The 54,979-nt window shown below is 69.6% G+C and carries 64 protein-coding genes (1 of these 64 cut by a window edge); 57 read left to right on the forward strand and 7 right to left on the reverse strand.

The genetic code is table 11. The features are described from left to right. Nucleotides 1–86: 86 nt before the first annotated feature. Both P3T41_RS24010 and P3T41_RS24015 read right to left on the reverse strand, forming a co-directional pair. On the reverse strand, nt 87–1,850 hold the full coding sequence (locus tag P3T41_RS24010; protein ID WP_280692156.1) for a hypothetical protein: 1,764 nt from the start codon (nt 1,848–1,850) through the stop codon (nt 87–89). Then, nucleotides 1,847–2,911, reverse strand: coding sequence for a MoxR family ATPase (locus tag P3T41_RS24015; protein WP_280692158.1), 1,065 nt, complete (start codon nt 2,909–2,911; stop codon nt 1,847–1,849). Before P3T41_RS24015 ends, P3T41_RS24010 begins: the two co-directional genes overlap by 4 nt. A 125-nt stretch (nt 2,912–3,036) precedes the next feature. Here P3T41_RS24015 and P3T41_RS24020 point away from each other — a divergent pair, with 125 nt between their 5' ends. Genes P3T41_RS24020 through P3T41_RS24030 form a run of 3 tightly spaced genes read left to right on the forward strand, consistent with a single transcriptional unit; the run spans nt 3,037 to nt 5,950 of the window. Beyond that, complete coding sequence (locus P3T41_RS24020; RefSeq protein WP_280692160.1) at nt 3,037–3,759, forward strand: Sir2 family NAD-dependent protein deacetylase; 723 nt, start codon at nt 3,037–3,039, stop codon at nt 3,757–3,759. Beyond that, the gene (locus P3T41_RS24025) at nt 3,756–4,961 is read left to right on the forward strand and encodes a cytochrome P450 (RefSeq protein WP_280692162.1); all 1,206 of its coding nucleotides are present in this window, start codon (nt 3,756–3,758) and stop codon (nt 4,959–4,961) included. The genes P3T41_RS24020 and P3T41_RS24025 overlap by 4 nt, the downstream gene beginning before the upstream one ends. Then, entirely contained in the window at nt 4,958–5,950 is a 993-nt protein-coding gene (locus P3T41_RS24030) for an ADP-ribosylglycohydrolase family protein (RefSeq protein ID WP_280692163.1), read from the forward strand. Before P3T41_RS24025 ends, P3T41_RS24030 begins: the two co-directional genes overlap by 4 nt. Before the next feature lie 7 nt (nt 5,951–5,957). On the opposite strand, the gene P3T41_RS24035 is transcribed toward P3T41_RS24030, so the two are convergent. Next, nucleotides 5,958–7,256 carry a DUF2786 domain-containing protein gene (locus P3T41_RS24035; protein WP_280692165.1) on the reverse strand — a complete coding sequence of 433 codons (1,299 nt, stop codon included), beginning with the start codon at nt 7,254–7,256 and terminating at the stop codon, nt 5,958–5,960. 102 nt (nt 7,257–7,358) lie between these two features. Between P3T41_RS24035 and P3T41_RS24040 the strand changes: the two genes are divergently transcribed. The 6 genes from P3T41_RS24040 to P3T41_RS24065 all read left to right on the forward strand — a co-directional run bounded on the left by P3T41_RS24040 (nt 7,359) and on the right by P3T41_RS24065 (nt 14,985). Then, a complete protein-coding gene (locus tag P3T41_RS24040) occupies nt 7,359–7,946 on the forward strand; it encodes a DUF1707 and DUF4190 domain-containing protein (RefSeq protein WP_348533693.1) in 588 nt (195 codons plus the stop codon). 381 nt (nt 7,947–8,327) lie between these two features. After that, a complete protein-coding gene (rpsL, locus tag P3T41_RS24045) occupies nt 8,328–8,699 on the forward strand; it encodes a 30S ribosomal protein S12 (protein WP_014144289.1) in 372 nt (123 codons plus the stop codon). A gap of 2 nt (nt 8,700–8,701) precedes the next feature. Then, nucleotides 8,702–9,172 (forward strand): 30S ribosomal protein S7, encoded by a 471-nt coding sequence (gene rpsG, locus P3T41_RS24050; RefSeq protein ID WP_035848142.1) that lies wholly within the window; start codon nt 8,702–8,704, stop codon nt 9,170–9,172. Nucleotides 9,173–9,211: 39 nt separating this feature from the next. Beyond that, nucleotides 9,212–11,317, forward strand: a complete 2,106-nt coding sequence (gene fusA / locus P3T41_RS24055) for an elongation factor G (RefSeq protein WP_280692168.1) — start codon at nt 9,212–9,214, stop codon at nt 11,315–11,317. A 194-nt stretch (nt 11,318–11,511) separates the two neighbouring features. Next, on the forward strand, nt 11,512–12,705 hold the full coding sequence (gene tuf, locus P3T41_RS24060; protein ID WP_280692170.1) for an elongation factor Tu: 1,194 nt from the start codon (nt 11,512–11,514) through the stop codon (nt 12,703–12,705). 249 nt (nt 12,706–12,954) lie between these two features. Next, entirely contained in the window at nt 12,955–14,985 is a 2,031-nt protein-coding gene (locus tag P3T41_RS24065; RefSeq protein WP_280692172.1) for a hypothetical protein, read from the forward strand. A gap of 105 nt (nt 14,986–15,090) precedes the next feature. Here the strand turns inward: P3T41_RS24065 and rfbC are convergent, their stop codons facing one another. Together rfbC and rfbA are read right to left on the reverse strand one after the other, a co-directional pair. Beyond that, complete coding sequence (gene rfbC, locus P3T41_RS24070; protein WP_280692459.1) at nt 15,091–15,684, reverse strand: dTDP-4-dehydrorhamnose 3,5-epimerase; 594 nt, start codon at nt 15,682–15,684, stop codon at nt 15,091–15,093. Nucleotides 15,685–15,686: 2 nt separating this feature from the next. Continuing rightward, the gene (gene rfbA, locus P3T41_RS24075; RefSeq protein ID WP_280692173.1) at nt 15,687–16,562 is read right to left on the reverse strand and encodes a glucose-1-phosphate thymidylyltransferase RfbA; all 876 of its coding nucleotides are present in this window, start codon (nt 16,560–16,562) and stop codon (nt 15,687–15,689) included. A gap of 80 nt (nt 16,563–16,642) precedes the next feature. On the opposite strand from rfbA, the gene rfbB reads away from it, so the two are divergent. The 6 genes from rfbB to P3T41_RS24105 are packed head-to-tail and all read left to right on the forward strand — an operon-like array spanning nt 16,643 to nt 21,886. Further along, on the forward strand, nt 16,643–17,620 hold the full coding sequence (rfbB, locus tag P3T41_RS24080) for a dTDP-glucose 4,6-dehydratase (RefSeq protein WP_280692175.1): 978 nt from the start codon (nt 16,643–16,645) through the stop codon (nt 17,618–17,620). Further along, a complete protein-coding gene (rfbD, locus tag P3T41_RS24085) occupies nt 17,617–18,558 on the forward strand; it encodes a dTDP-4-dehydrorhamnose reductase (RefSeq protein ID WP_280692177.1) in 942 nt (313 codons plus the stop codon). Before rfbB ends, rfbD begins: the two co-directional genes overlap by 4 nt. Then, nucleotides 18,555–19,865 (forward strand): hypothetical protein, encoded by a 1,311-nt coding sequence (locus tag P3T41_RS24090; RefSeq protein ID WP_280692179.1) that lies wholly within the window; start codon nt 18,555–18,557, stop codon nt 19,863–19,865. Before rfbD ends, P3T41_RS24090 begins: the two co-directional genes overlap by 4 nt. Before the next feature lie 29 nt (nt 19,866–19,894). Continuing rightward, nucleotides 19,895–20,584: a glycosyltransferase family 2 protein gene (locus tag P3T41_RS24095; protein ID WP_280692181.1), complete on the forward strand. Its 690-nt coding sequence runs from the start codon at nt 19,895–19,897 to the stop codon at nt 20,582–20,584. Further along, the gene (locus P3T41_RS24100) at nt 20,581–20,973 is read left to right on the forward strand and encodes a DUF2304 domain-containing protein (RefSeq protein WP_280692183.1); all 393 of its coding nucleotides are present in this window, start codon (nt 20,581–20,583) and stop codon (nt 20,971–20,973) included. The genes P3T41_RS24095 and P3T41_RS24100 overlap by 4 nt, the downstream gene beginning before the upstream one ends. 4 nt (nt 20,974–20,977) lie before the next feature. After that, nucleotides 20,978–21,886, forward strand: coding sequence for a glycosyltransferase family 2 protein (locus P3T41_RS24105; protein ID WP_280692185.1), 909 nt, complete (start codon nt 20,978–20,980; stop codon nt 21,884–21,886). An 86-nt stretch (nt 21,887–21,972) separates the two neighbouring features. On the opposite strand, the gene P3T41_RS24110 is transcribed toward P3T41_RS24105, so the two are convergent. Beyond that, a complete protein-coding gene (locus P3T41_RS24110) occupies nt 21,973–23,721 on the reverse strand; it encodes a hypothetical protein (protein ID WP_280692186.1) in 1,749 nt (582 codons plus the stop codon). Nucleotides 23,722–24,119: 398 nt separating this feature from the next. On the opposite strand from P3T41_RS24110, the gene P3T41_RS24115 reads away from it, so the two are divergent. The 37 genes from P3T41_RS24115 to glmM all read left to right on the forward strand — a co-directional run bounded on the left by P3T41_RS24115 (nt 24,120) and on the right by glmM (nt 48,746). Next, nucleotides 24,120–25,847 (forward strand): hypothetical protein, encoded by a 1,728-nt coding sequence (locus tag P3T41_RS24115; RefSeq protein WP_280692187.1) that lies wholly within the window; start codon nt 24,120–24,122, stop codon nt 25,845–25,847. A gap of 465 nt (nt 25,848–26,312) precedes the next feature. Beyond that, a complete protein-coding gene (rpsJ, locus tag P3T41_RS24120) occupies nt 26,313–26,621 on the forward strand; it encodes a 30S ribosomal protein S10 (RefSeq protein ID WP_012785157.1) in 309 nt (102 codons plus the stop codon). A gap of 14 nt (nt 26,622–26,635) precedes the next feature. Continuing rightward, nucleotides 26,636–27,283, forward strand: coding sequence for a 50S ribosomal protein L3 (rplC, locus tag P3T41_RS24125; RefSeq protein WP_280692189.1), 648 nt, complete (start codon nt 26,636–26,638; stop codon nt 27,281–27,283). 4 nt (nt 27,284–27,287) lie between these two features. Further along, a complete protein-coding gene (gene rplD / locus P3T41_RS24130; RefSeq protein ID WP_280692191.1) occupies nt 27,288–27,965 on the forward strand; it encodes a 50S ribosomal protein L4 in 678 nt (225 codons plus the stop codon). Next, the gene (gene rplW / locus P3T41_RS24135) at nt 27,962–28,285 is read left to right on the forward strand and encodes a 50S ribosomal protein L23 (RefSeq protein WP_145905728.1); all 324 of its coding nucleotides are present in this window, start codon (nt 27,962–27,964) and stop codon (nt 28,283–28,285) included. Before rplD ends, rplW begins: the two co-directional genes overlap by 4 nt. 43 nt (nt 28,286–28,328) lie before the next feature. Then, nucleotides 28,329–29,165, forward strand: a complete 837-nt coding sequence (gene rplB, locus P3T41_RS24140) for a 50S ribosomal protein L2 (RefSeq protein ID WP_280692193.1) — start codon at nt 28,329–28,331, stop codon at nt 29,163–29,165. A gap of 11 nt (nt 29,166–29,176) precedes the next feature. Then, nucleotides 29,177–29,458 (forward strand): 30S ribosomal protein S19, encoded by a 282-nt coding sequence (gene rpsS / locus P3T41_RS24145; protein ID WP_030232469.1) that lies wholly within the window; start codon nt 29,177–29,179, stop codon nt 29,456–29,458. A gap of 57 nt (nt 29,459–29,515) precedes the next feature. After that, entirely contained in the window at nt 29,516–29,863 is a 348-nt protein-coding gene (gene rplV, locus P3T41_RS24150; protein WP_280692195.1) for a 50S ribosomal protein L22, read from the forward strand. Continuing rightward, complete coding sequence (rpsC, locus tag P3T41_RS24155; protein ID WP_280692196.1) at nt 29,863–30,696, forward strand: 30S ribosomal protein S3; 834 nt, start codon at nt 29,863–29,865, stop codon at nt 30,694–30,696. The genes rplV and rpsC overlap by 1 nt, the downstream gene beginning before the upstream one ends. Before the next feature lie 3 nt (nt 30,697–30,699). After that, on the forward strand, nt 30,700–31,119 hold the full coding sequence (gene rplP / locus P3T41_RS24160) for a 50S ribosomal protein L16 (protein ID WP_280692198.1): 420 nt from the start codon (nt 30,700–30,702) through the stop codon (nt 31,117–31,119). Then, on the forward strand, nt 31,119–31,343 hold the full coding sequence (gene rpmC / locus P3T41_RS24165; RefSeq protein WP_035848170.1) for a 50S ribosomal protein L29: 225 nt from the start codon (nt 31,119–31,121) through the stop codon (nt 31,341–31,343). Before rplP ends, rpmC begins: the two co-directional genes overlap by 1 nt. After that, on the forward strand, nt 31,343–31,615 hold the full coding sequence (gene rpsQ, locus P3T41_RS24170) for a 30S ribosomal protein S17 (RefSeq protein WP_110670527.1): 273 nt from the start codon (nt 31,343–31,345) through the stop codon (nt 31,613–31,615). Before rpmC ends, rpsQ begins: the two co-directional genes overlap by 1 nt. Nucleotides 31,616–31,718: 103 nt before the next feature. Then, nucleotides 31,719–32,090 carry a 50S ribosomal protein L14 gene (rplN, locus tag P3T41_RS24175; protein WP_035848171.1) on the forward strand — a complete coding sequence of 124 codons (372 nt, stop codon included), beginning with the start codon at nt 31,719–31,721 and terminating at the stop codon, nt 32,088–32,090. A gap of 14 nt (nt 32,091–32,104) precedes the next feature. Next, nucleotides 32,105–32,416 carry a 50S ribosomal protein L24 gene (rplX, locus tag P3T41_RS24180; protein ID WP_035853973.1) on the forward strand — a complete coding sequence of 104 codons (312 nt, stop codon included), beginning with the start codon at nt 32,105–32,107 and terminating at the stop codon, nt 32,414–32,416. Next, on the forward strand, nt 32,416–32,994 hold the full coding sequence (gene rplE / locus P3T41_RS24185; RefSeq protein ID WP_280692202.1) for a 50S ribosomal protein L5: 579 nt from the start codon (nt 32,416–32,418) through the stop codon (nt 32,992–32,994). The genes rplX and rplE overlap by 1 nt, the downstream gene beginning before the upstream one ends. A gap of 4 nt (nt 32,995–32,998) precedes the next feature. Further along, nucleotides 32,999–33,184, forward strand: coding sequence for a type Z 30S ribosomal protein S14 (locus tag P3T41_RS24190; RefSeq protein WP_030055830.1), 186 nt, complete (start codon nt 32,999–33,001; stop codon nt 33,182–33,184). Between the two features lie 279 nt (nt 33,185–33,463). Beyond that, nucleotides 33,464–33,871, forward strand: a complete 408-nt coding sequence (rpsH, locus tag P3T41_RS24195) for a 30S ribosomal protein S8 (protein ID WP_184937226.1) — start codon at nt 33,464–33,466, stop codon at nt 33,869–33,871. A gap of 22 nt (nt 33,872–33,893) precedes the next feature. Further along, nucleotides 33,894–34,433, forward strand: a complete 540-nt coding sequence (gene rplF, locus P3T41_RS24200; RefSeq protein WP_184937229.1) for a 50S ribosomal protein L6 — start codon at nt 33,894–33,896, stop codon at nt 34,431–34,433. Between the two features lie 3 nt (nt 34,434–34,436). After that, nucleotides 34,437–34,820 carry a 50S ribosomal protein L18 gene (gene rplR / locus P3T41_RS24205; RefSeq protein WP_280692204.1) on the forward strand — a complete coding sequence of 128 codons (384 nt, stop codon included), beginning with the start codon at nt 34,437–34,439 and terminating at the stop codon, nt 34,818–34,820. A 48-nt stretch (nt 34,821–34,868) separates the two neighbouring features. After that, nucleotides 34,869–35,513, forward strand: a complete 645-nt coding sequence (rpsE, locus tag P3T41_RS24210; RefSeq protein ID WP_280692206.1) for a 30S ribosomal protein S5 — start codon at nt 34,869–34,871, stop codon at nt 35,511–35,513. Further along, nucleotides 35,513–35,695: a 50S ribosomal protein L30 gene (gene rpmD, locus P3T41_RS24215; protein WP_030300409.1), complete on the forward strand. Its 183-nt coding sequence runs from the start codon at nt 35,513–35,515 to the stop codon at nt 35,693–35,695. The genes rpsE and rpmD overlap by 1 nt, the downstream gene beginning before the upstream one ends. A 1-nt stretch (nt 35,696) precedes the next feature. Continuing rightward, on the forward strand, nt 35,697–36,149 hold the full coding sequence (gene rplO / locus P3T41_RS24220; RefSeq protein ID WP_280692208.1) for a 50S ribosomal protein L15: 453 nt from the start codon (nt 35,697–35,699) through the stop codon (nt 36,147–36,149). A 309-nt stretch (nt 36,150–36,458) separates the two neighbouring features. After that, nucleotides 36,459–37,766 (forward strand): preprotein translocase subunit SecY, encoded by a 1,308-nt coding sequence (gene secY / locus P3T41_RS24225; RefSeq protein WP_280692210.1) that lies wholly within the window; start codon nt 36,459–36,461, stop codon nt 37,764–37,766. Continuing rightward, nucleotides 37,766–38,425 (forward strand): adenylate kinase, encoded by a 660-nt coding sequence (locus tag P3T41_RS24230; RefSeq protein ID WP_280692211.1) that lies wholly within the window; start codon nt 37,766–37,768, stop codon nt 38,423–38,425. The genes secY and P3T41_RS24230 overlap by 1 nt, the downstream gene beginning before the upstream one ends. Before the next feature lie 140 nt (nt 38,426–38,565). Then, entirely contained in the window at nt 38,566–39,405 is an 840-nt protein-coding gene (gene map / locus P3T41_RS24235) for a type I methionyl aminopeptidase (protein WP_280692213.1), read from the forward strand. A gap of 70 nt (nt 39,406–39,475) precedes the next feature. Beyond that, the gene (gene mscL / locus P3T41_RS24240; RefSeq protein WP_280692215.1) at nt 39,476–39,901 is read left to right on the forward strand and encodes a large conductance mechanosensitive channel protein MscL; all 426 of its coding nucleotides are present in this window, start codon (nt 39,476–39,478) and stop codon (nt 39,899–39,901) included. A 161-nt stretch (nt 39,902–40,062) separates the two neighbouring features. Then, nucleotides 40,063–40,284 (forward strand): translation initiation factor IF-1, encoded by a 222-nt coding sequence (infA, locus tag P3T41_RS24245; protein WP_003956442.1) that lies wholly within the window; start codon nt 40,063–40,065, stop codon nt 40,282–40,284. 63 nt (nt 40,285–40,347) lie between these two features. Then, nucleotides 40,348–40,461 (forward strand): 50S ribosomal protein L36, encoded by a 114-nt coding sequence (gene rpmJ / locus P3T41_RS24250; RefSeq protein ID WP_003956441.1) that lies wholly within the window; start codon nt 40,348–40,350, stop codon nt 40,459–40,461. Nucleotides 40,462–40,631: 170 nt separating this feature from the next. Next, nucleotides 40,632–41,012, forward strand: coding sequence for a 30S ribosomal protein S13 (gene rpsM, locus P3T41_RS24255; RefSeq protein WP_280692217.1), 381 nt, complete (start codon nt 40,632–40,634; stop codon nt 41,010–41,012). 73 nt (nt 41,013–41,085) lie between these two features. Next, nucleotides 41,086–41,493: a 30S ribosomal protein S11 gene (rpsK, locus tag P3T41_RS24260; protein WP_035800872.1), complete on the forward strand. Its 408-nt coding sequence runs from the start codon at nt 41,086–41,088 to the stop codon at nt 41,491–41,493. Between the two features lie 125 nt (nt 41,494–41,618). Further along, on the forward strand, nt 41,619–42,641 hold the full coding sequence (locus P3T41_RS24265) for a DNA-directed RNA polymerase subunit alpha (protein WP_035800873.1): 1,023 nt from the start codon (nt 41,619–41,621) through the stop codon (nt 42,639–42,641). A gap of 134 nt (nt 42,642–42,775) precedes the next feature. After that, nucleotides 42,776–43,273: a 50S ribosomal protein L17 gene (gene rplQ / locus P3T41_RS24270; RefSeq protein WP_280692221.1), complete on the forward strand. Its 498-nt coding sequence runs from the start codon at nt 42,776–42,778 to the stop codon at nt 43,271–43,273. A gap of 77 nt (nt 43,274–43,350) precedes the next feature. Then, entirely contained in the window at nt 43,351–44,250 is a 900-nt protein-coding gene (truA, locus tag P3T41_RS24275; protein ID WP_280692223.1) for a tRNA pseudouridine(38-40) synthase TruA, read from the forward strand. A 42-nt stretch (nt 44,251–44,292) separates the two neighbouring features. Then, nucleotides 44,293–45,957 carry an ATP-binding cassette domain-containing protein gene (locus tag P3T41_RS24280; RefSeq protein WP_280692225.1) on the forward strand — a complete coding sequence of 555 codons (1,665 nt, stop codon included), beginning with the start codon at nt 44,293–44,295 and terminating at the stop codon, nt 45,955–45,957. A gap of 238 nt (nt 45,958–46,195) precedes the next feature. Then, nucleotides 46,196–46,639, forward strand: coding sequence for a 50S ribosomal protein L13 (gene rplM / locus P3T41_RS24285; RefSeq protein WP_280692227.1), 444 nt, complete (start codon nt 46,196–46,198; stop codon nt 46,637–46,639). A 44-nt stretch (nt 46,640–46,683) separates the two neighbouring features. Then, the gene (gene rpsI / locus P3T41_RS24290; RefSeq protein WP_280692229.1) at nt 46,684–47,196 is read left to right on the forward strand and encodes a 30S ribosomal protein S9; all 513 of its coding nucleotides are present in this window, start codon (nt 46,684–46,686) and stop codon (nt 47,194–47,196) included. Nucleotides 47,197–47,375: 179 nt separating this feature from the next. Then, nucleotides 47,376–48,746: a phosphoglucosamine mutase gene (glmM, locus tag P3T41_RS24295; protein ID WP_280692231.1), complete on the forward strand. Its 1,371-nt coding sequence runs from the start codon at nt 47,376–47,378 to the stop codon at nt 48,744–48,746. A gap of 53 nt (nt 48,747–48,799) precedes the next feature. On the opposite strand, the gene coaA is transcribed toward glmM, so the two are convergent. Beyond that, nucleotides 48,800–49,798, reverse strand: a complete 999-nt coding sequence (coaA, locus tag P3T41_RS24300) for a type I pantothenate kinase (RefSeq protein WP_280692233.1) — start codon at nt 49,796–49,798, stop codon at nt 48,800–48,802. A gap of 120 nt (nt 49,799–49,918) precedes the next feature. On the opposite strand from coaA, the gene glmS reads away from it, so the two are divergent. From glmS to P3T41_RS24325, 5 genes are all read left to right on the forward strand, one after another. Next, a complete protein-coding gene (glmS, locus tag P3T41_RS24305) occupies nt 49,919–51,775 on the forward strand; it encodes a glutamine--fructose-6-phosphate transaminase (isomerizing) (RefSeq protein WP_280692234.1) in 1,857 nt (618 codons plus the stop codon). Nucleotides 51,776–51,841: 66 nt separating this feature from the next. After that, nucleotides 51,842–52,210 carry a holo-ACP synthase gene (locus P3T41_RS24310; protein ID WP_280692236.1) on the forward strand — a complete coding sequence of 123 codons (369 nt, stop codon included), beginning with the start codon at nt 51,842–51,844 and terminating at the stop codon, nt 52,208–52,210. Between the two features lie 10 nt (nt 52,211–52,220). Next, nucleotides 52,221–53,687 (forward strand): NAD(P)H-hydrate dehydratase, encoded by a 1,467-nt coding sequence (locus P3T41_RS24315; RefSeq protein ID WP_280692237.1) that lies wholly within the window; start codon nt 52,221–52,223, stop codon nt 53,685–53,687. A gap of 5 nt (nt 53,688–53,692) precedes the next feature. Continuing rightward, nucleotides 53,693–54,883 (forward strand): alanine racemase, encoded by a 1,191-nt coding sequence (gene alr / locus P3T41_RS24320; RefSeq protein WP_280692239.1) that lies wholly within the window; start codon nt 53,693–53,695, stop codon nt 54,881–54,883. Nucleotides 54,884–54,942: 59 nt separating this feature from the next. After that, a protein-coding gene (locus P3T41_RS24325; protein WP_280692463.1) for an alpha/beta hydrolase crosses the window boundary here: on the forward strand, nt 54,943–54,979 show its 5' end (the start). It continues 995 nt past the right edge of the window; 37 of the gene's 1,032 nt are visible here — the first part of the coding sequence; the start codon lies at nt 54,943–54,945; its stop codon lies beyond the right edge, outside the window.

The raw sequence follows: 54,979 nt of genomic DNA on the forward strand, positions 1-54,979 counted from the left end.
ACTCGGCATCCGTCACATCAAAACGCGCCACACCCGAGTTCTACCAGCAGCCAGCACCACAAAGAGATCCAAACCCCAGACAGCTCCTAGCTGACGCGGAACACCGGGCCCCGCGCGGTGAACGGCAGCGAGCCGTCCGGCGGCAGCAGGAAGGCGTGCTCGCGGCGCACTCGCAGCACCTCGCAGTAGCCGTCGGTGATCAGCAGGATCGGCGCGCCGGGCGGGAAGTCCTCGGCTCGCTCCAGCAGGTCCACCCCGGGCTGCAGCAGCGTGCCGCCGCGACCGCGCACCCGCAGCCGGCCGGCGATCCGCTCCGGCGGCAGGTAGCCGGCGTCGTAGGCGGCGGCGTCGCAGTACACCACGCGGGCGGCCGGCACGTCCCGGGCGGCCGCGTAGGAGGCGATCGCGCCGAGTGCCTTGCCGAGCAGGCGGCGGTCCATCGACCCGGAGGTGTCGAGCACCACGCCGAAGGTGCAGCGGGCCACCTCCTCGGGCGGGAAGTACCGTCCGGCGCGCGGGATGCCGGGGGAGGAGGCCTGCCGGCGCGAGGGGCGGGCGTAGCTGCGCACGGGCTGCGGCGAGGGGACGAACTCGTCGAACCAGCGGGCGAGGCGGGCGTCCCAGGGCAGCGGCGGGTGGGCCAGCGCGCGGATCTCCTCCTCCAGGCCGGCCGGCAGCAGCCCGCGCTCGCGCCGGTGCAGCTCGAACCCCTGTTGCAGGCCACGGCGGTAGAAGTCGTCGAGGTCGACGTAGTCGCGCGGCTCGCCGAGCGGCGCGCCCAGCACGTCCGGGCGGCCCTTGCCCGCGAGGGTGGCCAGGCGGCGGATCCGGCGCTGGTCGCGGACGATCCGGTCGTACACCTCCTCGGCCGACAGGCCCCGCAACTCCGGGTCGTGCAGCAGCCCTTCGGGCATCTCGCCGACACCCATCTCGAGCAGCCAGCCGTTGATCACATAGTCGGCCGCGACATTGAACAGGTACGGGTCGCGGGCCCCGCGCCGGTCGCCGTGCCGCAGCGCGGCGTGCAGCATCTCGTGGGCCAGGATGAACCGCCACTCCTCGTCGCTGTAGTGGCGCAGCGGGTTGAGGTAGATCTCGCCGGCCTCGGCGTTGACGGCCGCGATCGCGATGCCCTGGGCCCGGGCCAACTCGGCGTCCGCGACCAGGGTGAGGCCGGCCGCGATGCCGCCGAGCAGCGGGTAGGAGGAGATGAACCAGTTCAGCGCGCGGGTCCACGGCCGCTCCGGCAGCCGCGCTCCGGTCAGCTCCTCGCGCCGGCCGCCGGCCAGGTCCATCGCCGCCGACATGGTGCGGGTCAGCGCGGCGGCGAAGGCCACCGTCCAGTCCTCGGGCGTCTGCTGGTACTTGCCGGTCCGCCGGAGGTCCGACGCGGTCCCGGCGGTCCCCGCCACCTCGGGCAGCCCGTCCCGGCGCCAGCGGGCGGCCATCTCCTCCTCGTCCCCGCCGAGGTACGCGCCGGGCAGCTCGAACGGGCTGCGGCCGATCGTGAAGGTGGCCAGGAAGCGGTTGACCACGTGGCAGCGGGCGGCTCGCAGGCAGGCGTCGGGCGGCTCCGGCGGGCCGTCCAGGTGCCCGAAGCCCAGGTGCAGCAGGCAGTGTGCGAACACCCAGGCCCACTCGGCCGGGTCCGCGCGCCGGTTGCCGTCCACGTGCAGCACGCCGTTGGAGTCGACCACCGCCCAGCCGCCCGGCGGCAGGCAGTCGGGGTTGCGGCACAGGCTCACGTCGAGCGAGGCGAAGGCGCTGTTGCGGCGCAGCAACGCCAGCCCCTCGGCGAGCGCCAGGGCGGCCGGGTCCTTGACGTCCGGCTGGCGCGGCGGGCGCCTCACCGTCGCGCCTCGACCAGCCGGGGCATGTCCCTGGCCGCCTCGATCAGGAACCAGGCGGGCAGCACCGGGTTGCCGTCCGGGCCGTCCGCGATCACCGTCTGGGCCACCTCGACCGAGATCTCGGCCAGCTGCACCAGCAGCGACTTGGCCCGGTAGGCGGTCTGCCGCAGCGCGTCGGAGGCGTACTCCTTCCTGGCGGGCAACTCCTTGACCAGGCGGCCGCGGAAGGCGTCGGCCAGGTAGTAGAGCAGGTCGCGGTCCGCCAGCCGGTGCGGCCAGCGGGCCTCGCCCTTGAGGATCGCGTCCAGCCCGAAGGAGTGCCGCACGATCTTGGCGTAGCCGCAGAAGGCCACCGCGTGCTGCGGCGTCAGCAGCCCGTTCGCCACCACCTTCAGCGTCTCCTCGGCGAGGGTCGGCCCGAAGGAGTGCAGCGCGTCGGAGAGCATGTGCCAGGCGCGCGGGGTGGAGAACGGTTCCTCGGACTTCGGCGGCGCGGACCAGAGGTGGTCCGGACGGTCCGTCAGGTAGTCCACCACCCAGGGGTGGATCCCGCTGCCCGCGGCCCAGCTCAGCCAGTCCGTGGCGCTGGCCCGCAGATGGACGTGGACCAGCCGGTTGACCAGCGCGGAGGCCATCGGCCGGGCCAGTGCGCCGTCCGTGGCCCGGTTGCCCGCGCCGATCACGATGCTGCCCGGCGGCAGCTCGTAGGAGCCGATCCGGCGGTCCAGGATCAGCGAGTAGAAGGCCTTCTGCACATCGGGCGTGGCCGCGTTGAGCTCGTCCAGGAAGAGGCAGTACGGCTCGTCGCGGGCGATGGCCTCCGGCGGGCAGAACCGCGAGCGCCCCTGCGGGGTGATCTGCGGGACCCCGATCAGGTCCTCCGGCGCCAGCTGGGTGCCGATCAGGCTCACGCACTCGAGCCCGAGCGAGTCGGCGAACTCCCGCACCAGCGAGGACTTCCCGATCCCCGGCGCACCCCACAGGAAGACCGGCCGCACGGTGGCCAGCCCGAGCAGCAACTCGGGTACCTGGGACGGGGATACGGTGACAGCACCCTGCACGGGGGATCCTCTGCTGCTCGGCGGACGGTCCGACCAGTGTCCGGGCCACCGGCCGCCCGCGCACCCGCTTTTCGCCGCTGAAACCGGGGTGCGGCCCCGCCCGGCGGGCGCCTACTGTCGGTCGCATGACCCGCACGCTCGTCGCCGTCCTGACCGGAGCCGGCATCTCCACCGACTCCGGCATCCCCGACTACCGCGGCCCGAACGGCCTGTGGCAGCGCGACCCACAGGCCCAGCAACTGGTGACCATCGGCCCCTACCTGGCCGACCCCGAGATTCGCCGCCGCTCCTGGCAACTGCGCCTGGAGACCGGGGCGCTGGCCGCCGAGCCGAACGCCGGGCACCGCGCGCTGGTCGAGCTGGCCGCGAAGCTGCCGGTCCGGGTGCTCACCCAGAACGTCGACGGCCTGCACCAGAAGGCCGGGCTGCCCGACCGCAAGGTGCTCGAACTGCACGGCACCGTGCGGCGCACCCAGTGCGTGGCGTGCCGGCGCTACGGCGAGATGACCGAGGCGCTGGCCCGGGTCACGGCCGGTGAGCCGGACCCCGCCTGCCCGCACTGCGGCGGCATCCTCAAGCCGGCCACCGTGATGTTCGGCGAGAGGCTGGACCCGGTGGTGCTGGCGCAGGCCGACGCGATCGCCAAGGCCTGCGACGTGTTCATCGCGGTCGGCAGCTCGCTGCAGGTCCACCCGGCGGCCGCCCTGCCGCGGATCGCGCTGGAGCACGGCGCCCGGCTGATCGTGGTCAACGGCGAGCCGACCCCGTACGACGAGCCGGCGGCGGAGGTGATCCGGGAGCCGATCTCCACCGCCCTGCCCGCGCTGGTCGCTAGGCTGGCCGGGTGACGCACTTCGATCCCTGGTCAGCGGAGTTCATCGCGCACCCGTACGACGTGTACGCGCAGCTGCGCGAGCGGACCCCGGTGGTCTTCCACGAGCCGACCGGGCAGTGGCTCGTCTCCCGCCACCGGGACGTCAGCGCGCTGCTGCGCGACCGGCGCCTCGGCCGCAGCTACACCCACCGGTTCAGCCACGAAGAGTTCGGGCAGCAGCCGCCCGACCCGGCGCACGAGCCCTTCCACACGCTCAACGGCAACGGGCTGCTCGATCTGGAGGCGCCCGACCACACCCGGATCCGGCGGCTGGTCGCCAAGGCGTTCACGCCGCGGATGGTCGAGGCGCTGCGGCCGACCGTGGCCGCGCTGGCCGACGAGCTGGTCACCGGGCTGCTGAAGGAGGGCGGCGGCGATCTGATCTCCGCCGTCGCCGAGCCGCTGCCGGTCGCGGTGATCGCCGAGATGCTCGGGGTGCCCGCGGCCGACCGGGACCTGCTGCGGCCCTGGTCGGCGGCGATCACCGGGATGTTCGAGCTGAATCCGACGCCGGAGGCCGCGCGGAAGGCGGTGGACGCCAGCGTCGAATTCTCCGACTTCCTGCGCGAGCTGATCCGCGAGCGCCGGGCCAACCCGGGCCCCGACCTGATCTCCGCCCTGATCGCCGCCCAGGAGGAGGGTGACCGGCTGAGCGAGCAGGAGATGGTCTCCACCTGCGTGCTGCTGCTCAACGCCGGCCACGAGGCGACCGTCAACACCACCGGCAACGGCTGGTGGGCGCTCTTCCGCAACCCCGACCAGCTGGCCCTGCTGCGCTCCGACGTCGACCGTCATCTCCCCACCACCATCGAGGAGTTGATGCGCTATGACACCCCGCTGCAGATGTTCGAGCGCTGGGTCCTGGAGGACATCGAGCTGTACGGCAGCACGATCCCGCGCGGTGCCGAGCTGGCCCTGCTCTTTGGCTCGGCCAACCGCGACCCCGAGCGCTTCGCCGAGCCCGAGCGCCTCGACGTGACCCGCACCGAGAATCCGCACCTCAGCTTCGGTGCCGGCATCCACTTCTGCCTCGGCGCTCCGCTGGCCCGCCTCGAACTCACCGAGTCCTACGGCGCGTTGCTCCGCCGCGCGCCCGGCCTGGCGCTGCTGAGCGAACCCACCTGGCAGCCCGGATACGTGATCCGCGGCCTGGACGAATTGCTGGTGACCACGTGAAGCGAGCCACCGGAGCCCTGCTCGGCCTGGCCATCGGCGATGCCATGGGCTATCCGACCGAGTTCCGCACCATCGCCCAGCTCGCCGCCACGGACCCCGACTGGCGCCGTCTGCCGCTGCCCACCCCGGCGTTGATCACCGACGACACCCAGATGACGCTCGCGGTCGCCCGCGCCGTCCGGCTGACCGGCGAGCTGGCCCCGCAGCCCTTCGCCGAGCAGCTGACCGACGAGTTCGTCGCCTGGTGCCACGCGCCCGACAACAACCGGGCACCCGGCCTGACCTGCATGCGCGCCTGCCGGGAGCTGCAACGGCACCCGGGCCGCCCCTGGCAGGTGTCCAGCCAGATGGGTTCCAAGGGGTGCGGCGCCAACATGCGGGTGGCCCCGATCGGCCTGATCCGCTCGTTGACGGCCGATCAGCTGTCCGGTGCCGCCCAGCTCCAGGCCGCCCTGACCCACGGCCACCCGACCGGGCTGGCCGCCAGCAGCCTGACCGCCCACACGGTCCGGCTGCTGATCGAGGGCTGGGCGCCTGAGCAACTGCCGGCCGAACTGCGCCGCTTCGCGCTCGCCAACCGCACCCGCTACGAGTCGTACTGGCTCGGCGACCTGGCCGCCCGCGCCGACGACCGCTTGCCCGAGGACTTCATCGCGCGCGGCTGGGACGAGTGCCTGGAGGTGCTCGACCGGCTGGACGCCGCGCTGGCCGCCCCCGACCGGGAGAGCGACCCGTGCCTGGCCACCGGCGCGGGCTGGATCGCCGAGGAAGCACTGGCCACCGGCCTGCTCTGCTTCCTGCTCTTCCCCGACGACCCGGTCACCGCGGTGCGCCGGGCCGCCTACTCCTCCGGCGACTCCGACTCCATCGCCTGCCTGGCCGGCGCCTTCGCGGGTGCCTACGTCGGCGCGGCCGCCTGGCCGGCCGAGTGGGTGGAGCGGATCGAGCACCGCGACGAGCTGCTGGCCCTCGGCGCCTTCTGGGATTAGCAGGCTCCTACCGCTTGCCGCGCCCCCGCTCCACCCGAGCCCGCCCGTGCAGCGCGGCCCGGTCCGCGGCGGCGCGGCCCGCGGCCCAGCCCTCGCCGTCGCTCACCCGCACCCGCTGCGAGGTGAGCTTGGGGAACATCCGGTCGGTGGCGGAGGAGACCGCCTCCTCGCGGGCGGCCAGCGCGGGCAGCAGCCGCTCGTCCGGCAGCAGTTGTTCGGCGGTGCCGTCCTCGCGCAGGTGCCGCCCGGCGGCCGCCTCCCGGGTGGTCCGCTCGGTGGCCTCGGTCAACCGTTCGCGGATCCGTGCCGCGTAGGAGACCAGGAACGACTGCCGGAACGCCCGGGTGCGGGAGGCCCCGCCCAGGTGCTGCTTGCTGCCCGACTGGTTCATCGCGGCGGTCGCCTGGACCAGCAGCGAGGTGTACAGCAGTTCGACGGCGTCCAGGTCGGAGTCGAAGCCGACCACCGTGCAGAAACCGAACTCCTTCGCCCAGACCACCCGGCAGCGGTTGGCCGCCGCCACCGCGTCCAGCAGCATCGCCTTCGGTCCCTCGTACGGGTTCTCCACCCCGATCCGCACCGCGCCCGGCAGGTCGTCGCGGGCCTGACCGGCGGCCAGCAGCGCCTCGTCGATGCTGTGCTGGGCCATCAACTGCTGCGCCTTCTCGGTCAGCGCCTCGGCCTCCTGCGGGTACTCGGTGGACTCCGCCTTGGCCAGCAGCGCCCGGATCCGGGACAGCATCCGCGGCTCGCCCGGCACCGGGACGGCCGCCCGGTGCTCCACCGGCCGGGAGCCGGGCACCGGACCGACCGGCGCGAGCACCGGCAGCCGGCCGAGCAGCCGCAGCAGTTCGAACACGGCGGTGGCCAGCGCGAACCGGTCCAGCCGGTGCCGCTCGGCGAAGCCGGGCAGGAACCGCTCGTCGCCGGCCCACCAGACGGCGGCCGCCAGCTCGCGCAGTTGCTCCTGCCAGCGCCGGTCCAGCGCGGCCGGGGAGTAGCGGCGCGCCTCGGCGGCGACCAGGTCGACCAGCAGCGTCTGGTGGACCGGGGTCAGGTCCCGGCGGACCAGCCTGGCCAGGTCGGCGGGGCGCCAGCCGCGGGCCCAGAGCCCGCCGAGAGAGCGGTCGGTGAGCAGCAGCAGGCCCCGGCTCATCGCCGGCCAGCGCTCCGCGGAGGCGGCCAGCAGCGAGGCAGCGCCGTCCACCACCTCGTCCAGCCGCCGGTCCGGCGCGGCCAGCACCGTCTGGAGCGCGTGTTCCAGCAACTCGTCGATGCTCTTCTGCTCTTCGTCCACCGAGCCCATGATGCCGCAGCGCCGTGCGGGTCTCGGCGCGATGATGGTGGAACCCTTGGCCGCCCTGGTTCGTCCACAGGGTTGGGAGAGGCATCACGGGAGGAGAGCCGGATGGGTGATGTGCAGCCGTGGCCGTCTGCGGGAGGCCGTCCTGACCGGCCGCAGGGTGGCGGCTGGCAGCCCGCCGGGCAGCACCCCGGGTATGCGGCGATGCGCGCCGCCCACACCGACCGGGACCGCACCGTCGACGTGCTGAAGGCCGCCTACGCCGAGGGCCGGCTGAGTGCCGACGAGTACTCCGCGCGCTTCGACCTGGCGAACCAGGCCCAGACGTACGGCCAGCTGGCCCAGCTGGTCGCCGACCTGCCGTCCGGCCCGATGCCCGGCCCGATGCCCGGCCCCTCAGCGGTGCCGCTCGGCCCGCCGGTGCCGGCCACCTTCCTGCCGCCGACCCGCCAGGCCCGCAACAACGGCGTGGCCATCGCCTCCCTGGTGTTCGGCCTGCTCTGCGTGCCCTCGTTCGGCGCCCTGGGACTGCCGGCCGTGATCACCGGCCACATGGCCCGCCAGCAGATCCGCCGCTCCGAGGAGGGCGGCGACGGCATGGCGACCTTCGGCCTGGTGGTCGGCTACCTCTCGCTGGCCGGCTGGAGCCTGGCCCTGTTCGTGGCGGTGCTGGGTGCGCTCAGTCACCCGTGACGGCGCGCCCCGTCCGGGTCGCCGCCGACCCGGCGCTGTGCTATAGCGGATGAGACGGGTCGGGACGGGGTCCGGAGGATGCCACGATTCCCGCCACGACCAGCCAAGTTCCATTTGTTTTGACCGCGCCCGATGCGCTAGGTACGCTCTGACCTTGTGCCTGGGGTGTCCCCGGGTCCTTGTGCGTGCAAGCACACCGGCCGCCGCGCCACTCGCGTACCGGCGCCGTCGCTGCACAGAGCACCATGGATTCCGCGATCTTCCTCAACTCGCCGAGCGAGCCGGAAGTAGCCCAACACACCCGACCTCGTGGGTCGGCGTGAGCTGGGAACACCGCAGGTTAGTTTCACCCAGCCTTGGCACACAGAAAACGGAGAAACGGTGCCTACGATCCAGCAGCTGGTCCGAAAGGGCCGGCAGGACAAGGTCGAGAAGAACAAGACGCCCGCGCTGAAGGGCTCGCCCCAGCGCCGCGGCGTCTGCACGCGTGTGTACACGACCACCCCGAAGAAGCCGAACTCGGCGCTTCGTAAGGTCGCCCGTGTGCGCCTCACCAGCGGGATCGAGGTCACCGCTTACATCCCCGGCGAGGGCCACAACCTGCAGGAGCACTCCATCGTGCTCGTGCGCGGCGGTCGTGTGAAGGACCTTCCTGGTGTCCGCTACAAGATCATCCGCGGCTCGCTCGACACCCAGGGTGTCAAGAACCGCAAGCAGGCCCGCAGCCGCTACGGCGCCAAGAAGGAGAAGTAAGAATGCCTCGTAAGGGCCCCGCCCCGAAGCGCCCGGTCATCATCGACCCGGTTTACGGCTCCCCGCTGGTGACGTCGCTGGTCAACAAGATCCTGCTGCACGGCAAGCGCTCCACCGCCGAGCGGATCGTCTACGGCGCCCTCGAGGGCGTCCGCGAGAAGACCGGCTCCGACCCCGTCGTGACGCTGAAGCGCGCGCTGGAGAACGTCAAGCCGGCCCTCGAGGTCAAGTCCCGCCGCGTCGGTGGCGCCACCTACCAGGTGCCGGTCGAGGTCCGTCCGGGCCGTGCCAGCACCCTGGCGCTGCGCTGGATGGTCGGCTACTCCCGCGCCCGTCGCGAGAAGACCATGACCGAGCGCCTGATGAACGAGATCCTCGACGCCTCCAACGGCCTGGGCGCTTCCGTGAAGCGTCGCGAGGACACCCACAAGATGGCCGAGTCCAACAAGGCCTTCGCGCACTACCGCTGGTAGTCCGAACCCCGTCACTAGACAGAGAGAGAACGAGCCACAATGGCTGCAACCTCCCTTGACCTCGCCAAGGTCCGCAACATCGGGATCATGGCGCACATCGACGCGGGCAAGACCACCACCACCGAGCGGATCCTGTTCTACACCGGTGTCTCGTACAAGATCGGTGAGGTCCACGATGGCGCTGCCACCATGGACTGGATGGAGCAGGAGCAGGAGCGCGGCATCACGATCACGTCGGCCGCGACGACCTGTCACTGGACCCTCGACGACTCCGACCACACCATCAACATCATCGACACCCCGGGCCACGTCGACTTCACCGTCGAGGTGGAGCGTTCGCTGCGCGTGCTCGACGGTGGCGTGACGGTGTTCGACGGCGTCGCCGGTGTCGAGCCCCAGTCCGAGACCGTGTGGCGGCAGGCTGACCGCTACGGCGTCCCGCGCATCTGCTTCATCAACAAGCTGGACCGCACGGGTGCCGACTTCTACTTCTGCGTGCAGACCATCGTGGACCGCCTCGGCGCGACCCCGCTGGTCATGCAGCTGCCGATCGGCGCCGAGGGCGACTTCGCCGGTGTCGTCGACCTGGTGAAGATGAAGGCCCTGGTCTGGTCCGCGGACGCCCCCAAGGGCGAGATGTACGACACCGTCGAGATCCCGGCCGACCTGGCCGAGAAGGCTGCGGAGTACCGCGAGCAGATGATCGACACCGTGTCGAACACCAGCGACGAGGTGATGGAGCTCGCCCTCGAGGGCGAGGACATCCCCGAGGAGCTGCTGGTCGCCGCGATCCGCAAGGGCACGCTGAACTCGGACTTCACGCCGATCTTCTGTGGCTCCGCGTTCAAGAACAAGGGCGTCCAGCCCCTGCTCGACGCGGTCGTGAAGTACCTGCCGTCGCCGCTCGACATCACGGGCATCGAGGGCACGAAGCCGAACGACCCCGAGACGAAGATCATCCGCAAGGCCTCGGACGACGAGCCGCTCGCCGCGCTCGCGTTCAAGATCATGTCGGACCCGCACCTCGGCAAGCTCACCTTCGTCCGGGTCTACTCGGGCCGCCTGGAGTCCGGCACCTCGGTGCTGAACTCCGTCAAGGGCAAGAAGGAGCGCATCGGCAAGATCTACCGCATGCACGCGAACAAGCGTGAGGAGATCGAGTCGGTGGGCGCCGGCGACATCATCGCCGTGATGGGTCTCAAGCAGACCACCACCGGTGAGACGCTGAGCGACGAGAAGAACCCGGTCATCCTGGAGTCCATGGACTTCCCGGCCCCGGTTATCCGCGTCGCCATCGAGCCCAAGTCCAAGGGCGACCAGGAGAAGCTGGGTGTCGCCATCCAGCGTCTCGCGGAGGAGGACCCCTCCTTCCAGGTCAACACGGACGAGGAGACCGGCCAGACCATCATCGCGGGTATGGGCGAGCTGCACCTCGAGGTGCTGGTCGACCGTATGCGCCGTGAGTTCAAGGTCGAGGCCAACGTCGGCAAGCCGCAGGTGGCCTACCGCGAGACGATCCGCAAGGCCGTCGAGCGGATCGACTACACGCACAAGAAGCAGACCGGTGGCTCCGGCCAGTTCGCCAAGATCCAGATCGCGATCGAGCCTCTGGAGTCCGGCGAGGGCTACGAGTTCGTCAACAAGGTCACCGGTGGCCGCGTGCCGCGGGAGTACATCCCGTCGGTTGACGCCGGTTGCCAGGAGGCCATGGAGTTCGGTGTGCTCGCCGGCTACCCGCTTCAGGGTGTCCGCGTGACCCTGCTCGACGGTGCCGCGCACGACGTCGACTCCTCCGAGCTCGCGTTCAAGATCGCCGGCTCGATGGCCTTCAAGGAAGGCGCCCGCAAGGCCGGTCCGGCCCTGCTGGAGCCGATGATGGCCGTGGAGGTGACCACGCCCGAGGACTACATGGGTGAGGTCATCGGCGACATCAACTCTCGTCGTGGCCAGATCCGGTCCATGGACGAGCGTCACGGTGCCCGCGTGGTCAACGCGCTGGTGCCGCTCTCCGAGATGTTCGGCTACGTCGGTGACCTGCGCAGCAAGACCTCTGGTCGCGCGAGCTACTCGATGCAGTTCGACTCGTACGCCGAGGTTCCGCGGAACGTGGCGGACGACATCATCGCCAAGTCCAAGGGCGAGTGACGTCCCGCAATCGGGACGAATCACAACCCTTAGGCTTAATGGAGGCAAACCCGGCGGGGTCGACCCGACCCCGCCGGCGCCTCCAGCCCCTATCCGCGGGACGGCATGGAGTGCAACCAGCACTCCGTACCACAACCCGATCAAAGACCAACTGACGTCGTACGGCGTACAGAACTGTCCTCAGGAGGACTGAAGTGGCGAAGGCGAAGTTCGAGCGGACGAAGCCCCACGTCAACATCGGCACCATTGGTCACATTGACCACGGTAAGACGACCCTTACCGCGGCCATCACCAAGGTGCTGCACGACGCGTACCCGGACATCAACCCCTTCACGCCGTTCGACCAGATCGACAAGGCGCCGGAGGAGCGGCAGCGCGGTATCACCATCTCGATCGCGCACGTCGAGTACCAGACCGAGGCGCGTCACTACGCCCACGTCGACTGCCCCGGTCACGCGGACTACATCAAGAACATGATCACCGGTGCGGCTCAGATGGACGGCGCGATCCTCGTCGTCGCCGCCACCGACGGTCCGATGCCGCAGACCAAGGAGCACGTGCTCCTGGCCCGCCAGGTCGGCGTCCCCTACATCGTCGTCGCCCTGAACAAGGCCGACATGGTGGACGACGAGGAGATCCTGGAGCTCGTCGAGCTCGAGGTCCGTGAGCTCCTCTCCGAGTACGAGTTCCCGGGCGACGACCTGCCGGTCGTCCGCGTCTCCGCGCTGAAGGCGCTGGAGGGCGACAAGGAGTGGGGCGAGAAGCTCCTCGGCCTCATGCACGCGGTCGACGAGGCCATCCCGACCCCGGCTCGCCTCACCGACCAGCCGTTCCTGATGCCGATCGAGGACGTCTTCACGATCACCGGTCGTGGCACCGTCGTCACCGGTCGTATCGAGCGTGGCATCCTCAAGGTCAACGAGACTGTCGACATCATCGGCATCAAGGAGACCAAGACCACCACCACGGTCACCGGCATCGAGATGTTCCGCAAGCTGCTCGACGAGGGCCAGGCCGGTGAGAACGTCGGTCTGCTCCTCCGTGGCATCAAGCGCGAGGACGTCGAGCGCGGCCAGGTCATCATCAAGCCGGGCACCGTCACCCCGCACACCGAGTTCGAGGCGCAGTCCTACATCCTGTCGAAGGACGAGGGTGGCCGTCACACCCCCTTCTTCAACAACTACCGCCCGCAGTTCTACTTCCGTACCACGGACGTGACCGGCGTCGTGACCCTCCCCGAGGGCACCGAGATGGTCATGCCGGGCGACAACACCGCCATGACGGTCGTGCTGATCCAGCCGATCGCCATGGAGGAGGGCCTCAAGTTCGCCATCCGTGAGGGTGGTCGTACCGTCGGCGCCGGCCAGGTCACCAAGATCAACAAGTGATCTGATGCGTTAGGGCCTGCTCATACCACGGGCAGCCTGCCAGAGGGGCCCCTCGACACCGTGAGGTGTTGAGGGGCCCCTCTTTCGTACACGCTTTCTCCATATGGTTTGGTTATTGAAGCTGCGTTGTGAGGATCGAGGGATCACGGGGTGCAGCAGATCGTGTCCTGTGTAGGGGGGATGCGTGAACAAGGACTCGATTGAAGGGGCACCACGGTGTCTGCCATGCCTTCCACGCTCGATAGAGCCATGCCCGGTGAGCCGCCGCGTCGCGGCCGGCGAAGATCGCCCGGCGCGGGACCGCGAAGACGCCGCAGCCTGCCGGTCCTGGGCGGCTGCCTCGTCGCCTCCTGGGTGGTACCGGCGCTACTGACCGCCGTCCGGCTGGACATCGTGCTCCTGCCGCTGCTGCTGCTCGCGGTGGCCTCGGTGATCAAGGTCGGCGGTGTCCTGCTGGACCGGCTGATGGCGGCCGGCCTGATCACGGCCGGTTGGGTGCTCGTGTTCGGGCTGCTCTTCTCGCTCTGGCCCTGGGGCCTGGCCCCGGTGGCCACCAGCGGGGTGCTGTTCAGCACGGTCAGCGTGCTCGGTTGGGCCGGTCGCCGCCGCCCGCGGCTGCCGTGGCGGGTGCGCGGCTCGGACCTGCTGGTGGTCGGGACCGCGGCCGCCGCGGGCTACCTCCTCTACCACCCCCTGGCCGGCCTGTCGGCCGCCGATCGGATCGGCTACTTCGCGTCCGCCGAGGACCGGCTGGGACACTTCTCCTATTTCACCGCGATCCAGCAGGTCGGTGGCTTCAACTTCCTGCACCAGCACGCCGCTCAGGGATATCTCATGCCCCCGGCCGAGGTCGTCTACCCGCAGGGGTCGCACTTCCTGCTGGCCTGGCTGGACACGCTGGTCCACTCCTCGGCTGCCCCGGGTGCCGAACTCGCGGTCATGAACCGGTACTTCCTCTACGTCCTGGCAAGTTACGCGCTGCTCTGCGCCGCGCTGGTGTGGGGAGCCCGCTGGATCGGTGGGCCGCGGCTGCGCGGCTGGCGCTGCACCGCGGTCTGCGCGGTCATCTCGGCTCTGGTGCTGGCCGGCAGTGATGTCGCCCTGCTGGTGCACGGCTTCGACTCGCAGATCATCGGGCTGCTCTTCCTGGCGCTCACGGTGGCGCTGCTGGTCCGCCCCGCGATGGGCAGCGCCGAGTTCCTGCTGGTCTCGGTGGCCGGCATGGTCGCGGTCACCTACTCGTACAACATCTACGCCGCGATCGCCGGGATCGTGCTGGTCGGCACCACGGTGGCGCACCGCAAGAAGTTCGCCAAGCGGCGCTGGCTGCTGTACACCGGGCAGGCCGCCGGGCTGGGCATCGCCGCGCTGCCGAGCCTGGTCTCGGTGTTCGCCAAGCTGGACGTGGCGAGCACCTCCAACATGAACGGCCCGTCGGTCGGTGTCGACCGCACGTTGCTGATCGGCTCGGCGCTGCTGGCGCTGGTGGCGGCGGTGCCGCGCAAGAGTCGGCGTACCGCGGTCGGGCAGGCGTACCTGACCATGGTGCTCGGTACGGTCGCGGTCGTGGGCGCCTTCGCGTGGTGGCAGCTGCACACCATCGGCTACTACGCGTACTACTTCGAGAAGATGGCCCATGGCGGCATCGTCGTCGGCCTGCTGGCCCTGGGGAGCGTCGGCACACTGCTGCGGATTCCCGGCCAGCGGCGCCGCACGGTCTTCGCCCTGCTGACCAACGCTCTGGTCGCGGTGCTCACCGTGGCGGCCGCGTTCACGTTCTTCGCCGGTGTGCAGTGGGGGCTGCTCAGCACGAAGAACAGTCCGAGTGCGTGGTCCGCGACGGCGCTGGTCAAGTGGAGCCACGGCGATTACGCGACCGACATGGGCCCACGGGGCGTCGCGGCCCTGCAGCCGCCGCCCGGTACGACCGGACCGGTGATCGTGCTCTACTCGAACGACTCCTACAAGAACCTGAAGGCCACCTGGATCGCCGAACTGCTGAACCGGCGCGGCGGTGACCTGGCGGCGCTGTACGAGACCCACTGGGTGAACATCGGCGGCCCGGCGGGGCAGGAGTCGGAATACCAGAACTCCATGGCGCACCTGAAGGACGCCATCGCCAAGGTCGGCGCGGCACCCACCATCCTGGTGGCCGACCAGGGCACCGGCGACCGCATCCGGCACGACCTCGCGGCCGTCGGGGTGCGGGCCACCGTCGTATACGAACCGCAGAGCCTGTGGACCGAGCCCTGGGACCGGACCTTCCCCGGCGACAGCTGACGGCTGGCCGTTGCCGCCGTCGGCGGCACGGTGGAACGCCGATCGCCCCGCCGCTGAGCGGCGGGGCGATCCGGGCAACCGGGGCCGGCGTGGTGGCCGGACGGCTCAGACGGTGTGCAGGCTCTCGTAGTAGCTCTGGCAGGCGGCGTAGTCCGGCAGGAGGCCGGTGGCGATTGCTTCCGCCAGCGAGGGTGCGGCCTCGTCGCGGGCCGAGAGCTGCGGCACCTCGGCCGGCCACTCGATGCCCAGCTCCGGGTCGAGCGGGTGGACGGCGTGCTCGCCGGTGGGGTTGTACGCCTCCGAGCAGAGGTAGGACAGCGTGGCGTCGTCGGTCAGCGCGCAGAAGCCGTGGCCGAGACCCTCGGAGAGGTAGACCGCGCGGCGCTCCACATCGTCCAGCCGGACGCCCTCCCAGCGACCGAACGTCGGCGAGCCGACCCGCAGGTCCACGATGACGTCGAGTACCGCACCGCGGACGCACGTCACGTACTTGGCCTGGCCGGGCGGCACATCGGCGAAGTGGATGCCGCGCACCACCCCGCGCGAGGAGACCGAGAGGTTGGCCTGCGCGAGCTTCAGCGGGTGGCCGACGACCTCGGCGAGCCGGTCGAAGCGGTACCACTCGGTGAACAGGCCGCGCGGGTCGCCGTGCAGTTGCGGCGTGATCTCGAAGCTGCCCTCGATGCTCAACTCGCGGATCTTCACCGTGCGGTCTCCTCGTCCAGCAGGCGGAGCAGGTACTGGCCGTAGCCGCTCTTCAGCAGCGGCTCGGCGAGCCCGCGCAACTGCTCGTCACTGATCAGCCCGGCCCGCCAGGAGGTCTCCTCGATGCAGCCGATCTTCAGGCCCTGGCGTTCCTCGATCACCCGGACGAACTCCGAGGCCTGCACCATCGAGACGAAGGTGCCGGTGTCCAGCCAGGCAGTACCGCGGTCCAGGATCGTGACCTGGAGTTCGCCGTCGCGCAGGTAGGCGTCGTTGACGGCCGTGATCTCCAGTTCGCCGCGGGCGCTGGGCTTCAGGCCGCGGGCGATCTCGATGACCCGGTTGTCGTAGAAGTACAGACCCGGCACCGCGTAGCGGGACTTGGGGACGGCCGGCTTCTCCTCGATCGAGATGGCCTGGCCGTTCTCGTCGAACTCCACCACGCCGTACGCGGTCGGGTCCGCGACCGGGTACGCGAAGACCCGGCCGCCCTTGGCGTCGGTGTGCTCCGCGAGCCGGGTGCCGAGCCCGCTGCCGTGGAAGATGTTGTCGCCGAGGATCAGGGCAACGGGCTCGTCGCCGATGAAGTCGGCGCCCAGCACGAAGGCCTGGGCGATGCCCTCGGGGCGTTCCTGCACGGCGTATTCCAGACGCAGGCCGAACTGCGAGCCGTCGCCGAGCAGTCGCTCGAACTGGTCCCGGTCGGCGGGCGTTGTAATGATCAGGATCTCGCTGATCCCCGCCATCACCAGGGTGGAGAGCGGGTAATAGATCATCGGCTTGTCGAAGACGGGCAGTAGTTGCTTCGACACTGCCCGAGTCAGCGGCCAGAGTCGTGATCCGGTCCCGCCGGCCAAGAGGATTCCACGCATGGGTGCACCATATGCGAGAACGCGAGGGCACCGAGGTCCGGGTGGGGGCACCTGGGGAGGGCCGCTAGACTCATCGTATTATGCGCATCTTCGTGACCGGCGGTGCCGGTTTCATCGGTTCTGAGTTCGTCCGCCAGCAGTTGGGTGCGGACGCCACTGCCCAGATCACGGTCTTCGACAAGCTGACCTACTCCGGGGTCGAGGCCAACCTCGCGCCGGTCGCGGACCTCCCGGGTTACGCCTTCGTCAAGGGCGACATCTGTGATGCCGACGCCGTCGACCGGGCGATGGCCGGCCACGACGTGGTCGTGCACTTCGCCGCCGAGTCGCATGTCGACCGTTCGATCGCCGGTGCGGGCCCCTTCGTGATGACCAACGTGGTCGGCACCCAGGTGCTGCTGGACGCCGCTCGCAAGCACGGCGTCGGCCGCTTCGTGCACGTCTCCACCGACGAGGTGTACGGCTCGATCAGCGAAGGCTCCTGGACCGAGGAGTGGCCGCTGGAGCCCAACTCCCCGTACTCCGCGTCCAAGGCGTCCTCCGACCTGCTGGCGCTCGCGTACCACCGCACCCACCGGATGGACGTGGTGGTGACCCGCTGCTCCAACAACTACGGGCACTACCAGTTCCCGGAGAAGGTCATCCCGCTGTTCACCACCAACCTGATCGACGGCATGAAGGTGCCGCTGTACGGCGACGGCGGCAACATCCGCGACTGGCTGCACGTCTCGGACCACTGCCGCGGCATCGACCTGGTGATGCGCGGCGGCCGCGCCGGCGAGGTCTACAACATCGGCGGCGGCACCGAGGTCACCAACAAGGAGCTGACCGGCCTGCTGCTGGACGCGGCCGGCGCCGGCTGGGACATGGTGGAGCAGGTGGCCGACCGCAAGGGCCACGACCTGCGCTACTCGATCGACATCAGCAAGATCGGCAACGAGCTCGGCTACGCCCCGCAGGTGCGCTTCGAGGACGGCCTGGCGGCCACCATCGCCTGGTACCGCGACAACCGCGCGTGGTGGGAGCCGCTCAAGACGAAGGCAGCCCTGCAGAAGTGACCGCGAACTCCTCGGGCACCACCAGCTGGCTGGTCACGGGTGCTGCTGGGATGCTCGGCCAGGACGTACTGGCCGAGCTCGCCGGCGACCCCACCGTCAAGGTCACCGCCCTCGGCCGGGCCGATCTCGACATCACCGACCCGGCGGCCGTGCTGAGCGCGGTCGCGGGCCACGACGTGGTCGTCAACTGCGCGGCGTGGACGAACGTCGACGCCGCGGAGAGCGCCGAGGAGGCTGCCACAGCAGTCAACGGCAGCGGCGTCCGGAACCTCGCGGAGGCCTGCGCCACGGTCGGCGCACGGCTGCTGCACGTCTCGACCGACTACGTGCTGCCCGGGGATGCCACCGAGCCGTACGCCGAGACCGCGCCGACCGGCCCGGTCAACGCCTACGGCCGCTCCAAGCTGGTCGGCGAGCAGGCCGTGACCCAGCTGCTCCCGGAGCACGGCTACATCGTGCGGACCGCCTGGTTGTACGGCGAGCACGGCCCCAACTTCGTGGCCACCATGCTGAAGGCCGCCACCCAGCGGGAGACCCTGGACGTGGTGGACGACCAGCACGGCCAGCCGACCTGGTCCCGGGCGCTCGCCGCGCAGTTGGTCGCGCTGGGCCACGCCGCCCTGGCCGGCCGCGCGCCGGCCGGCGTCTACCACGGCACCTCCACCGGCCGTACCACCTGGTTCGGACTGGCTCGCGAGGCGTACCGGCTGACCGGACTTGACCCCGAGCGGATCCGGCAGACCGACTCGGCGGCGTTCGTCCGCCCGGCGGTCCGGCCGGCGTTCAGCGTGCTGGCGCACGAGCGCTGGGCTCAGGCGGGCCTGGAGCCCATGCCCACCTGGGACCGGAGCCTGGCCGAGGCGCTGACGCGTCCCGGCTTCCAGGCCCTCGGCCAGGCGGCCCTCCAGGCCCCGACCCACGCGCCGAGCCAGGGATGAGCAACCCGCTGGCGAAGCTGCTCAAGGTGATCCCGCCCGGGACGCACCTGGTCATCGGCGGCACGATGATCCTCGGGGCGGCCTCCTACGTCCAGACCTCGATCACCGGCCACGCCTTCACCGGTGACCCCAAGCAGGCTCTGGCCGAGCTCTGGACGCTGGTCATGACCGTCAGCCTGGGGCTCTTCTTCCCCATCGAGCAGGAACTCACCCGCGTGGTCGCCGCGCGCGCCGTCCGCGGCGAGGGCGTCGCCCCGGTGCTGCGCCGGGCCGCGCTGCTCACGCTGGGTCTGCTCGTGGTGATCGGCGCGGTGCTGGCGGCGGCGGCCGGTCCGCTGGCGGACACCTTCTTCGGCCATGACCGCTCGCTGGTCTGGGTCCTCGGCGCCGCACTGGCCGGGATGGCGCTGGTCTACCTGACCCGCGGCATCCTGGCCGGGCTCGGCCTGTTCAACGCCTACGGCGTCTCGCTGGGCCTGGACGGCCTGCTGCGGATCCTGCTCGCCGGGGGGCTCTACCTGGCCGGCAGCACCTCGGCGGTGGAGTACGGCCTGGTGCTGGCGATAGCCCCGCTGGTGGCGATGGTGTGCACCCTGCCGACCACGCTGCGCGGCTGCCGTCCCGGCCCGACGATGCCGTGGGGTGAACTCTTCCAGAACATGACGATGATGATCTGCGCCTCCGTGCTGGCCCAGCTCGTCGTCAACGCGGCCGTGATCACCACCGCGCTGGTCACCGTCGACAAGGACCTGAGCTTCGCGCTGCTGACCGCCGGAATGCTCTGCCGGGTCCCGCTCTTCGTCTTCGGCTCGCTGCAGCCGACACTGATGACCGGCCTGTCCAGCACCGCGACAGCGGGTGACCGCGCGGGATTCCGCAAGATGCTGCTGCAGACCTGCGCGGTCATCGGCGGCCTGGGCCTGCTCGGCACCCTCGGCGCCGTCGTCGCCGGTCCGTGGGTGACCTCGGTGCTCATGGGGGCCAAGGACCTGCTCGGGGCGATGGACTTCTTCTGGTTCTCGATCGGAACCATGTGCTACATGCTGGCGATGGTGCTCGGCCAGGCGCTGCTGGCGCTCGGGCGGCACAGCCGGCAGATGACCGCCTGGCTGCTGGGCACCGCGGTGCTCGCGGGGGTGACCCTTGTTCCCGGTCCGGTGGCCACCAGGGTTGAGGTAGCGTATGCGTTCGGTTCACTGGTGACCGCTATCTTCATGCTTCTGACGCTTGTCCGAGGCATTTCCCGGCAGCCGTCCGACCCACTGACTCATGGCAGCGCCGCGGCCTCAACGCTGGAAAACGCATGACGCCGCCCCTTTCCCACCTCGGAGAAGCAGTGAACGATTACCACGACACCTGGCTGGTGATACCGGCCTACAACGAGGGCCAGGTGATCGCCGACGTGGTAGAGGCGGCGCGCAAGACGTTCCCCAATATCGTCGTCGTCGACGACGGCAGCTCGGACGACACCGCGAAGCACGTCGCGCAGACCGGGGCGCACCTTGTTCGCCACCCGGTCAACCTGGGCCAGGGCGCTGCCCTCCAGACCGGGCTGAAGTACGCCTTGGAGCAGCCGACCGCTCAGTACTTCGCCACGTTCGACGCTGACGGTCAGCACCAGACGGCGGACGTCGAGAAGATGGTCGAGCTGCTGCGCACCAGCGAGGTGGACGTGGTGCTCGGCTCCCGGTTCATCGAGCAGAACGGCCAGGTGCCGTGGATCAAGCGGGTCGTGCTGCGCACGGCCGCGGCGGTCAGCCCGACCGCTCGCAAGCTGAAGCTGACCGATGCCCACAACGGCCTGCGCGTGCTCAACCGTGAGGCGGCCGGGCGGCTGCAGATAACGATGAACGGCATGGCTCACGCCTCCGAGATCGTCGGCTTCCTGGCCGGCTCCGAGCTGAAGGTCGCCGAAGTCCCGGTCGACATCCTGTACACCGAGTACTCCCGCGCCAAGGGTCAGTCCCTGATCAACGGCGTCAACATCCTCTTCGACATCTCGCTTCGGGAGCGTGGCCGCCGATGAAGTACTTCTGGATCCAGCTGGTCCTCATCGTGGGCTCGCTGTCGCTGGCCCTGATGTTCATACGGCGCTGGGACCGGGCGAACACCCGTGCCTGGAAGCGCATAGCCTTCTCGTTCTTCGTCCTGGTCAACATCTACGCGGTACTGCGACCGACCGATGTCACCTGGTTCGCCAAGCAACTCGGCGTCGGTCGCGGCACCGACCTGGTGCTCTACGTCATGGTGCTGGGGATGGGCTTCCTGACGCTCAACACGTTCCTGCGCTTCCGCTCGCTGGAGAAGAAGCTGACCGACCTGGCCCGGACGGTGGCGATCAGCGAGGGCGTCCGCAGCAATGACGAGCGCCTCGCGCCCGAGGTGCTGGAATCCTCCGAGTCTGTGAAGGCCTGATCCGGTGGCTGGCTTCGACTTCATGCTCCCGTACTACGGGGACGTGCGGCTGATGCAGGACGCGGTGCGAAGCGTCCTGGCCCAGACGGATCCCGACTTCCGGCTGGTCGTCGTCGACGACGGTCGGGAGCCCGAGGTACCGGGTTGGTTCGAGCAGCTGGGCGACGAGCGGGTCCACTACCTGCGCAACGAGCAGAACCTCGGCATCACCAAGAACTTCCAGAAGTGCGTCCAGCTCTCGCAGGCGGATCACGTGGTCATCATGGGCTGCGACGATCTGCTGCACCCGCACTACCTGCAGACCGTCAGGGCGATCCTGGAGGAGCACCCCGAGGCGGGCATGGTCCAGCCGGGTGTCGAGGTGATCGACGGGAACGGAGTCGTCACCTCCGGACTGGCGGACCAGACCAAGCGTCGGCTGTACGCGCCCAAGGTCAACGGGCGCCGGGTGATGGCCGGAGAGGAACTGGCGGCCAGTGTGCTTCGGGGCAACTGGCTGTACTTCCCGTCCATCTGCTGGCGTGGTGAGGCGCTGCGCGCGGTCAACTTCCGGGACGACTACTCGGTCATCCAGGACCTCGCCCTGGTGGTCGACCTGCTGGAACTGGGCGAGCAGATGGTGATCGACGAGAGCACCACGGTGTTCCGGTACCGGCGCCACGCTGTCAGCGAGTCGTCCGTGCAGGCCTTTTCCGGCACGCGCTTCACCGAGGCGGAGCGGTACTTCTCCGCGGTCGCCGACCGGTTGGACGCCCGTGGCTGGCCCAAGGCGGCCCGTGCGGCGCGTTTCCACAGCGCGTCCCGGCTGCACGCGCTGACCATGCTGCCCGGGGCGCTTCGTGCCGGCCGGGCCGACGGGGCCAAGCTGATGGCCCGGCACGCACTCACCGCGGGACGGCGCCAGGACGCCTGATCGATTGTTGCCCTGAAGGCCGACTGCCCCCGCCGGACTCGTCCGGCGGGGGCAGTCGGCCTTCAGGGCAACGGCTCAGCAGAGGATCAACCCCCGAGCCGGCTGGGCTCGGTGGCCGACTTCAGCGGATACGGGTTCCCACCCGAACAGGACAGGACGTCCGGGGCCTGCCGCTTCTGCAGCAGGGTGCTCAGGTCGCCCGGGCTGCTGGTGCACGTGCCGCCCGGGGCGTACCGAGAGCAGTGGCCGTGCGCGTCCGCGGTGCTCTGTGCGATCCAGGCGAGCATCCCGGCACTGTCGCGGTTCGGGTCCTCCGGCATGTACTTGCTGGCGGTGGCGGAACCGGCCATGCCGTACAGCAGGCCCAGTGCGCACAGCGTCCCGAGGGCGACCGGCCGTCGCACGGCGGCTCCCAGGTGCCACCCCGCACCCTGCGCGGCATCCGGTGCCGAGGCCCGCCCCGCGTACCGGCCGACGGCCAGGTAGGCGGCGAGCCCGGTGAGGACCAGCAGGCAGTACAGGAGCTGGGCACTGGTCCTCGGGTAGAGCATGACCGCCTGGTCGTGTTCCATGTGCGAGGCGAACCAGTAGCGCATGACCAGCGCGCTGGCCGTGCAGGCAGCGGCGGCCAGCACACCGGCATGCCGCACCCCGAGCGCCAGCGCGACGCCGGCACCGACGATCAGCAGGATGCTGAAGACGCCGACACCGCCGAGCTCACCGGGCGGCGGCCAGGAACCGAGCGCGTCCGAGCCGGGCAGGTCGTCGCGCCACATCGCGACATAGGTCGGCTCGGTGAGGGTGTCGAAGTAGCAGTACCGGTCGACGGTCGACCCCGCCGCGGTGAACAGCTGGACGGCGTACGTTCCGGCGACCAGGAGGAAGGCGGCGAGCGTCGAGCCCAGTCCGATCAGTGCGGTCACCAGCGCCCGCCCGCCCCCGCTGCGCACCAGCCGGACCAGCATCGCCAGCGTCAGCGCGCCGACACCCAGCGCGGACCAGACGAACCACCCCGAGTAGAGGAGGAAGAGCCCGCCGAGCACCAGGCCGAGCGCGCCGCCGAGCACCGCGGCGTGCTTGCGGCGGATCACCTCGGAGCGCAGGACCAGCTGGAGCAGCTTGCCGAGCAAGGGGACGAGGGCCACCAGCACGATGTTGGTGTACGGCTTGTACGGCTGCACCAGCGGGAGCGCGGCCGTGACGCCGATCCCCAGGGCCCAGAGCGGCGGGAGGAGCAGGCGCCAGGACAGGTAGGCCACCGGCCCGATCATGGCGGTGAAGACCAGCCCCAGCAGCTTCAGCGCGTGGCCGACGTCATCACCGGTGAAGATCTGCGCGACCCAGGCGACCAGGTGCGGGAACAGTGGCGGGTAGGCGGGGTCCAGCGGCTTGCCGTCGATGATCGCCTGCGCCCAGGCCTGAAGGGCTCCCGAGTCGCCCGTCAGTCCGTAGAGTGGCGCGTTGGTGCCGTGCAGGGCCAGCGCGACCCCCGCCGCCGTCACCCCGGTGCACAGGCCGGCCAGAGCGGCCGACGCGAGCCGCAGCGGTGCCATCGGCCAGCGGCGCATCGCGGGCATCGCGATCAGCAGGACCACCCCGAGCAGGAGCAGCAGCCGCAGCTGCAGGGCGGCGAGCCCGCTCACCTGGCCGACCCGGGAGACCGGATCGATCGTCACGAAGCTCGCGAGCCACGTCATCAGCAGTGCGGCAGTGGTGGCCACCAGGCCCTCGGTGGCGAGCGACAGTCCGGACGTCCGGTCCAGCGGGAGTTCGGCTCCTGAGACGCGATGCCTGGTTCTACGTGCCAGGTTGGTAGGAGCTGAGCTGATCGTCACTTCAGGATCCTGTCGATGAGCGGAAGGTGCGTCACGGTGATTGTGTCGAGACCCTGGTTTGAGTCCACCACTACGGGCTCGGGGCTCCGGACCAGAGGGACGTGGTGGGTGCCACCGTCGGTTGCGTGCGAACGCCCGACCGCATCCGCACGGGCACTGGACCCACGGTATGGTGCGCCCGAACGGACTAATAGCATGAGCGTGCGCCCGTAGCATCGGATGACTTTCAGGTAAGCGGCTATCCATGTGGTAACCACGGCGCGTTGCCGGCGGCCTCCTTGTCGATGTGGCCCCACTGTCCATGGCTCGCGGCACCAAGCCGCCCTACGGAAGCGATCGATATGGCCGACTTGGCCCACGAACCGGCGAGCGGTGCTCCTGGTGCAGCCCGGAAAACGGTGCACCTGACCGCTTCCGCACCGCCCGCCGAGGCTGGCCGCCTCCGTCTGCGGCCGTGGCAACTGCGGCTCTCCGAGGCCGTGGTCAGCGTCGTCGCCGCACTCGGCTACACCGCGTTGTGCCGTCACATCAGCGTCAACCCGCTCAACCGGATCGGCCAGGTCAGCGGTCTCGCCACGCTGCAGGAGTACGTGGCGCTGATCGGGCTGCCGCTGCTGGCGGTGCTGCTCTACGCCGCCTACCGCGGCACACTGCGGCAGTACGAGCTGGCCAAGCGGCTGGTCTGCGCGGCCCTGGCCGGCCTGGCGACCGGCGTCGTCGCCGGCGGGGTCGTGGTGGCACTGCGGGGAACGCCCTGGCCGCTGGGCGGCCAGGAGGGCGACCCCAGCGTCCTGATCGACATGGCCACCTCGATCATGCACGGCAAGGGCATCGGCGTCTATCCGCCCGCGTTCCCCGCCGCGATGGCGGCCTGGTCGGAGATGCGCTACGGCGGAGTGGGCGGCGCCGGGTACGCGCTGCACGACCTGCAGATCATCTGCAGCGCGCTGGTCGGTCCGATGTCCTACCTGGCCTGGCGCCTCCTGCTGCGTCCGTTCTGGGCGCTGCTCATCGCGGTCCCGGCCGCGGTGGTCTTCCTGGACCCGATCCGGCCGTACAGCCACGTCGTCATGATCATGCTGCTGCCGCTGCTGGCCGCCTTCATGCGCGAGCTGCGCCGCACCGAGCGCCGGTCGGTGCGGTCCGCCCTGCTGCTCGGCGTCGGCTTCGGCGTCGTCTTCGGGCTGATGTTCCTCTGGTACTCGGGCTGGTACCTGTGGTCGGCGCCCGGCGTGTTGGTGCTGGCGCTCCTGCTCTTCCCGTGGCGCAAGGGCCGGGCGGCGATCACCTCGGCCGCCGCCTTCGTGGTCAGCGCCGGGGTCGCCTTCGCGGTGGTGGGCGCGCCGCTGATCTACGAGATCGTGCGCCTCGGTGCCTCGACGCCTGACCGGTACGCCTACCTCTCGGTCTACGCGGACCCGACGTACGTGCTCGGCTGGATGTCGGACCGCTCGGGCCAGCTGACCTACGACACCTGGCCGGCGGCCGGCGAGCTCTCGGGCCAGACCGGGTTCGCGGTGCTGCTGCTGCTGGGCGTCGGCCTCGGGATGGGTCTGGCGCTGCGGAACATCGCGGTGCGGACCGCCGCGGCCGTGCTGGCCGGCGCCTGGCTGATGCGCTTCTACTACGCCGGGAACATGGAGCGCACCCAGCAGATCCAGCTCTACCCCCGGACCACCTGGATCATCATGTACTGCCTGATGATCCTGGCCGTCCTGGGCCTGATGGCCCTGGTCCAGCGCGGTACCGGCTGGCTCGACCGGGCGCTGCGGGCCAAGGACTCGGCCGTCGGCGTCATCTCGCCGCGGGTGCTGGGGCAGCTCTCGGCCGGCATGGTGTGCGCGGTCGCCCTGTTCGCGACCATGGGCGCCTCGTGGTCGATCAACCGCTACATGCCCGAGTCGTCCGAGACCTCCATGGGCATCGACGCCTACCGGGCGCAGGAGGTCAAGAAGGCGGACGGGACGTGTCCCAAGTACTCGCCGGTCACGAAGTGTGCCGACCACATCGTCAAGGACTGGAAGCCCACGCCTGACACCGGCCTCTGGTGCTCCGGCATCCCGACCGAGGACTGGCCGGCCGTCTGCGGCCGCCCGGCGCCGTGGGTCACCGGCACCAAGAACTAGCAGAGGCGATCGGGGCCGGCGTGGTGCAGACCACGGCGGCCCCGATTCGCGTTCCCACCTCCCGCTATGGCAGGATGTCCAAGTTGCTCGGTTGAGTGCCGATGCTGCGCGCCTCCCGTCGGGAGGACCGGAAGCGAGTCCCAAGTACTCGTCGTTCCCGTGATGGCCGTTCATGTGTTCACGTGCTCTGTGTGAACGCAGTGGTGTGTAAGCGACACCGCGGCAGCTGCGGGGCGGACGTACGGGAATCTTCCGGGAAGCGTGGGCGGGGCCTCGACCCGGCGTTCTGTGGGTGCAAGGCAATCCGGATCCTCTGGAAGAGGGCTTTCCCTTTTCTTAAGCGCGGGCGCGACACGCCCGAGCGCGGGGGCCGGAGGGTAGCCACCCAGGGGTGCCACCGGACCAGTCCACCGGACGACTTCGGCAGCAGAAGCAGCAGACGAGACAAAGGACTACTGAGTAGCCATGGCGGGACAGAAGATCCGCATCCGGCTCAAGGCCTACGACCACGAGGTCATCGACTCCTCGGCGAAGAAGATCGTCGAGACGGTGATTCGTACTGGTGCGCAGGTCGCGGGCCCGGTGCCGCTGCCCACTGAGAAGAACGTGTACTGCGTCATCCGCTCGCCGCACAAGTACAAGGACTCGCGCGAGCACTTCGAGATGCGCACTCACAAGCGTCTGATCGACATCCTCGACCCGACCCCGAAGACCGTTGACTCGCTGATGCGCCTCGACCTTCCGGCCGGCGTCGACATCGAGATCAAGCTCTGAGAGGCGCGACGAAGATGGCAAAGCAGATTAAGGGAATCCTGGGCGAGAAGCTCGGCATGACCCAGGTCTGGGACGAGAACAACCGGATCGTTCCGGTGACCGTCGTCAAGGCCGGGCCCAATGTCGTGACCCAGGTTCACACCGCCGACAGCACGAGCGGCTACGACGCCGTGCAGATCGGCTTCGGCGAGATCGACCCCCGCAAGGTGAACAAGCCCCTCGCGGGTCACTTCGCCAAGGCCGGTGTCACCCCGCGCCGCCACCTGGTCGAGCTGCGTACCTCGGACGCCTCCGAGTACACGCTGGGCCAGGAGATCACCGCCGAGCTGTTCGAGGCGGGTGTCAAGGTCGACGTGACCGGCACCTCCAAGGGCAAGGGCTTCGCCGGTGTCATGAAGCGTCACAACTTCAAGGGCCTCGGCGCCGGTCACGGCGTGCAGCGCAAGCACCGTTCGCCCGGCTCGATCGGTGGCTGCGCCACCCCGGGTCGCGTGTTCAAGGGCATGAAGATGGCCGGCCGGATGGGCCACGAGCGCGTGACCACCCAGAACCTGACCATCCACGCCGTTGACGCGGAGAAGGGGCTGCTCCTGATCAAGGGAGCGATCCCGGGCCCGAACGGCGGCCTCGTCCTCGTCCGCACCGCGGCGAAGGGGCTGTGAGGATATGAGCACCATTGACATCCTGTCGCCCTCGGGCGACAAGACCGGCAGCCTCGAGCTGCCCGCCGAGATCTTCGACGCCAAGGTCAGCGTTCCGCTGATGCACCAGGTCGTCGTGGCGCAGCTCGCTGCGGCCCGTCAGGGCACCCACAAGGTCAAGACTCGCGGCGAGGTCCGAGGCGGCGGCCGCAAGCCGTACCGCCAGAAGGGCACCGGCCGGGCTCGTCAGGGCTCGACCCGCGCGCCGCAGTTCGCGGGCGGTGGCGTCGTCCACGGCCCGAAGCCGCGCGACTACTCGCAGCGGACCCCGAAGAAGATGATCGCCGCCGCGCTTCGCGGTGCGCTCACCGACCGGGCCCGCCACGAGCGCATTCACGTCATCACCGACGTGACCGCGACCGAGGCGCCGTCGACCAAGGCCGCCAAGGGCCTGTTCGGCAAGATCACCGAGCGCAAGAACATCCTCCTCGTCGTCGAGCGTGCCGACGAGCTGGGTCTGAAGAGCGCCCGCAACCTGCCGAACGTGCACATCGTGGACGCCGGTCAGCTGAACACCTACGACGTGCTCGTCTCCGACGATGTGGTCTTCACCCAGGCTGCTTTCGAGCGTTTCGTAGCGGGTCCCGCTGCGTCCGCCAAGGCTGTGGCTGCTGAGGGCGAGCTCGAAGGGAGCGCCGCCTGATGGCTGCAGACATCACGAGCAAGACGTTCACGGACCCCCGTGACGTTCTGGTGAAGCCGGTCATCTCCGAGAAGAGCTACGCGCTCCTCGACGAGAACAAGTACACGTTCGTCGTGTCGCCCGGTGCCAACAAGACCCAGATCAAGCAGGCCGTCGAGGCGGTCTTCTCGGTCAAGGTCGAGTCCGTCAACACGCTCAACCGTCAGGGCAAGCGCAAGCGCTCCAAGACGGGCTTTGGCAAGCGCAAGGACACCAAGCGCGCCATCGTGACGCTGGCTGAGGGCAACCGCATCGACATCTTCGGTGGTCCGGTCTCCTAACGGGGATCGTGATCGTCGATAAGGACGAGGACGAGAGAGCCAAATGGGCATCCGCAAGTACAAGCCGACTACGCCGGGCCGTCGTGGCTCCAGCGTGGCCGACTTCGTAGAGATCACGCGGTCCACGCCGGAGAAGTCGCTGGTTCGCCCCCTGCACAGCAAGGGCGGCCGTAACAACGCCGGTCGTATCACCGCTCGCCACCAGGGTGGCGGCCACAAGCGCGCTTACCGAGTGATCGACTTCCGTCGTCACGACAAGGACGGCGTGCCGGCCAAGGTCGCGCACATCGAGTACGACCCCAACCGCACCGCGCGCATCGCGCTGCTGCACTACGCGGACGGCGAGAAGCGCTACATCATCGCCCCGCGTGGCATCACCCAGGGTGACCGGATTGAGAACGGCCCGACGGCCGACATCAAGCCGGGCAACAACCTGCCGCTGCGCAACATCCCGGTCGGTACCACCATCCACGCGGTGGAGCTGCGTCCCGGTGGCGGTGCCAAGATGGCCCGCTCCGCGGGTTCCGGCATCCAGCTGCTCGCCCGTGAGGGTCGCATGGCGCACCTGCGCATGCCCTCCGGTGAGATCCGCCTGGTCGACGTGCGCTGCCGCGCCACCGTCGGCGAGGTCGGCAACGCCGAGCAGTCGAACATCAACTGGGGCAAGGCCGGCCGTATGCGCTGGAAGGGCGTTCGCCCGACCGTGCGTGGTGTGGCCATGAACCCGATCGACCACCCGCACGGTGGTGGTGAGGGTAAGACCTCTGGTGGTCGCCACCCGGTCTCGCCGTGGGGCCAGAAGGAGGGTCGCACCCGTAAGCCCGGCAAGGCTTCGGACGCCCTCATCGTGCGCCGCCGCAAGACCAACAAGAAGCGCTAGGAGCAGGTCAGATGCCGCGCAGTCTCAAGAAGGGCCCCTTCATCGACGGCCACCTCATCAAGAAGGTGGACGTACAGAATGAAGCCGGTACCCAGAACGTCATCAAGACCTGGTCCCGCCGCTCCGTGATCAGCCCGAGCATGCTCGGTCACACGATCGCGGTCCACGATGGTCGCAAGCACGTCCCGGTGTTCGTCACCGAGTCGATGGTCGGCCACAAGCTGGGCGAGTTCGCTCCGACCCGCACCTTCCGCGGCCACGTCAAGGACGACCGCAAGTCGAAGCGTCGCTAGTCGCCTGAGCTTCACCGCCAGAACGACTCAATGACTTACTCCATTAAGGGGACAACCATGGAAGCCAGGGCCCAGGCGCGGTACATCCGCGTCACGCCCATGAAGGCCCGCCGCGTGGTGGACCTCATCCGTGGCCTGAACGCCACGGAGGCCCAGGCGATCCTGCGGTTCGCTCCGCAGGCCGCCACCGTGCCGGTCGGCAAGGTGCTCAACAGCGCCATCGCCAACGCCGCGCACAACTACAACCACAACAACGTGGACGACCTCGTCATCAGCGAGGCGTACGTTGACGAGGGCCCGACCCTGAAGCGGTTCCGTCCGCGCGCCCAGGGCCGTGCCTACCGGATCCGCAAGCGGACCAGCCACATCACCGTGGTCGTCAGCAGCAAGGAAGGGACCCGGTAATGGGCCAGAAGGTTAACCCGCACGGGTTCCGTCTCGGCATCAGCACGGACTTCAAGTCCCGCTGGTACGCCGACAAGCTGTACAAGGACTACGTCAAGGAAGACGTCGCCATTCGTCGCATGATGACGAAGGGCATGGAGCGCGCCGGCATCTCGAAGGTTGAGATCGAGCGCACCCGCGACCGCGTCCGCGTTGACATCCACACCGCTCGCCCCGGCATCGTCATCGGTCGCCGTGGCACCGAGGCCGACCGCATCCGCGGCGACCTCGAGAAGCTGACCGGCAAGCAGGTCCAGCTGAACATCCTCGAGGTCAAGAACCCCGAGCTGGACGCCCAGCTCGTGGCTCAGGGCGTCGCGGAGCAGCTGTCCTCCCGCGTGTCGTTCCGCCGTGCCATGCGCAAGTCGATGCAGGGCACCATGAAGTCCGGCGCCAAGGGCATCAAGGTCCAGTGCTCCGGTCGTCTCGGCGGCGCCGAGATGAGCCGTTCGGAGTTCTACCGCGAGGGTCGTGTGCCGCTGCACACGCTGCGCGCGAACGTCGACTACGGCTTCTTCGAGGCCAAGACGACCTTCGGCCGTATCGGCGTGAAGGTCTGGATCTACAAGGGCGACGTCAAGAACATCGCCGAGGTCCGCGCTGAGAACGCCGCTGCCCGCTCGGGCAACCGTCCGGCCCGCAACGACGCCCGCCCCGCGCGTGGCGGCGAGCGCGGTGGCCGTGGCGGCGAGCGCGGTGGCGCCCGTGGCGGTCGTCGTCCCGCGAACACCGAGGCCCCCGCGGCTGCGGTGAACGAGGCGCCGGCTGCTGAGAGCACCGGAACGGAGGCCTGACCCATGCTGATCCCCCGTCGGGTCAAGCACCGCAAGCAGCACCACCCCAAGCGCCGCGGCATGGCCAAGGGTGGCACCGAGCTCGCCTTCGGCGAGTACGGCATCCAGGCCGTCACCCCGGCCTACGTGACGAACCGGCAGATCGAGTCCGCTCGTATCGCCATCACCCGTCACATCAAGCGTGGCGGCAAGGTCTGGATCAACATCTACCCGGACCGTCCCCTCACCAAGAAGCCTGCCGAGACCCGCATGGGTTCCGGTAAGGGTTCGCCGGAGTGGTGGATCGCCAACGTTCACCCGGGACGGATCATGTTCGAGCTGTCCTACCCCAACGAGAAGGTTGCTCGTGAGGCGCTCACCCGCGCTGCTCACAAGCTCCCGATGAAGTGCCGGATTGTCCGGCGCGAGGCAGGTGAGAGCTGATGTCGGCCGGCACCAAGGCTGCTGAGCTGCGCGAGCTGGACAACGAGGGTCTCGTTGCGAAGCTCCGCGAGGCCAAGGAGGAGCTGTTCAACCTCCGCTTCCAGGCGGCGACCGGACAGCTCGACAACCACGGACGGCTTCGGCTGGTCCGTAAGGACATCGCGCGGATCTACACCCTGATGCGCGAGCGCGAGCTGGGCATCGAGACGGTGGAGAACGCCTGATGACTGAGAACACCAACGAGACGCGCGGTTTCCGCAAGACCCGTGAGGGTCTCGTCGTCAGCGACAAGATGGACAAGACCGTCGTCGTCGCCGTCGAGGACCGCGTCAAGCACGCTCTGTACGGCAAGGTCATCCGCCGTACGAACAAGCTGAAGGCGCACGACGAGCAGAACGCGTGCGGCATCGGTGACCGGGTCCTCCTCGCGGAGACCCGCCCGCTGTCCGCGACGAAGCGCTGGCGCGTCGTCGAGATCCTCGAGAAGGCCAAGTAACGAAGCCGATGAGGTACGGCCGTATGTGCACCAGGTCCCCCAGGGGACGCCGGTGTGAGCAGCGGCCGGCCCGTCGACTCTCGTTGACGATCAGGAGAAAGCTGTGATCCAGCAGGAGTCGCGACTGCGTGTCGCCGACAACACGGGCGCGAAGGAAATCCTTTGCATCCGCGTTCTCGGTGGCTCCGGTCGCCGCTACGCCGGCATCGGGGACGTCATCGTCGCCACCGTCAAGGACGCGATCCCCGGTGGCACCGTGAAGAAGGGTGACGTCGTCAAGTGCGTCATCGTCCGTACCGTGAAGTCGCGCCGTCGTCCCGACGGTTCGTACATCCGGTTCGACGAGAACGCCGCCGTCGTCCTCAAGAACACCGATGGTGACCCCCGTGGCACCCGCATCTTCGGCCCGGTGGGCCGCGAGCTGCGTGACAAGAAGTTCATGAAGATCATCTCGCTGGCGCCGGAGGTGCTCTAACCATGGCGAACAGCATGAAGATCAAGAAGGGTGACCTGGTTCAGGTCATCACCGGCAAGGACCGCGGCAAGCAGGGCAAGGTCATCCAGGCCATGCCCGCCGAGAACAAGGTCCTCGTCGAGGGTGTGAACCGGGTCAAGAAGCACACCAAGCCCGGCCAGGGCACCGCCGGTGGCATCATCACCGTCGAGGCCCCGGTGCACGTCTCCAACGTGCAGCTGGTCGTGGAGAAGGACGGCAAGAAGGTCGTCACTCGCGTTGGTTACCGCTTCGATGACGAGGGCAACAAGATCCGCGTTGCCAAGCGAACCGGTGAGGACATCTGATGTCTGAGACGACCATCGAGAACGTTGAGAAGGTGGCCCCCCGCCTCAAGGCGCGTTACAACGCCGAGATCAAGGGCCAGCTGCAGGAGGAGTTCTCCTACGAGAACGTCATGCTGATCCCCGGCCTGGTCAAGGTCGTGGTCAACATGGGTGTGGGCGAGGCCGCCCGCGACTCCAAGCTGATCGAGGGCGCGATCCGCGACCTCACCGCCATCACCGGTCAGAAGCCGGCGGTGACGAAGGCTCGCAAGTCCATCGCGCAGTTCAAGCTGCGTGAGGGCCAGCCGATCGGCACCCACGTCACCCTTCGTGGTGACCGCATGTGGGAGTTCCTGGACCGTCTGGTGTCGCTGGCGCTGCCGCGTATCCGTGACTTCCGTGGTCTCTCCCCCAAGCAGTTCGACGGCCGTGGCAACTACACGTTCGGTCTGACCGAGCAGGTCATGTTCCACGAGATCGACCAGGACAAGGTCGACCGTCAGCGCGGTATGGACATCACCGTCGTGACCACCGCTCAGACCGACGACGAGGGCCGGGCGCTCCTGCGCGCTCTGGGCTTCCCGTTCAAGGAGGCGTGAGCCAATGGCGAAGAAGTCCCTCATCGCGAAGTCCGAGCGTAAGCCGAAGTTCGGCGTCCGGGCCTACACCCGGTGCCAGCGCTGCGGCCGTCCGCACTCGGTGTACCGCAAGTTCGGCCTGTGCCGTGTCTGCCTCCGTGAGATGGCGCACCGCGGCGAGCTGCCGGGCGTGACCAAGAGCTCCTGGTAGTCCTTACCCAAGGCGCCCTGGAGCACGAGGTACCACCAGCGAAGCAGAGGTGCCCCACCCCCTACTTTTGGGTTCCGGTTCCGGATCCCGTAAGGTAGTGGGGTCGGGCCCCCTGCCGCGGCATTCCCTATGAATGCTCGCGGCTCTCTTCTGAGGGCTCGCACCCAGTCTTACTAACGCCGCAGGTCCCCTGCGTCTGTGCCCCCACCGCACTCCTCGCGGAGTGCGGTGGGGGGACCTGGCGCGGAGAAACCACGGCGAGAGAGGCCTGAGGCCATCATGACCATGACCGACCCCATCGCAGACATGCTCACGCGTCTGCGTAACGCGAACTCGGCGTACCACGACACCGTGGCGATGCCGGCTAGCAAGATCAAGTCGCACGTCGCGCAGATCCTGCAGCAGGAGGGTTACATCTCCAGCTGGAAGGTCGAGGAGCCGCAGGAGGGCGAGGTCGGCAAGAAGCTGACCATCGAGCTCAAGTTCGGCCCCAACCGCGAGCGCTCGATCGCTGGTATCAAGCGAATCAGCAAGCCGGGCCTGCGGGTCTACGCAAAGTCCACCAACCTGCCGAAGGTGCTCGGCGGCCTGGGCGTGGCGATCATCTCCACGTCCTCGGGTCTCCTCACCGACAAGCAGGCCGCCAAGAAGGGCGTAGGCGGAGAAGTTCTCGCCTACGTCTGGTAATTCGGGAAACGGAGGTACAGCAATGTCGCGCATTGGACGGCTGCCCATCCCGGTTCCCGCCGGCGTGGACGTCACCATCGATGGCCAGGCGGTCTCGGTGAAGGGCCCGAAGGGCTCCCTCACCCACGTTGTCGCCGAGCCGATCGAGATCGGCAAGGACGAGAACGGCACCCTGGTTGTCACTCGCCCGAACGACGAGCGTCAGTCGAAGGCCCTCCACGGCCTTTCCCGCACGCTGGTGGCGAACATGATCACCGGCGTGACCGCGGGCTACCGCAAGTCGCTGGAGATCAGCGGTGTTGGTTACCGAGTCGCAGCGAAGGGCTCCTCGATGGAGTTCCAGCTCGGCTACAGCCACCCGATCCTGATCGAGGCCCCGGAGGGCATCTCCTTCGTGGTCGAGTCGCCCACCAAGTTCCACGTGGACGGGATCGACAAGCAGCTGGTCGGCGAGGTTTCGGCCAAGATCCGCAAGCTGCGCAAGCCCGACCCGTACAAGGCCAAGGGCGTCAAGTACGCGGGCGAGGTCATCCGCCGCAAGGTCGGAAAGAGTGGTAAGTAAGCGATGAGCGTCTCTGTCAAGATCGGCAAGGGCAACGCCTACAAGCCCTCCGCCCGTAAGCGCCGCGCGATTCGCGTTCGCAAGCGCGTCGTCGGCACCGAGGTGCGTCCGCGCCTCGTTGTGACGCGCTCGAACCGTCACATGGTCGCCCAGGTCATCGACGACGCCAAGGGTCACACCCTGGCGTCGGCGTCCACCCTCGACGTGTCCATCAAGGGCACCGAGGGCGACAAGACCGAGCTGGCCAAGAAGGTCGGGAGCCTGGTCGCCGAGCGCGCCAAGGCCGCCGGCATCGAGTCGGTCGTCTTCGACCGCGCGGGCAACCGGTACGCCGGCCGCATCGCCGCTCTGGCGGACGCGGCCCGCGAGGCCGGGCTCGACTTCTAAGCCGCTCGTCGACTCTGTCGGCGGACGTAATCGAGAGAGGTAATTCCAATGGCTGGACCCCAGCGCCGCGGTAGCGGCGCCGGCGGCGGCACCGGCGGTGGCGAGCGGCGTGACCGTAAGCGTGACGACCGGGGCAACGCCCCCGCCGTCGAGAAGACCGCTTACGTTGAGCGCGTCGTTGCGATCAACCGTGTCGCCAAGGTTGTCAAGGGTGGTCGTCGTTTCAGCTTCACCGCGCTGGTCGTGGTGGGCGACGGTGACGGCACCGTGGGTGTCGGATACGGCAAGGCGAAGGAGGTTCCGGCCGCCATCGCCAAGGGTGTTGAGGAGGCCAAGAAGAACTTCTTCAAGGTCCCCCGTATCCAGGGCACCATCCCGCACCCGATCCAGGGCGAGAAGGCCGCCGGCGTCGTGCTCCTGAAGCCGGCGTCCCCCGGTACGGGCGTTATCGCCGGTGGCCCGGTGCGTGCCGTCCTGGAGTGCGCCGGCGTTCACGACATCCTGTCGAAGTCGCTCGGCTCGGACAACGCGATCAACATCGTGCACGCCACCGTGGCTGCTCTGAAGGGCCTCGTGCGCCCCGAGGAGATCGCGGCCCGTCGTGGTCTGCCGCTCGAGGACGTGGCCCCGGCCGCCCTGCTGCGCGCTCGCGCCGCCGGCACCGCCGCCGCGACCGCGGGGGCGGGTGCCTGATGGCTCGCCTGAAGATCACGCAGACCAAGTCCTACATCGGCAGCAAGCAGAACCACCGCGAGACGCTGCGCTCGCTGGGTCTGAAGCGCATGCACGATGTGGTCGTCAAGGAGGACCGTCCCGAGATCCGCGGGATGGCCCAGACCGTGCGTCACCTCGTCACGGTCGAGGAGGTGGACTGAGATGGCTGACTCGCCGATCAAGATCCACAACCTGCGTCCCGCCCCGGGCGCCAAGACCGACAAGATCCGTGTCGGTCGTGGTGAGGCGTCCAAGGGTAAGACCGCCGGTCGTGGTACCAAGGGCACCAAGGCCCGCTACCAGGTTCCGCAGCGCTTCGAGGGTGGCCAGATGCCCCTCCACATGCGCCTGCCGAAGCTGAAGGGCTTCAAGAACCCCTTCAAGATCACCTTCCAGGTGGTCAACCTCGACAAGCTGGCCGAGCTCTACCCGCAGGGTGGAGAGGTCACCGTCGAGGGTCTCGTCGAGAAGGGCGCGGTTCGCAAGAACTCGCTCGTCAAGGTGCTCGGCACCGGCGAGATCTCGGTCGCGCTGCAGGTCTCGGTGGACGCCGTCTCCGGCTCCGCCGCCGAGAAGATCACGGCCGCCGGCGGCACCGTCACCGAGCTCATCTGAGCCCGTTGACCGCCGACTGACGTCAGGTCAGACACTGAGCCCCGTCCCTCGTTCGAGGGGCGGGGCTCTGGTCATTCGTGTGCTCATCACCACGACTTTGGGACTCAACCCGGGCCAAAACCGGGCATCTGGGCGCCCGTTGGGCAACCCCCTGCTCCATGAGCTTCTTCTTCGTTGCCGCGCACTGTTAGAGTCCGTGGAGTTCCCTTGTAGCCTCCCCCCGGCTGCGGCGGAGCAGGTCACACCTCAACTCCCCATCATCAGGACCGACCCTCCCGCCGACGACGCGCGGGAGGCGCAGGAGGCACCGTGCTCAGTGCGTTCGCGCGGGCGTTCAAGACGCCCGACCTGCGCAAGAAGCTGCTGTTCACGCTGGGCATCATGGTGCTGTTCCGGATGGGTGCGCACATCCCCGTCCCCGGCGTCAATTTCAAAGCCGTGAACGAGTGCGTGAAGCAGAGCAACAGCGGCCTCTTCGGCCTCGTCAACCTGTTCAGCGGCGGTGCGCTGCTGCAGTTGACGATTTTTGCGCTCGGCATCATGCCGTACATCACCGCCAGCATCATCCTGCAGCTGCTGACCGTCGTGATCCCGCGGCTGGAAGCGCTGAAGAAGGAGGGGCAGGCCGGTACCACCAAGATCACCCAGTACACCCGGTACCTGACGATCGCGCTGGCGATCCTGCAGGGCACCGGCATCGTGGCGACCGCCTCCAACGGCGCGCTCTTCTCCACCTGTGCCGTGGGCAACCAGGTGGTGCCGGACACCTCGGTGTTCCGGATCGCCACCATGGTCATCACGATGACCGCCGGTACCACGATGATCATGTGGCTCGGTGAGCTGATCACCGACCGCGGCATCGGCAACGGCATGTCGATCCTGATCTTCACCTCGATCGCCTCCGGTTTCCCGGGCAACCTCTGGTCGATCAAGAAGGCCGGCAAGATCGGTGGCGGCTGGGTCGACTTCTTCGCGGTCCTCGCGGTCGGCGTGGTCGTGGTGGTGCTGGTCATCTTCGTCGAACAGGCCCAACGCCGGATCCCGGTGCAGTACGCCAAGCGCATGATCGGGCGGCGGGCCTTCGGCGGTACCTCGACCTACATCCCGCTGAAGGTGAACCAGGCCGGTGTCATCCCGGTCATCTTCGCCTCCTCGCTGCTGTACATCCCGGCCCTGGTCGCGCAGCTGACCAGCAGCAAGGCCGGCTGGGCGATCTGGATCCAGAACAACTTCACCAAGGGCGACCACCCGATCTACATGGCCACGTACTTCGTGCTGATCGTGTTCTTCGCCTTCTTCTACGTCGCGATCTCCTTCAACCCCGAGGAAGTTGCCGACAATATGAAGAAGTATGGTGGGTTCATCCCCGGGATCCGGGCCGGTCGCCCGACGGCCGAATACCTGAACTACGTGCTGACCCGCATCACCTGGCCGGGTTCGCTCTACCTGGGCCTCATCGCGTTGATCCCGATGATCGGCCTGGTCGCCCTCAACGCGAGCACCACCATCCCGTTCGGCGGCACCAGCATCCTCATCATCGTCGGCGTCGGACTCGAAACTGTGAAGCAGATCGAGAGCCAGCTCCAGCAGCGTAATTACGAAGGGTTCCTCCGCTGATGCGTATCGTCCTCGTCGGACCTCCCGGGGCCGGGAAGGGTACTCAGGCGCACGTGCTCGCCAAGACCCTGTCCATTCCCCACATCTCGACCGGTGACCTGTTCCGGGCCAACATCAGCCAGAGCACCCCGCTGGGGCTCGAGGCGAAGGGCTACATGGACAAGGGTCAGCTCGTACCGGACGAGGTGACCATCGGGATGGCCAAGGACCGCCTCCTCCAGCCGGACACCGCGCAGGGCTTCCTGCTGGACGGCTTCCCGCGCAACCTGGCCCAGGCCAAGGCGCTGGACGAGCACCTCGCCGCCGAGGGGATCACCCTGGACGGCGTGCTCGACCTGGAGGTCCCCGAGGACGAGGTCGTGAAGCGGATCGCCGGTCGCCGGCTCTGCCGCAACAACGGCGCCCACGTCTACCACGTGGACTACAACCCGCCGGCCGTCGCGGGCGTCTGCGACGAGTGCGGTGGCGAGCTGTACCAGCGTTCGGACGACACCGAGGACGCGGTCCGCACCCGGCTGGAGGTCTACCACACGGAGACCGAGCCGATCATCGAGTACTACGCCCAGCAGAACCTGGTCACCACCATCTCGGCGCTCGGCAAGGTCGACGAGGTGACCCAGCGCGCGGTGGACGCGCTGCAGGCGCGCGCAGCGGGCTGAGCAAGGACGTTCCCCCGCCCATACGGCCGCGGTACCCGCTTCGGGGTACCGCGGCCGTACGGCGTCGTACCGTTGGGGGAGTGGAACCGCCGCCCGGCAAGGACCGGACGGCCGACATACCGACGAAAGGCACTGGCCAGATGGTGGAGATCAAGACCCCCGAGCAGATCGCGAAGATGCGAGCGGCCGGGCTGGTCGTCGCCGAGGCACTCAAGGCCTGCCGCGAGGCGGTCGCCCCCGGGGTGAGCACCCAGGAGCTCAACGACGTCGCGGCCAAGGTGATCGCCGACCACGGTGCCACCTCCAACTTCCGCGCCCACCACGGCAGCCTCTGGTTCCCCGGGGTGATCTGCGCCTCGGTCAACAACGAGGTGGTGCACGGCATCCCCGGTGAGCGGGTGCTGGCCGAGGGCGACATCATCTCGATCGACTGCGGTGCGATCATCGACGGTTGGCACGGCGACGCGGCGATCACCGTGCCGGTCGGCGAGGTCCGCCCCGAGGTCGCGATGCTCAGCCAGGTGACCGAGGGCTCGATGTGGGCCGGCATCGCCCAGATGAAGAAGAGCAACCGCCTGGTCGACGTCTCCAAGGCGATCGAGGGCTTCGTCCGGCGCCAGCCGCTGCCCCCCAAGGGCAAGTGGGGCATCACCGAGGGCTACGGCGGCCACGGCATCGGCACCGCCATGCACATGGAGCCGCACGTGCTGAACTACGTCGAGCGCGGCCGGGGCAAGGGCCCCAAGCTGGTCCCCGGCACGGTGCTGGCGATCGAGCCGATGGTCTCGCTGGGCACCCCGCACACCTCGGTCCTCGAGGACGACTGGACGGTCGTCACCAACGACGGCACCTGGGCCGCGCACTGGGAGCACTCGGTGGCTGTCACCGAGCAGGGCCCGCTGGTGCTGACCGCCTTCGACGGCGGCAAGGCGCAGCTCGCGGCGCTGGGCGTGACCGCGGCTCCGGACCCGTTGGGTTGACACGGCCGCTGGGCCGAGCCGGTATCGTGCTGCCTTCGAGCGGCCGGTAGATCGGACAATAGGGGTAACAGTGCTCAAGGGCTTCCGCGACTTCATGATGCGCGGCAACGTCATCGACATGGGCGTCGGGATCGTGATCGGCTCGGCGTTCACCGCCGTGGTCACCGGGTTCGTGAAGGCGTTCCTCACTCCGCTGGTGGGCGTCGTGGTGGGCGCCGCCGGCGACTTCAGCTCGCGCAGCTTCACCGCGGCCGGCGTGACCTTCCCGTACGGGCAGTTCCTGAACGTGCTGATCGCGTTCGTGCTGACCGCCGCGGTGCTCTACTTCTGCGTCGTGCTGCCGGTGACCCGGGCCAGCGCCAAGTACCTGCCGAAGAAGCCGAAGGTCGCCAAGCGCCCCTGCCCGGAGTGCCTGACCGACATCCCGGAGGCGGCCAGCCGCTGCTCGGCCTGTACCGCGCAGGTCCAGCCGCTCGCCATCGCGGCGCAGCGCTGAACCGTTTTGGTCGCTGAGCGGACGGTAGCGTAGGATGGACCGTCGGCTCACTCGTAGCGTGCTTCAGCACGCCCTCTTCCCTCGCAGGGCAGGGGTGAACCCAGGTTCGCACGAGCGTGCCGCATACGGTAGCCGGTCCCGGAAGGTGGATCTCGTAGTTCATGGCAAAGAAGCAAGGCGCCATTGAGATCGAGGGCACCGTGATCGAGTCTCTCCCGAACGCGATGTTCAAGGTTGAGCTGCAGAACGGTCACAAGGTCCTCGCGCACATCAGCGGCAAGATGCGGATGCACTACATCCGAATCCTGCCGGATGACCGCGTCGTCGTGGAGCTGAGCCCCTACGACCTGACGCGCGGACGCATCGTCTACCGCTACAAGTAGTCACATTTTTTCTCGCCCCGCGAGGGGCGAAACCGTCAGATCTAGACCCGGAGGACCGGACTCATGAAGGTCAAGCCGAGCGTCAAGAAGATCTGCGACAAGTGCAAGGTGATCCGCCGCCACGGCCGGGTCATGGTGATCTGCGACAACCTGCGCCACAAGCAGCGCCAGGGCTGATCCTCCCGCATTTCTCGTAGTACCTTCGCGCGACGCGCACAGTCATACACGGGCTGCCCGATCCGTCCCAGGACGGACTGCCACCCCCGGTCAGAGGCCGGGGCTCCCTCGCCGAGAGGCGGATGGAGTAGGCAGCACGTAAGACCTCTGAAGAACCACAGGAGCCATGAATGGCACGCCTCGCCGGCGTTGATCTCCCCCGCGAGAAGCGGATCGAGATCGCCCTCACGTACGTCTACGGCATCGGCCGTACCCGCGCCCAGCAGACGCTGGCCGAGACGGGCGTGAACCCCGACATCCGCGTTCGCGACATCTCCGAAGACGACCTCGTCAAGCTGGGCAAGTGGATCGAGGCCAACTACCGCGTCGAGGGTGACCTCCGCCGTGAGGTTGCCGCCGACATCCGCCGCAAGGTCGAGATCGGCTGCTACGAGGGTCTGCGTCACCGCCGTGGCCTGCCCGTCCGCGGTCAGCGCACCCACACCAACGCGCGTACCCGCAAGGGCCCGCGTCGCGCGATTGCCGGCAAGAAGAAGCCCGGCAAGAAGTAGTCCGTCCCGCTCACCGGACATCCCTCCGGCCCGCGGGTAGCGGACCGACCACCTCAGTAGGAGAAACAGACTTATGCCCCCCAAGGGTCGTCAGGCTGCCGGCGCCAAGAAGGTGCGCCGCAAGGAGAAGAAGAACGTCGCTCACGGGCACGCCCACATCAAGAGCACGTTCAACAACACCATCGTTTCGATCACCGACCCCGCGGGCAACGTGATCTCCTGGGCCTCCGCCGGCCACGTGGGCTTCAAGGGCTCGCGCAAGTCCACCCCGTTCGCCGCGCAGATGGCCGCCGAGGCCGCCGCGCGTCGTGCGCAGGAGCACGGCATGCGCAAGGTCGACGTCTTCGTCAAGGGTCCGGGCTCCGGCCGCGAGACCGCGATCCGCTCGCTCCAGGCCACCGGCCTGGAGGTGGGTTCGATCCAGGACGTCACCCCCACCCCGCACAACGGCTGCCGCCCGCCGAAGCGCCGCCGCGTCTGACGCGTCGCCTTCGGGTGCTTGCTCTACCCCTTGCGTCCGGCCTCCCGCAACGCGCGGGAGGCCGTACGCTTGGTTTGTTCGGCATCAAATAGTGGGTGTCGAAGACAAGTGGAGGATCTGAAAACATGCTGATCGCTCAGCGCCCCTCGCTGACCGAAGAGGTTGTCGACGAGTACCGCTCGCGGTTCGTCATCGAGCCGCTGGAGCCGGGCTTCGGCTACACCCTCGGCAACTCGCTTCGCCGCACCCTGCTCTCCTCGATCCCCGGTGCCGCCGTCACCAGCATCCGGGTCGACGGTGTCCTGCACGAGTTCACCACCGTGCCGGGTGTCAAGGAGGACGTCACCGACCTCATCCTCAACATCAAGCAGCTGGTCGTCTCCTCGGAGCACGACGAGCCGGTCGTGATGTACCTGCGCAAGCAGGGTCCCGGTGTGGTCACCGCCGCCGACATCGCGCCGCCGGCCGGTGTCGAGGTGCACAACCCCGAGCTGGTCCTGGCCACGCTGAACGGCAAGGGCAAGCTGGAGATGGAGCTGACCGTCGAGCGCGGTCGCGGCTACGTCTCCGCCGTGCAGAACAAGGCTTCCGGCCAGGAGATCGGCCGGATCCCGGTCGACTCGATCTACAGCCCCGTGCTGAAGGTCACCTACAAGGTCGAGGCCACCCGTGTCGAGCAGCGGACCGACTTCGACAAGCTGATCGTCGACGTCGAGACCAAGCCCGCCATGCGCCCGCGTGACGCCATGGCCTCGGCCGGCAAGACCCTGGTGGAGCTGTTCGGCCTCGCTCGCGAGCTGAACATCGACGCCGAGGGCATCGACATGGGCCCGTCCCCGACGGACGCCGCCCTGGCCGCCGATCTGGCGCTGCCGATCGAGGAGCTGGAGCTCACCGTTCGGTCGTACAACTGCCTCAAGCGCGAGGGCATCCACACCGTGGGTGAGCTCGTCGCCCGCTCCGAGGCCGACCTGCTCGACATCCGCAACTTCGGTGCGAAGTCGATCGACGAGGTCAAGGCGAAGCTGGCCGGCATGGGCTTGGCCCTCAAGGACAGCCCGCCCGGATTCGACCCGACCGCCGCCGCCGACGCCTTCGGCGCCGACGACCTGGACGACGCGGGTTACGCGGAGACCGAGCAGTACTGAGAGATTTGTGGTGGGGGCGACTCCCAGCGGGTCGCCCCCACCTCAATGCAATGAACTAAGCCGTCCGGGCAATCGTGCCCGGCCGCCCGTTCCGGTACCTGATACGGCCGGAGTCGGAGATACAAGGAGCTACCATGCCCCGTCCCGCGAAGGGTGCCCGCCTCGGTGGCGGCCCGCACCACGAGCCGCTGCTGCTCGCCGGCCTGTGCCGTGAGCTGTTCCAGTACGGCCGCATCACCACGACCGAGGCCAAGGCCCGTCGGATGCGCCCGCTGGCGGAGAAGCTGATCACCAAGGCGAAGGTCGGCGACATCCACAACCGTCGCATCGTCCGCAAGACGATCACCGACGTCTCCGTGCTGCACACCCTCTTCACCGAGATCGCGCCGCGCTACGAGAACCGTCCGGGTGGCTACACCCGGATCACCAAGATCGGTCCCCGTCGTGGCGACAACGCCCCGATGGCCGTGATCGAGCTGGTCGAGGCGCTGACCGTCGCGCAGACCGCCGTCGGTGAGGCCGAGGCCGCCACCAAGCGCGCCGTCAAGGAGACCGAGGCTGCCGCTCCGGCTGCCGCCGAGGTCGCCGACGAGGCCCCCGCCGACGCCGCCCCGGCGGACGAGCAGGCCTGACGCCGGTAGGTGTTCTCAACGGGCCCGTTTCCCCGCTTCGGCGGGGGAGCGGGCCCGTTCCCTTGTGACGGAGGTATGTGGTGAACGACTGCGCCGAGCAGCCGCCCGTGAAGGACGGCCCCGCCGCGGGTCACGTCCGGATCCGGCTCGATCTGGCCTATCACGGCGCCGAGTTCTCCGGCTGGGCGCGCCAGCGGGGGCGGCGCACGGTGCAGGAGGAGATCGAGAGCGCGCTGCAGGTCGTCACCCGCAGCGCGGAGCTGTTCCCGCTCACGGTGGCCGGGCGCACCGACGCCGGGGTGCACGCGCGCGGGCAGGTGGCGCACGTCGACCTGCCGGACGAGGTGTGGGCCGGCCACGGCGAGAAGCTGCTGCGGCGCCTGGCCGGGCGACTGCCGGCGGATGTCCGGATCTACCGGGTGAGCGAGGCGCCGGCCGGCTTCGACGCGCGGTTCGCGGCGATCTGGCGGCGGTACGCGTACCGGGTGGCCGACCACCCGGGCGGGGTGGACCCGCTGCTGCGCGGTCATGTGCTCTGGCACGACCGGCCGTTGGACGTCGCGAAGATGAACGAGGCGGCGCGACTGCTGCTCGGCGAGCACGACTTCGCCGCGTACTGCAAGAAGCGCGAGGGCGCGACCACCATCCGCACGCTGCTCGAACTGCACTGGGACCGGGTGCCGATGGACCCGTACGCGGCCCAGCAGGGCTCGCTGGCGGTGGCCACGGTGCGGGCCGACGCGTTCTGCCACAACATGGTGCGGGCCCTGGTCGGCGCGATGCTGCTGGTCGGGGACGGGCACCGGCCGGTGGAGTTCCCCGGCGAGGTGCTGCGCGGCGGGGTGCGCAACAGCGCGGTCAACGTGATCCGGCCCTACGGGCTGACCCTGGAGGAGGTCGGCTACCCGGCCGACGACCAGCTCGCCGAGCGGAACCGGATGGCGCGGCGGATGCGGACGCTGCCGGGCCAGGCCTAATCCATTTGGTGACGACACGCGGGCACTGCACAATTTCGACCCATGGGACACGTCGAGATTTCGCACCTTGAGTACTACCTGCCGGACGGGCGGGTGTTGTTCGACGACGCGTCCTTCCGGGTCGGCGAGGGCTCCGCGGTCGCGCTGGTGGGCGCCAACGGGGCCGGCAAGACCACGCTGCTGCGGATGATCGCCGGTGACACCCAACCCCACGGCGGGACGGTGACGGTCTCCGGCGGGCTCGGCGTGATGCGCCAGTTCGTCGGCACCACCGGGCGCGAGGACCAACGGGAGACGCCGGGCGCGCTGGCGCCGGACGCCTCGGTGCGGGACCTGCTGGTCTCGGTCGCCCCGCCGCGGATCGCGGTGGCCGCCAAGGCGGTGGACGCCGCGGAACTCGCGATGATGGCCCAGGACGACGAGAAGTCGCAGATGGCCTATGCCCAGGCGCTCTCCGACTGGGCGGACGCCGGCGGCTACGACTACGAGACCGACTGGGACGTCTGCACCACGGCGGCCCTCGGGATGCCCTTCGACCGGGCCCAGTTCCGCGGTCTGAACACGCTCTCCGGCGGTGAGCAGAAGCGGCTGGTGCTGGAGAGCTTGCTGCGCGGCCCGGACGAGGTGCTGCTGCTCGACGAGCCGGACAACTACCTCGACGTGCCGGGCAAGCGCTGGCTGGAGGAGGCCATCAAGGCCACCTCCAAGACCGTGCTGTACATCTCGCACGACCGCGAGCTGCTCTCCCGCACCGCCGACAAGATCATCAGCGTCGAGTCGGGCTTCGGTGGCGGCGGCAGCACCGTCTGGGTGCACGGCGGCGGCTTCGACTCCTTCCACGAGGCCCGCAAGGAGCGCTTCGCCCGGTTCGAGGAGCTCGGCCGCCGCTGGGACGAGGAGCACGCCAAGCTGAAGAAGCTGGTGGTCACGCTGCGCCAGGCGGCCTCGGTCAGCCACGCGCTGGCCACCCGCTACGCCGCCGCGCAGACCCGCCTGAAGAAGTTCGAGGAGGCCGGCCGGCCGGAGGAGCCGCCGCGCGAGCAGAACATCACCATGCGGCTCAAGGGCGGCCGCACCGGCGTGCGGGCGCTCACCATCGAGCAGTTGGAGCTCACCGGCCTGATGAAGCCCTTCGACCTGGAGGTCTTCTACGGCCAGCGGGTCGCGGTGCTCGGCTCCAACGGCTCCGGCAAGTCGCACTTCCTGCGGCTGCTCGCGGGCGACGAGTCGGTCAAGCACGGCGGCGGCTTCAAGCTCGGCGCCCGGGTGGTGCCCGGCCACTTCCGGCAGACCCACGCCCACCCCGAGCTGTTCGGGCGCACGGTCCGCTCGATCATCGAGCAGGAGCACGCGCTCAGCCGCGGCGCCGCGATGGGCGCGCTGCGCCGGTACGAGCTGGACCGGCAGGAGGAGCAGAAGTTCGAGTCGCTCTCCGGCGGCCAGCAGGCCCGGCTGATGATCCTCAAACTGGAGCTGGACGGGGTGACGGCGCTGCTGCTCGACGAGCCCACCGACAACCTGGACCTGGACAGCGCCGAGGCCCTGCAGGAGGGGCTGGAGGCCTTCGACGGCACGGTGCTCTGCGTCACCCACGACCGCTGGTTCGCCAAGACCTTCGACCGCTTCCTGGTCTTCGGCGCCGACGGCCGGGTCTACGAGTCGCCCGAGCCGGTCTGGGACGAGGAACGGGTGCGGCGCGAGCGCTGACCGGAGCGCTGACGGGAGCTCCGGGCGGCACGGGTTTGGAGCTGGCAGCCGGTAGCGGGTAGTGTGGGCCCTTGTTGTGCGTATTGGCTCGCTCCATCTCACGTGAGAGGTCGGTACGCCGGAGATACCAGGCCGATGACCAGCGGCTCCCCTTGAATTGCGTCCAAGTGGACCAGGCTGATCTCTCGTCCAGGTGCTCCTGTCAGGACTCACTCACTGAAAAGCGAAGGCTACGACCGTGCGTACGTACAGCCCCAAGCCCGGCGACGTCCAGCGTCAGTGGCACGTCATCGACGCGACCGACGTCGTGCTCGGCCGCCTGGCCTCTCAGGCCGCCAACCTCCTGCGGGGCAAGCACAAGGCGATCTACGCGCCGCACGTTGACACTGGTGACTTCGTCATCATCATCAACGCCGACAAGGTGCACCTGTCCGGTAACAAGAAGACCCAGAAGCTGGCCTACCGCCACTCGGGCTTCCCGGGTGGTCTGCGCTCGGTGCGCTACGACGACCTGCTGGACAAGAACCCGGAGAAGGCCGTCGAGAAGGCCATCAAGGGCATGATCCCCAAGAACAGCCTGGGCCGTCAGATGATCTCGAAGCTGAAGGTCTACTCGGGCGACCAGCACCCGCACACTGCCCAGCAGCCGGTGCCGTTCGAGATCACCCAGGTCGCGCAGTAATTCCGGCCACCAAGCCCCTTAACTAAGAAAAGCTGAGGAACATCGTGGCCGAGAACGCTGCCATCGAGACCCCCCTGGACATCGAGGTCGACGAGGAGTACACCGAGTACACCTCCGAGGACACCGAGTCGTACTCCACCGAGTCGCTGGCCGGCCGCTTCGCCGAGGCCGTCCCCGGCGCCGGCCTCGGCCGTCGCAAGGAGGCGATCGCCCGCGTGCGCATCGTCCCCGGCACCGGCGTGTGGAAGATCAACGGTCGCACCCTGGAGAACTACTTCCCCAACAAGGTGCACCAGCAGACCGTGAACGAGCCCTTCAAGCTCCTTGAGCTGGACGGCCGTTACGACGTCATCGCGCGCATCGCGGGCGGCGGCGTCTCCGGTCAGGCCTACGCGCTGCGCCTCGGCGTGGCCCGCGCCCTGAACGAGGCCGACGTGGACAACAACCGCGGCGCCCTCAAGAAGGCCGGCTTCCTGACCCGTGACTCGCGCGCCGTCGAGCGCAAGAAGGCCGGTCTCAAGAAGGCCCGCAAGGCCCCGCAGTACAGCAAGCGCTAGTCACCCCCGGGGGTGCGTACCGCCCTTGGTGCGCACCCCGCAGGCGGGACCCACGCCCCGGGGCACTTCATGTGCCCCGGGGCGTTGTGCTCCCTGGGCCGGTCAGGCGGCCAGGGATTCCTCCCCACCGGTCGGCCCCTCCCCAGGCCGTCCGGTGGCCGGCAACGAAGGACGGGAACGTGGCACGACTCTTCGGTACGGACGGCGTACGCGGTGTGGCGAACATCGGACTGACCGCCGAACTGGCACTGGGCCTGTCGATGGCCGCCGCGCACGTGCTCGGCGACGCGGGCGACCTGGGCGGCCGGCGCCCGGTGGCGGTGGTCGGCCGCGACCCGCGCGCCTCCGGCGAGTTCCTGGAGGCGGCCGTGATCGCCGGGCTGGCCGGCTCCGGGGTGGACGTGCTGCGGGTCGGCGTGCTGCCCACCCCCGCGGTGGCGTACCTGACCGGTGTGCTCGGTGCCGACTTCGGCGTGATGCTCTCGGCCAGCCACAACGCCATGCCCGACAACGGCATCAAGTTCCTGGCCCGCGGCGGGCACAAGCTGGACGACGCGATCGAGGACGCGATCGAGGCCGACTACCGCCACTACCTCTCCGGCGACGAGCCGATCCGGCAGCGTCCCACCGGCAGCGTGGTCGGCCGGGTGCACGAGTACACCGAGGGCCTCGACAAGTACGTCGCGCACCTGATCGGCGTGCTGCCCAACCGGCTGGACGGCATCAGGGTGGTCATCGACGGCGCGCACGGCGCGGCCGCCCGGGTGGCTCCCGAGGCCTTCGCCCGGGCCGGCGCCGAGGTGGTCTACACGCTGGGCGCCGAGCCGACCGGGCTGAACATCAACGACGGCGTCGGCTCCACCCACCTGGGCGGGCTGTGCCAGGCGATGCGCGAGCACCAGGCGGACCTCGGCATCGCGCTGGACGGCGACGCCGACCGCTGCCTGGCCGCCGACACCGAGGGCAACGAGGTGGACGGCGACCAGATCATCGCGATCCTGGCGGTGGCCATGCGCGAGGCCGGCACGCTGCGCGGCAACACCGCGGTCGGCACCGTGATGGCCAACCTGGGCTTCAAGCTGGCCATGGAGCGCGAGGGCATCGACCTGGTCGAGACGGCGGTCGGCGACCGCTACGTGCTGGAGGCGATGAAGGAGCACGGCTACGCGCTGGGCGGCGAGCAGTCCGGCCACGTGATCCTGCTGGACCACGCGACCACCGGCGACGGCACCCTGACCGGCCTGATGCTGGGCGCCCGGCTGGCGGCCACCAAGCAGCCGCTGGCCGACCTGGCCGCCGTGATGACCCGGCTGCCGCAGGTGCTGATCAACGTCAAGGGCGTGGACAAGGCCCGGGTGGCCGACTGCGCCGAGCTGACCGCGGCCGTGGCCGCGGCCGAGGCCGAACTCGGCGGCACCGGACGGGTGTTGCTGCGTCCGTCCGGCACCGAGCCGCTGGTTCGGGTGATGGTCGAGGCCGCCGACCACGACCAGGCCGAGGCGGTGGCCGAGAAGCTGGCCGCCGTGGTCAGCGAGCACCTGGCGATCTGACGACGGCTCAGGCCGACCGGCGATCGCCGGTCGGCCTCAAGTCGCGGCAGGGCTCAGAGCTTGCGCAGCAGGGCGCGGCGGACCTTGTGGTCGGCGCCCTTCTGCAGGATCAGGGTGGCCCGGCCCCGGGTCGGCAGTACGTTCTCCAGCAGGTTGGGTTTGTTGATGGTGCGCCAGACCTGACGGCCGTACTCCATCGCCTCCTCCTGCGGCACCTCGGTGAACCGGCGGAAGTAGGAGCTGGGGTCGAGGAAGGCGGTGTCCCGCAGCTTCTTGAAGCGGGACAGGTACCAGTTCTCGATGTCGTCGGTCCGGGCGTCCACGTAGATCGAGAAGTCGAAGTAGTCGGCCACCGCGAGCCGGGTGCGGCCGTCGGTGCCGGGCAGCGCGGGCTGCAGCACGTTGAGGCCCTCGACGATCAGGATGTCCGGGCGCTGCACCACCAGTCGCTCGCCCGGCACGATGTCGTAGACCAGGTGCGAGTAGACCGGGGCCGAGACCTGCTGCTTGCCCGCCTTGACGTCCGCCACGAAGCGCATCAGGGCCCGGCGGTCGTAGGACTCCGGGAAGCCCTTGCGGGCCATCAGGCCGCGCCGGCGCAGCTCCGCGTTGGGCAGCAGGAAGCCGTCGGTGGTGACCAGTTCGACCCGCGGGTGTTCGGGCCAGCGGGCCAGCAGCGCCTGCAGCAGCCGGGCGGTGGTGGACTTGCCGACCGCCACCGAGCCGGCCACCCCGATGATGAACGGGGTGCGGGTGCGCTCGGTGTCCGGGGTGTCCAGGAAGGTGCCCAGCGCCCCGCGCAGCTCGTGGGTGGCGTGGATGTAGAGGTTGAGCAGCCGGGACAGCGGCAGGTAGACGTCACGGACCTCGTCCAGGTCCAATGCTGTGCCGAGGCCGCGCAGTTGCTCCACCTCGGCCGCGCTCAGCGGCAGCGGGGTGCGGTCGCGCAGGGCGCTCCACTCGGCCCGGGACAGATCGACGTACGGCGACGGCGACGGGCTGGGCGCCGAGGAGGCGCCCTGGCTACAGAGTTCGGTCAGCACATGGTCCATTGTGAGCCGTCCGAGGGCGCACGGGCGCTGTGGTGTCGGTCACCAGCTGTCGCCCCGAGGGCGGCCCTAGGGAAACCCGAGCACGGCTTTCGCCCAGGAAGCGCCCTTATGCTGATCCCTATGTGCGGAATTGTTGGTTATGTGGGCTCCCAGCCCGCGCTCGACGTAGTGATCGCAGGGCTGCAGCGCCTGGAGTACCGAGGGTACGACTCGGCCGGTGTGGCCATCCAGACGGCGGACTCCTCAGGGCAGTGGAGTCTCGCCACCGACAAGCGGGCCGGAAAGCTCGCCAATCTCGAGAAGTCGCTCGCCGAGACCCCTCTTCCCGGCGGCACCACCGGAATCGGCCACACCCGCTGGGCCACCCACGGCGGACCCACCGACGCCAACGCCCACCCTCATGTGGACGACCACTGCAAGGTCGCGGTGGTCCACAACGGCATCATCGAGAACTTCGCCCAGCTGCGGGCCGAGCTGGCCGAGCGCGGCCACACGCTGCGCTCGGAGACCGACACCGAGGTGGTCGCGCACCTGCTGGCCGAGGCCTACGACGGCGATCTGGCCGAGGCGATGCGCACCGTGTGCCGCCGGCTGGACGGCGCCTTCACCCTGGTGGCGGTGCACGCGGACGCGCCCGGCACGGTGGTCGGCGCGCGCCGCAACTCGCCGCTGGTGGTCGGGCGCGGGGTGGGCGAGAACTTCCTCGCCTCCGACGTGTCCGCCTTCATCGCGCACACCCGCGAGGCGATCGAGCTGGGCCAGGACCAGGTGGTCGAGCTGCGCGCCGACGCCGTCACCGTGACGGACTTTCACGGCGCGCCGGTCGAGGTCCGCGAGTACCACGTGGACTGGGACGCCTCGGCTGCCGAGAAGGGCGGCTACGACTACTTCATGCTCAAGGAGATCGCCGAGCAGCCGAAGGCGGTCGCCGACACCCTGCTCGGCCGGATCGGCACCGACGGGCGCCTGACCCTGGACGAGGTGCGGATACCGGACTCGGTGCTGCGCGAGGTCGACAAGGTCGTCATCGTGGCCTGCGGCACCGCCTTCCACGCGGGCATGATCGCCAAGTACGCGATCGAGCACTGGACCCGGATCCCCTGCGAGGTCGAGGTCGCCTCCGAGTTCCGCTACCGGGACCCGATCCTGGACGACCGCACGCTGGTGATCGCGATCTCGCAGTCCGGCGAGACCATGGACACCCTGATGGCGCTGCGGCACGCCCGCGAGCAGGGCGCCCGGGTGCTGGCGATCTGCAACACCAACGGCTCGACCATCCCGCGCGAGTCCGACGCGGTGCTCTACACCCACGCCGGACCCGAGGTGGCGGTCGCCTCCACCAAGGCCTTCCTCACCCAGCTGGTCGCCTGCTACCTGGTCGCGCTCTACCTGGGTCAGGTGCGCGGCACCAAGTGGGGCGACGAGATCACCGCGGTGATCAAGGAGCTGTCCGACGCGCCGAAGCAGCTCGAGCAGGTGCTGCGGACCATGGAGCCGGTGCGCGAGCTGGCCCGCTCGCTGGCCGACGCCAAGTCGGTGCTCTTCCTCGGCCGGCACGTCGGCTTCCCGGTGGCCCTGGAGGGCGCGCTCAAGCTCAAGGAGCTGGCGTACATGCACGCCGAGGGCTTCGCGGCCGGCGAGCTGAAGCACGGCCCGATCGCGCTGATCGAGGAGGGGCTGCCGGTCGTCGTGGTGGTGCCCTCGCCGCGCGGGCGGTCGATCCTGCACGACAAGATCGTCTCCAACATCCAGGAGATCCGGGCGCGCGGCGCGCGGACCATCGTGATCGCCGAGGAGGGCGACGAGGCGGTGGTCCCGTACGCCGACCACCTGATCTCGATCCCGGTCACCCCGACGCTGCTCCAGCCGCTGGTCTCCACCGTGCCGCTGCAGGTCTTCGCCTGCGAGCTGGCCACCGCCAAGGGCCACGAGGTGGACCAGCCGCGCAACCTGGCGAAGTCGGTGACGGTGGAGTGAGCGGAGCCGGCGCCGACCATCAAGCGCCGTGGTGACGGTGGAGTAGCCACCGGTTATGGTCGGCGGGTGATCATCGGAGTTGGTATCGACGTCGCCTCGATCGACCGTTTCGCCGAGGCGCTGGCACGTACGCCGGCCCTCGGCGACCGCCTCTTCACCGCGGCCGAGCGCGTGCTGCCTTCGGGCCAGCAGCGCTCGGCCGCCTCGTTGGCGGCGCGTTTCGCGGCCAAGGAGGCGCTGGCCAAGGCGCTCGGCGCGCCCGGGGGCCTGGAGTGGCACGACGCCGAGGTGCGCAGCGAGCCCTCGGGCCGCCCGACCCTGCACGTCACCGGCACGGTGGCGGCCCTCGCGGCGCGGCTCGAGGTGCGCTCCTGGCACCTGTCGCTGAGCCACGACGCGGGCGTGGCCTCGGCGGTGGTCATCGCCGAGGGGTAGTTTCACTGGCATGCGCCTAGCTCACACCGTCGCCCAGGTCCGGGCCGCCGAGGCGGAACTCGCCGGCCAGCCGCTGATGGACCGGGCGGTGGCCGGCCTCGCCGCCACCTGCGCCCGGCTGCTGACCCGCCGTCGCGGCCGGGTCTACGGCAGCCGGGTGCTGGTGCTCGCGGGCAGCGGCGACAACGGTGGCGACGCGCTCTTCGCCGGCGCCCGCCTGGCCCGGCGCGGGGCGGCGGTGACCGCGGTGCTGCTCAGCCCCGAGCGTGCGCACCGGGCCGCGCTGGCCGCGCTGCGGGCGGCGGGTGGTCGGCTGACGGTCGATCAGCGGGCGGGCCTGGCCGAGTTCCGCCGCGCCGACCTGATCCTGGACGGCATCGTCGGGATCGGCGGCACCGGCGGGCTGCGGCCGGCCGCCGAGCCGTACGCGCGCGAGCCGCGCCGCGGCGTGCTCGTCGCGGTCGACCTGCCGAGCGGGGTGGACGCCGACACCGGGGAGGTCGCCGGGGCGGCGCTGCGCGCCGATCTCACGGTGACCTTCGGCACGCACAAGCCCGGCCTGCTGATCGATCCGGGGGCCGGGTACGCGGGGCCGGTGCAGCTGGTGCCGATCGGCCTGCGCCCGCCCGCCGCGCCCGTCGAAGCCCTGCAGCACGCCGAGGTGGGCGCGCTGCTGCCGCGGCCCGGCGCCGAGAGCGACAAGTACCGGCGCGGCGTGGTCGGCCTGCTGGCCGGCTCCGAGCGCTACCCGGGCGCGGCGCTGCTCGCCGTCGCGGGGGCGCTGCACGGTGGTGCCGGCGCCGTCCGCTACCAGGGCCGACCCGCCGAGGAGGTGGTCCGCCGCCACCCCGAGGTGCTGCTGACCACGGGGCGGGTGCAGTCCTGGGTGGTCGGCCCCGGCTCGGGCGAGGACACCGCCGAGGCGCTGGACGACGCGCTGGCGAGCGAGGTGCCGGTGCTGGTGGACGCCGACGGCCTGACCGAGCTGGCCCGTCGGGGTCCGCGCGAGCTGGCCGGGCGCACCGCGCCCACCCTGCTCACCCCGCACGCGGGCGAGGCCGCCCGGTTGCTCGGCGCGGGGGTGACGGCCGACCAGGTGGCCGCCGCCCGGCTGCGGCACGCCCGCGAGCTGGCCGACCGGTACGGCGCGACGGTGCTGCTCAAGGGCTCGACCACGGTGGTCGCCCGCCCGGACGGCACCGCCCGGGTGAACTCCACCGGCAGCTCCTGGCTGGCCACCGCCGGCAGCGGCGACGTGCTGGCGGGCCTGGCGGGCGCGCTGCTCGCGGCCGGTCTGCCGCCCTTCGACGCCGCGCCGGCCGCCGCCTACCTGCACGGCCTGGCCGGGCGGCTGGCGGCGGGCGAACCGCACGGCGCGCCGATCACCGCGAGCGAGGTCGCCGCCGCCCTGCCGGCCGCCTGGCGCGACGTGGCGCAGGGGGGTCGGGCGGCCGACGCAGCAGGTCTGGGAGACTGAACCCGATGACAACTGCGAAGACGACCGGGACCGCCATGCTCGCCGAGGGACTGCGTGCCGAGGCGGCCATCGACCTGGCCGCGCTGCGCGGCAACCTCGCCTCGCTGCGCGAGCGCGCGCCGGGCGCGGACCTGATGGCCGTGGTGAAGGCCGATGCCTACGGGCACGGTGCGCTGCCCTGTGCCCTGGAGGCGCTGGCCGCCGGGGTGCGGTGGATCGGCACCGCCACGCCCGAGGAGGCGCTGGCGCTGCGCGCTGCCGGGATCGCGCCGGAGCAGGCCCGGATCCTGTGCTGGCTGTGGACGCCCGGCGGCCCGTGGGCGCAGGCGGTGCGGGCTCGGATCGACGTCTCGATCAGCGGTCAGTGGGCGCTCGACGAGCTGCTCGACGCGGTCCGGGCCACCGGCCTGCCGGCCCGGGTCCATCTGAAGGCCGACACCGGTCTCGGCCGCAACGGCTGCCAGCCGCAGGCCTGGCCCGACCTGGTGGACGCCGCGCTGCGGGCCCAGGCCCAGGGCCTGCTCCAGGTGGTCGGCCTCTGGTCGCACTTCGCCGCCGCCGACGAGCCCGGCCACCCGTCGATCCAGGCCCAGCTGGACGCCTTCGCCTCGATGCTGGCCTACGCCGAGCGGGCCGGGGTGCGTCCTGAGGTGCGGCACCTGGCCAACTCGCCCGCCACCCTGCTGCTCCCCGAGGCGCACTACGACCTGGTGCGCACCGGCCTGGCGATGTACGGGGTGTCGCCGGTGCCCGAGGTGGGCGCCCCCGCCGACTTCGGGCTGCGCCCGGTGATGTCGCTCAGCGCCCGGCTCGCCCTGGTCAAGGACGTTCCCGGCGGACACGGCGTCAGCTACGGCCACCAGTACCACACGCCGGGGGAGACCACGCTGGGCCTGGTCCCGGTCGGCTACGCCGACGGCATCCCGCGGCACGCCAGCGGCACCGGGCCGGTCCAGATCGCCGGCAAGTGGCACACGGTGGCCGGGCGGGTCGCGATGGACCAGTTCGTGGTGGACCTGGGAGGTGGCACCCCGCCGGTCGGCGAGGAGGTGCTGATCTTCGGCAGCGGCGAGCGCGGCGAGCCGACCGCCGAGGACTGGGCCCGGGCCTGCGGGACGATCGCGTACGAGATCGTCACCCGGATCGGCGCCCGGGTGCCGCGCCGCTACCTGGGCGGGACCGGAGCGCGGCCGTGAGCGAGGAGCCCGGCGGGGGGTCGGTGAGCCGGGCCGGGCTGATCGGCCTGTCGCTCGGCATGGCCGCCGCCGGGGCCGCGGCCGGCATCGCGATCG

The organism is Kitasatospora sp. GAS204B, from assembly GCF_029892155.1.
Classification (GTDB): Bacteria; Actinomycetota; Actinomycetes; order Streptomycetales; family Streptomycetaceae; genus Kitasatospora.

Bases quoted from the DNA above. Each gene is read 5' to 3' on its own strand.
- P3T41_RS24020 (WP_280692160.1), top strand. From the start codon at position 3,037: ATGACCCGCACGCTCGTCGCCGTCCTGACCGGAGCCGGCATCTCCACC.
- P3T41_RS24035 (WP_280692165.1), bottom strand. From the start codon at position 7,256: ATGGGCTCGGTGGACGAAGAGCAGAAGAGCATCGACGAGTTGCTGGAA.
- P3T41_RS24040 (WP_348533693.1), top strand. From the start codon at position 7,359: ATGGGTGATGTGCAGCCGTGGCCGTCTGCGGGAGGCCGTCCTGACCGG.
- rpsG (WP_035848142.1), top strand. From the start codon at position 8,702: ATGCCTCGTAAGGGCCCCGCCCCGAAGCGCCCGGTCATCATCGACCCG.
- fusA (WP_280692168.1), top strand. From the start codon at position 9,212: ATGGCTGCAACCTCCCTTGACCTCGCCAAGGTCCGCAACATCGGGATC.
- P3T41_RS24065 (WP_280692172.1), top strand. From the start codon at position 12,955: ATGCCCGGTGAGCCGCCGCGTCGCGGCCGGCGAAGATCGCCCGGCGCG.
- rfbA (WP_280692173.1), bottom strand. From the start codon at position 16,562: ATGCGTGGAATCCTCTTGGCCGGCGGGACCGGATCACGACTCTGGCCG.
- rfbB (WP_280692175.1), top strand. From the start codon at position 16,643: ATGCGCATCTTCGTGACCGGCGGTGCCGGTTTCATCGGTTCTGAGTTC.
- P3T41_RS24090 (WP_280692179.1), top strand. From the start codon at position 18,555: ATGAGCAACCCGCTGGCGAAGCTGCTCAAGGTGATCCCGCCCGGGACG.
- P3T41_RS24100 (WP_280692183.1), top strand. From the start codon at position 20,581: ATGAAGTACTTCTGGATCCAGCTGGTCCTCATCGTGGGCTCGCTGTCG.
- rpsJ (WP_012785157.1), top strand. From the start codon at position 26,313: ATGGCGGGACAGAAGATCCGCATCCGGCTCAAGGCCTACGACCACGAG.
- rplC (WP_280692189.1), top strand. From the start codon at position 26,636: ATGGCAAAGCAGATTAAGGGAATCCTGGGCGAGAAGCTCGGCATGACC.
- rplD (WP_280692191.1), top strand. From the start codon at position 27,288: ATGAGCACCATTGACATCCTGTCGCCCTCGGGCGACAAGACCGGCAGC.
- rplB (WP_280692193.1), top strand. From the start codon at position 28,329: ATGGGCATCCGCAAGTACAAGCCGACTACGCCGGGCCGTCGTGGCTCC.
- rpsS (WP_030232469.1), top strand. From the start codon at position 29,177: ATGCCGCGCAGTCTCAAGAAGGGCCCCTTCATCGACGGCCACCTCATC.
- rplV (WP_280692195.1), top strand. From the start codon at position 29,516: ATGGAAGCCAGGGCCCAGGCGCGGTACATCCGCGTCACGCCCATGAAG.
- rpsC (WP_280692196.1), top strand. From the start codon at position 29,863: ATGGGCCAGAAGGTTAACCCGCACGGGTTCCGTCTCGGCATCAGCACG.
- rplP (WP_280692198.1), top strand. From the start codon at position 30,700: ATGCTGATCCCCCGTCGGGTCAAGCACCGCAAGCAGCACCACCCCAAG.
- rpmC (WP_035848170.1), top strand. From the start codon at position 31,119: ATGTCGGCCGGCACCAAGGCTGCTGAGCTGCGCGAGCTGGACAACGAG.
- rpsQ (WP_110670527.1), top strand. From the start codon at position 31,343: ATGACTGAGAACACCAACGAGACGCGCGGTTTCCGCAAGACCCGTGAG.
- rplX (WP_035853973.1), top strand. From the start codon at position 32,105: ATGAAGATCAAGAAGGGTGACCTGGTTCAGGTCATCACCGGCAAGGAC.
- rplE (WP_280692202.1), top strand. From the start codon at position 32,416: ATGTCTGAGACGACCATCGAGAACGTTGAGAAGGTGGCCCCCCGCCTC.
- P3T41_RS24190 (WP_030055830.1), top strand. From the start codon at position 32,999: ATGGCGAAGAAGTCCCTCATCGCGAAGTCCGAGCGTAAGCCGAAGTTC.
- rpsH (WP_184937226.1), top strand. From the start codon at position 33,464: ATGACCATGACCGACCCCATCGCAGACATGCTCACGCGTCTGCGTAAC.
- rplF (WP_184937229.1), top strand. From the start codon at position 33,894: ATGTCGCGCATTGGACGGCTGCCCATCCCGGTTCCCGCCGGCGTGGAC.
- rplR (WP_280692204.1), top strand. From the start codon at position 34,437: ATGAGCGTCTCTGTCAAGATCGGCAAGGGCAACGCCTACAAGCCCTCC.
- rpsE (WP_280692206.1), top strand. From the start codon at position 34,869: ATGGCTGGACCCCAGCGCCGCGGTAGCGGCGCCGGCGGCGGCACCGGC.
- rpmD (WP_030300409.1), top strand. From the start codon at position 35,513: ATGGCTCGCCTGAAGATCACGCAGACCAAGTCCTACATCGGCAGCAAG.
- rplO (WP_280692208.1), top strand. From the start codon at position 35,697: ATGGCTGACTCGCCGATCAAGATCCACAACCTGCGTCCCGCCCCGGGC.
- P3T41_RS24230 (WP_280692211.1), top strand. From the start codon at position 37,766: ATGCGTATCGTCCTCGTCGGACCTCCCGGGGCCGGGAAGGGTACTCAG.
- map (WP_280692213.1), top strand. From the start codon at position 38,566: ATGGTGGAGATCAAGACCCCCGAGCAGATCGCGAAGATGCGAGCGGCC.
- infA (WP_003956442.1), top strand. From the start codon at position 40,063: ATGGCAAAGAAGCAAGGCGCCATTGAGATCGAGGGCACCGTGATCGAG.
- rpmJ (WP_003956441.1), top strand. From the start codon at position 40,348: ATGAAGGTCAAGCCGAGCGTCAAGAAGATCTGCGACAAGTGCAAGGTG.
- rpsM (WP_280692217.1), top strand. From the start codon at position 40,632: ATGGCACGCCTCGCCGGCGTTGATCTCCCCCGCGAGAAGCGGATCGAG.
- rpsK (WP_035800872.1), top strand. From the start codon at position 41,086: ATGCCCCCCAAGGGTCGTCAGGCTGCCGGCGCCAAGAAGGTGCGCCGC.
- P3T41_RS24265 (WP_035800873.1), top strand. From the start codon at position 41,619: ATGCTGATCGCTCAGCGCCCCTCGCTGACCGAAGAGGTTGTCGACGAG.
- rplQ (WP_280692221.1), top strand. From the start codon at position 42,776: ATGCCCCGTCCCGCGAAGGGTGCCCGCCTCGGTGGCGGCCCGCACCAC.
- P3T41_RS24280 (WP_280692225.1), top strand. From the start codon at position 44,293: ATGGGACACGTCGAGATTTCGCACCTTGAGTACTACCTGCCGGACGGG.
- coaA (WP_280692233.1), bottom strand. From the start codon at position 49,798: ATGGACCATGTGCTGACCGAACTCTGTAGCCAGGGCGCCTCCTCGGCG.
- glmS (WP_280692234.1), top strand. From the start codon at position 49,919: ATGTGCGGAATTGTTGGTTATGTGGGCTCCCAGCCCGCGCTCGACGTA.
- P3T41_RS24315 (WP_280692237.1), top strand. From the start codon at position 52,221: ATGCGCCTAGCTCACACCGTCGCCCAGGTCCGGGCCGCCGAGGCGGAA.
- alr (WP_280692239.1), top strand. From the start codon at position 53,693: ATGACAACTGCGAAGACGACCGGGACCGCCATGCTCGCCGAGGGACTG.